This window comes from Granulicoccus phenolivorans DSM 17626 = NBRC 107789 = JCM 15570 (genome assembly GCF_000423085.1).
Lineage (GTDB): Bacteria > Actinomycetota > Actinomycetes > Propionibacteriales > Propionibacteriaceae > Granulicoccus > Granulicoccus phenolivorans.
The window spans coordinates 1-55674 of record NZ_AUHH01000001.1 but is presented as its reverse complement, the minus strand read 5'-3'; the positions used below and the strand labels follow the sequence as shown (position 1 = coordinate 55674).

Annotated in this window: 61 protein-coding genes and 2 tRNA genes (1 of these 63 only partly in view); 44 read left to right on the top strand and 19 right to left on the bottom strand. The window is 69.9% G+C overall.

Translation table 11 applies throughout. The features are described 5' to 3' along the window. The 6 genes from G531_RS0100315 to G531_RS0100290 form a co-directional block, all read left to right on the top strand. Positions 1 to 636 carry the 3' portion of a peptidoglycan-binding protein gene (locus tag G531_RS0100315; protein ID WP_051214819.1) on the top strand. Its footprint begins 393 nt before the window's first position, so the window shows 636 of its 1029 coding nt (coding positions 394–1029); its start codon lies beyond the left edge, outside the window; it ends in the stop codon at positions 634 to 636. Between the two features lie 25 nt (positions 637 to 661). Continuing rightward, entirely contained in the window at positions 662 to 1138 is a 477-nt protein-coding gene (locus G531_RS0100310; protein WP_245630500.1) for a GtrA family protein, read from the top strand. Positions 1139 to 1225: 87 nt separating this feature from the next. Beyond that, positions 1226 to 2332 (top strand): 5-(carboxyamino)imidazole ribonucleotide synthase, encoded by a 1107-nt coding sequence (locus G531_RS0100305; RefSeq protein ID WP_051214875.1) that lies wholly within the window; start codon positions 1226 to 1228, stop codon positions 2330 to 2332. Then, positions 2322 to 2819, top strand: coding sequence for a 5-(carboxyamino)imidazole ribonucleotide mutase (gene purE, locus G531_RS0100300; RefSeq protein WP_035756592.1), 498 nt, complete (start codon positions 2322 to 2324; stop codon positions 2817 to 2819). Before G531_RS0100305 ends, purE begins: the two co-directional genes overlap by 11 nt. A 52-nt stretch (positions 2820 to 2871) precedes the next feature. Beyond that, on the top strand, positions 2872 to 4179 hold the full coding sequence (locus G531_RS0100295; protein WP_035756590.1) for an FAD-dependent oxidoreductase: 1308 nt from the start codon (positions 2872 to 2874) through the stop codon (positions 4177 to 4179). An 83-nt stretch (positions 4180 to 4262) separates the two neighbouring features. Further along, positions 4263 to 5417, top strand: coding sequence for an acyl-CoA dehydrogenase family protein (locus tag G531_RS0100290; RefSeq protein ID WP_373277316.1), 1155 nt, complete (start codon positions 4263 to 4265; stop codon positions 5415 to 5417). 19 nt (positions 5418 to 5436) lie between these two features. Here the strand turns inward: G531_RS0100290 and G531_RS0100285 are convergent, their stop codons facing one another. Beyond that, complete coding sequence (locus G531_RS0100285; protein ID WP_051214818.1) at positions 5437 to 6657, bottom strand: LCP family protein; 1221 nt, start codon at positions 6655 to 6657, stop codon at positions 5437 to 5439. A 165-nt stretch (positions 6658 to 6822) separates the two neighbouring features. Between G531_RS0100285 and G531_RS0100280 the strand changes: the two genes are divergently transcribed. After that, a complete protein-coding gene (locus G531_RS0100280; RefSeq protein WP_026925717.1) occupies positions 6823 to 8232 on the top strand; it encodes an LCP family protein in 1410 nt (469 codons plus the stop codon). A gap of 17 nt (positions 8233 to 8249) precedes the next feature. On the opposite strand, the gene G531_RS0100275 is transcribed toward G531_RS0100280, so the two are convergent. Both G531_RS0100275 and G531_RS19360 read right to left on the bottom strand, forming a co-directional pair. After that, positions 8250 to 9302 (bottom strand): glycosyltransferase family 2 protein, encoded by a 1053-nt coding sequence (locus tag G531_RS0100275; RefSeq protein WP_026925716.1) that lies wholly within the window; start codon positions 9300 to 9302, stop codon positions 8250 to 8252. Continuing rightward, positions 9299 to 9985, bottom strand: a complete 687-nt coding sequence (locus tag G531_RS19360; RefSeq protein WP_162143125.1) for a TIGR03089 family protein — start codon at positions 9983 to 9985, stop codon at positions 9299 to 9301. Before G531_RS19360 ends, G531_RS0100275 begins: the two co-directional genes overlap by 4 nt. A gap of 53 nt (positions 9986 to 10038) precedes the next feature. Between G531_RS19360 and G531_RS0100265 the strand changes: the two genes are divergently transcribed. Further along, positions 10039 to 11133: a mannose-1-phosphate guanylyltransferase gene (locus G531_RS0100265; RefSeq protein ID WP_026925715.1), complete on the top strand. Its 1095-nt coding sequence runs from the start codon at positions 10039 to 10041 to the stop codon at positions 11131 to 11133. Between the two features lies 1 nt (position 11134). Here G531_RS0100265 and cofE read toward each other — a convergent pair whose 3' ends face one another. Beyond that, positions 11135 to 11983: a coenzyme F420-0:L-glutamate ligase gene (gene cofE, locus G531_RS19355; RefSeq protein WP_051214816.1), complete on the bottom strand. Its 849-nt coding sequence runs from the start codon at positions 11981 to 11983 to the stop codon at positions 11135 to 11137. After that, positions 11980 to 12978 (bottom strand): 2-phospho-L-lactate transferase, encoded by a 999-nt coding sequence (gene cofD / locus G531_RS0100255; protein WP_026925714.1) that lies wholly within the window; start codon positions 12976 to 12978, stop codon positions 11980 to 11982. Before cofD ends, cofE begins: the two co-directional genes overlap by 4 nt. A 105-nt stretch (positions 12979 to 13083) precedes the next feature. On the opposite strand from cofD, the gene G531_RS0100250 reads away from it, so the two are divergent. From G531_RS0100250 to ahcY, 11 genes are all read left to right on the top strand, one after another. Beyond that, positions 13084 to 13758 (top strand): hypothetical protein, encoded by a 675-nt coding sequence (locus G531_RS0100250; protein WP_026925713.1) that lies wholly within the window; start codon positions 13084 to 13086, stop codon positions 13756 to 13758. A gap of 167 nt (positions 13759 to 13925) precedes the next feature. Continuing rightward, on the top strand, positions 13926 to 14180 hold the full coding sequence (locus G531_RS0100245; RefSeq protein ID WP_428829744.1) for a WhiB family transcriptional regulator: 255 nt from the start codon (positions 13926 to 13928) through the stop codon (positions 14178 to 14180). A 135-nt stretch (positions 14181 to 14315) separates the two neighbouring features. Further along, positions 14316 to 17516, top strand: a complete 3201-nt coding sequence (locus G531_RS0100240) for a glycosyltransferase (RefSeq protein WP_026925711.1) — start codon at positions 14316 to 14318, stop codon at positions 17514 to 17516. Next, a complete protein-coding gene (locus G531_RS0100235; RefSeq protein WP_026925710.1) occupies positions 17513 to 18907 on the top strand; it encodes a DUF5719 family protein in 1395 nt (464 codons plus the stop codon). Before G531_RS0100240 ends, G531_RS0100235 begins: the two co-directional genes overlap by 4 nt. A gap of 29 nt (positions 18908 to 18936) precedes the next feature. Continuing rightward, positions 18937 to 19350 carry a metallopeptidase family protein gene (locus G531_RS0100230; RefSeq protein ID WP_245630501.1) on the top strand — a complete coding sequence of 138 codons (414 nt, stop codon included), beginning with the start codon at positions 18937 to 18939 and terminating at the stop codon, positions 19348 to 19350. A 54-nt stretch (positions 19351 to 19404) separates the two neighbouring features. Then, complete coding sequence (locus G531_RS0100225) at positions 19405 to 19767, top strand: DUF3499 domain-containing protein (protein ID WP_026925708.1); 363 nt, start codon at positions 19405 to 19407, stop codon at positions 19765 to 19767. A 48-nt stretch (positions 19768 to 19815) separates the two neighbouring features. Beyond that, positions 19816 to 21186 carry a phosphohexomutase domain-containing protein gene (locus G531_RS0100220; protein ID WP_026925707.1) on the top strand — a complete coding sequence of 457 codons (1371 nt, stop codon included), beginning with the start codon at positions 19816 to 19818 and terminating at the stop codon, positions 21184 to 21186. Positions 21187 to 21195: 9 nt separating this feature from the next. Beyond that, positions 21196 to 21387, top strand: a complete 192-nt coding sequence (locus G531_RS0100215; protein WP_035756587.1) for a Trm112 family protein — start codon at positions 21196 to 21198, stop codon at positions 21385 to 21387. Continuing rightward, complete coding sequence (locus G531_RS0100210) at positions 21384 to 22430, top strand: SIS domain-containing protein (protein WP_026925705.1); 1047 nt, start codon at positions 21384 to 21386, stop codon at positions 22428 to 22430. Before G531_RS0100215 ends, G531_RS0100210 begins: the two co-directional genes overlap by 4 nt. A 17-nt stretch (positions 22431 to 22447) precedes the next feature. Continuing rightward, a complete protein-coding gene (locus G531_RS0100205; protein WP_211221733.1) occupies positions 22448 to 23308 on the top strand; it encodes a CPBP family intramembrane glutamic endopeptidase in 861 nt (286 codons plus the stop codon). A gap of 18 nt (positions 23309 to 23326) precedes the next feature. After that, the gene (gene ahcY, locus G531_RS0100200; RefSeq protein WP_026925703.1) at positions 23327 to 24754 is read left to right on the top strand and encodes an adenosylhomocysteinase; all 1428 of its coding nucleotides are present in this window, start codon (positions 23327 to 23329) and stop codon (positions 24752 to 24754) included. 3 nt (positions 24755 to 24757) lie between these two features. On the opposite strand, the gene G531_RS0100195 is transcribed toward ahcY, so the two are convergent. The 3 genes from G531_RS0100195 to G531_RS0100185 form a co-directional block, all read right to left on the bottom strand. Beyond that, positions 24758 to 25186, bottom strand: a complete 429-nt coding sequence (locus G531_RS0100195; protein ID WP_026925702.1) for an ArsI/CadI family heavy metal resistance metalloenzyme — start codon at positions 25184 to 25186, stop codon at positions 24758 to 24760. Between the two features lie 87 nt (positions 25187 to 25273). Then, positions 25274 to 25783 carry a SixA phosphatase family protein gene (locus tag G531_RS0100190; protein ID WP_026925701.1) on the bottom strand — a complete coding sequence of 170 codons (510 nt, stop codon included), beginning with the start codon at positions 25781 to 25783 and terminating at the stop codon, positions 25274 to 25276. A gap of 4 nt (positions 25784 to 25787) precedes the next feature. Continuing rightward, the gene (locus G531_RS0100185) at positions 25788 to 26102 is read right to left on the bottom strand and encodes a DUF3039 domain-containing protein (RefSeq protein WP_306304601.1); all 315 of its coding nucleotides are present in this window, start codon (positions 26100 to 26102) and stop codon (positions 25788 to 25790) included. Between the two features lie 45 nt (positions 26103 to 26147). On the opposite strand from G531_RS0100185, the gene G531_RS19350 reads away from it, so the two are divergent. Both G531_RS19350 and G531_RS0100175 read left to right on the top strand, forming a co-directional pair. Beyond that, a complete protein-coding gene (locus G531_RS19350) occupies positions 26148 to 27509 on the top strand; it encodes an MFS transporter (protein ID WP_051214814.1) in 1362 nt (453 codons plus the stop codon). Between the two features lie 28 nt (positions 27510 to 27537). After that, entirely contained in the window at positions 27538 to 29349 is a 1812-nt protein-coding gene (locus G531_RS0100175; protein ID WP_081683694.1) for a DEAD/DEAH box helicase, read from the top strand. A gap of 17 nt (positions 29350 to 29366) precedes the next feature. Here the strand turns inward: G531_RS0100175 and G531_RS19345 are convergent, their stop codons facing one another. Further along, on the bottom strand, positions 29367 to 30560 hold the full coding sequence (locus G531_RS19345; protein WP_051214813.1) for a serine/threonine-protein kinase: 1194 nt from the start codon (positions 30558 to 30560) through the stop codon (positions 29367 to 29369). Between the two features lie 63 nt (positions 30561 to 30623). On the opposite strand from G531_RS19345, the gene G531_RS0100165 reads away from it, so the two are divergent. The 3 genes from G531_RS0100165 (at position 30624) to malQ (ending at position 34679) form a co-directional block, all read left to right on the top strand. Beyond that, the gene (locus G531_RS0100165; RefSeq protein WP_035756581.1) at positions 30624 to 31604 is read left to right on the top strand and encodes a DUF2332 domain-containing protein; all 981 of its coding nucleotides are present in this window, start codon (positions 30624 to 30626) and stop codon (positions 31602 to 31604) included. A 9-nt stretch (positions 31605 to 31613) separates the two neighbouring features. Continuing rightward, a complete protein-coding gene (locus G531_RS0100160; RefSeq protein WP_026925697.1) occupies positions 31614 to 32297 on the top strand; it encodes an RDD family protein in 684 nt (227 codons plus the stop codon). Between the two features lie 96 nt (positions 32298 to 32393). After that, the gene (gene malQ, locus G531_RS0100155) at positions 32394 to 34679 is read left to right on the top strand and encodes a 4-alpha-glucanotransferase (RefSeq protein ID WP_245630502.1); all 2286 of its coding nucleotides are present in this window, start codon (positions 32394 to 32396) and stop codon (positions 34677 to 34679) included. A gap of 3 nt (positions 34680 to 34682) precedes the next feature. Here malQ and G531_RS0100150 read toward each other — a convergent pair whose 3' ends face one another. From G531_RS0100150 to G531_RS0100140, 3 genes are read right to left on the bottom strand one after another with little or no spacing between them, the layout of a single operon-like run. Continuing rightward, the gene (locus tag G531_RS0100150) at positions 34683 to 35270 is read right to left on the bottom strand and encodes an antibiotic biosynthesis monooxygenase (protein WP_026925695.1); all 588 of its coding nucleotides are present in this window, start codon (positions 35268 to 35270) and stop codon (positions 34683 to 34685) included. Next, positions 35263 to 35880, bottom strand: a complete 618-nt coding sequence (locus G531_RS0100145; protein WP_026925694.1) for an isochorismatase family protein — start codon at positions 35878 to 35880, stop codon at positions 35263 to 35265. The genes G531_RS0100150 and G531_RS0100145 overlap by 8 nt, the downstream gene beginning before the upstream one ends. Further along, positions 35877 to 37214 (bottom strand): nicotinate phosphoribosyltransferase, encoded by a 1338-nt coding sequence (locus G531_RS0100140; RefSeq protein ID WP_035756578.1) that lies wholly within the window; start codon positions 37212 to 37214, stop codon positions 35877 to 35879. The genes G531_RS0100145 and G531_RS0100140 overlap by 4 nt, the downstream gene beginning before the upstream one ends. 102 nt (positions 37215 to 37316) lie before the next feature. Between G531_RS0100140 and clpS the strand changes: the two genes are divergently transcribed. The 11 genes from clpS to G531_RS0100085 all read left to right on the top strand — a co-directional run bounded on the left by clpS (position 37317) and on the right by G531_RS0100085 (position 45089). Next, complete coding sequence (gene clpS / locus G531_RS0100135) at positions 37317 to 37631, top strand: ATP-dependent Clp protease adapter ClpS (protein ID WP_051214812.1); 315 nt, start codon at positions 37317 to 37319, stop codon at positions 37629 to 37631. Positions 37632 to 37633: 2 nt separating this feature from the next. After that, positions 37634 to 38212 (top strand): DUF2017 domain-containing protein, encoded by a 579-nt coding sequence (locus G531_RS0100130; RefSeq protein WP_162143124.1) that lies wholly within the window; start codon positions 37634 to 37636, stop codon positions 38210 to 38212. Between the two features lie 66 nt (positions 38213 to 38278). Beyond that, positions 38279 to 38542 (top strand): FeoA family protein, encoded by a 264-nt coding sequence (locus G531_RS19340; RefSeq protein ID WP_145978727.1) that lies wholly within the window; start codon positions 38279 to 38281, stop codon positions 38540 to 38542. Further along, a complete protein-coding gene (gene feoB, locus G531_RS0100120; RefSeq protein WP_081683689.1) occupies positions 38529 to 40577 on the top strand; it encodes a ferrous iron transport protein B in 2049 nt (682 codons plus the stop codon). Before G531_RS19340 ends, feoB begins: the two co-directional genes overlap by 14 nt. Then, on the top strand, positions 40574 to 40843 hold the full coding sequence (locus tag G531_RS0100115) for a hypothetical protein (protein WP_026925689.1): 270 nt from the start codon (positions 40574 to 40576) through the stop codon (positions 40841 to 40843). Before feoB ends, G531_RS0100115 begins: the two co-directional genes overlap by 4 nt. A 9-nt stretch (positions 40844 to 40852) precedes the next feature. Then, positions 40853 to 41692, top strand: a complete 840-nt coding sequence (gene murI / locus G531_RS0100110) for a glutamate racemase (protein WP_026925688.1) — start codon at positions 40853 to 40855, stop codon at positions 41690 to 41692. Between the two features lie 7 nt (positions 41693 to 41699). Beyond that, positions 41700 to 42446, top strand: a complete 747-nt coding sequence (locus G531_RS0100105; protein WP_026925687.1) for an MBL fold metallo-hydrolase — start codon at positions 41700 to 41702, stop codon at positions 42444 to 42446. Positions 42447 to 42457: 11 nt separating this feature from the next. Continuing rightward, positions 42458 to 43183: a ribonuclease PH gene (gene rph, locus G531_RS0100100; RefSeq protein ID WP_026925686.1), complete on the top strand. Its 726-nt coding sequence runs from the start codon at positions 42458 to 42460 to the stop codon at positions 43181 to 43183. Further along, a complete protein-coding gene (gene rdgB, locus G531_RS0100095; protein ID WP_026925685.1) occupies positions 43180 to 43788 on the top strand; it encodes an RdgB/HAM1 family non-canonical purine NTP pyrophosphatase in 609 nt (202 codons plus the stop codon). Before rph ends, rdgB begins: the two co-directional genes overlap by 4 nt. Before the next feature lie 9 nt (positions 43789 to 43797). Then, entirely contained in the window at positions 43798 to 44592 is a 795-nt protein-coding gene (locus G531_RS0100090) for a thymidylate synthase (protein WP_026925684.1), read from the top strand. Further along, the gene (locus G531_RS0100085) at positions 44589 to 45089 is read left to right on the top strand and encodes a dihydrofolate reductase (RefSeq protein ID WP_035756573.1); all 501 of its coding nucleotides are present in this window, start codon (positions 44589 to 44591) and stop codon (positions 45087 to 45089) included. Before G531_RS0100090 ends, G531_RS0100085 begins: the two co-directional genes overlap by 4 nt. Position 45090: 1 nt before the next feature. On the opposite strand, the gene G531_RS24165 is transcribed toward G531_RS0100085, so the two are convergent. Both G531_RS24165 and G531_RS19330 read right to left on the bottom strand, forming a co-directional pair. Further along, the gene (locus G531_RS24165) at positions 45091 to 45621 is read right to left on the bottom strand and encodes a GNAT family N-acetyltransferase (protein WP_026925682.1); all 531 of its coding nucleotides are present in this window, start codon (positions 45619 to 45621) and stop codon (positions 45091 to 45093) included. A 100-nt stretch (positions 45622 to 45721) separates the two neighbouring features. Next, positions 45722 to 46960 (bottom strand): multidrug effflux MFS transporter, encoded by a 1239-nt coding sequence (locus G531_RS19330; protein WP_035756571.1) that lies wholly within the window; start codon positions 46958 to 46960, stop codon positions 45722 to 45724. Positions 46961 to 46997: 37 nt separating this feature from the next. On the opposite strand from G531_RS19330, the gene G531_RS19325 reads away from it, so the two are divergent. Continuing rightward, entirely contained in the window at positions 46998 to 47432 is a 435-nt protein-coding gene (locus tag G531_RS19325) for a MarR family winged helix-turn-helix transcriptional regulator (protein WP_051214810.1), read from the top strand. A gap of 19 nt (positions 47433 to 47451) precedes the next feature. On the opposite strand, the gene G531_RS0100065 is transcribed toward G531_RS19325, so the two are convergent. Next, positions 47452 to 47533: transfer RNA gene (locus tag G531_RS0100065), tRNA-Leu, on the bottom strand. Positions 47534 to 47584: 51 nt separating this feature from the next. Continuing rightward, entirely contained in the window at positions 47585 to 48064 is a 480-nt protein-coding gene (bcp, locus tag G531_RS0100060; protein WP_026925681.1) for a thioredoxin-dependent thiol peroxidase, read from the bottom strand. 69 nt (positions 48065 to 48133) lie between these two features. On the opposite strand from bcp, the gene G531_RS19320 reads away from it, so the two are divergent. The 3 genes from G531_RS19320 to G531_RS0100045 all read left to right on the top strand — a co-directional run bounded on the left by G531_RS19320 (position 48134) and on the right by G531_RS0100045 (position 49009). Then, positions 48134 to 48442 (top strand): DUF3618 domain-containing protein, encoded by a 309-nt coding sequence (locus G531_RS19320; protein WP_035756568.1) that lies wholly within the window; start codon positions 48134 to 48136, stop codon positions 48440 to 48442. 35 nt (positions 48443 to 48477) lie between these two features. Then, on the top strand, positions 48478 to 48774 hold the full coding sequence (locus G531_RS0100050) for a GroES family chaperonin (RefSeq protein ID WP_051214870.1): 297 nt from the start codon (positions 48478 to 48480) through the stop codon (positions 48772 to 48774). 162 nt (positions 48775 to 48936) lie between these two features. Continuing rightward, positions 48937 to 49009 (top strand) — tRNA-Lys (locus tag G531_RS0100045). Between the two features lie 103 nt (positions 49010 to 49112). Here the strand turns inward: G531_RS0100045 and G531_RS0100040 are convergent. Beyond that, positions 49113 to 49502 carry an ArsR/SmtB family transcription factor gene (locus tag G531_RS0100040; RefSeq protein ID WP_026925679.1) on the bottom strand — a complete coding sequence of 130 codons (390 nt, stop codon included), beginning with the start codon at positions 49500 to 49502 and terminating at the stop codon, positions 49113 to 49115. A gap of 168 nt (positions 49503 to 49670) precedes the next feature. On the opposite strand from G531_RS0100040, the gene G531_RS0100035 reads away from it, so the two are divergent. From G531_RS0100035 to G531_RS0100025, 3 genes are all read left to right on the top strand, one after another. Next, positions 49671 to 51419 carry an ABC transporter permease gene (locus tag G531_RS0100035; RefSeq protein ID WP_026925678.1) on the top strand — a complete coding sequence of 583 codons (1749 nt, stop codon included), beginning with the start codon at positions 49671 to 49673 and terminating at the stop codon, positions 51417 to 51419. Between the two features lie 41 nt (positions 51420 to 51460). Continuing rightward, on the top strand, positions 51461 to 52810 hold the full coding sequence (locus G531_RS0100030; protein WP_026925677.1) for an ABC transporter ATP-binding protein: 1350 nt from the start codon (positions 51461 to 51463) through the stop codon (positions 52808 to 52810). Positions 52811 to 52898: 88 nt separating this feature from the next. Next, the gene (locus tag G531_RS0100025) at positions 52899 to 53180 is read left to right on the top strand and encodes a DUF1540 domain-containing protein (RefSeq protein WP_026925676.1); all 282 of its coding nucleotides are present in this window, start codon (positions 52899 to 52901) and stop codon (positions 53178 to 53180) included. An 18-nt stretch (positions 53181 to 53198) separates the two neighbouring features. Here the strand turns inward: G531_RS0100025 and G531_RS0100020 are convergent, their stop codons facing one another. Then, positions 53199 to 54023 (bottom strand): hypothetical protein, encoded by an 825-nt coding sequence (locus tag G531_RS0100020; RefSeq protein WP_026925675.1) that lies wholly within the window; start codon positions 54021 to 54023, stop codon positions 53199 to 53201. A gap of 170 nt (positions 54024 to 54193) precedes the next feature. Between G531_RS0100020 and G531_RS0100015 the strand changes: the two genes are divergently transcribed. After that, entirely contained in the window at positions 54194 to 54658 is a 465-nt protein-coding gene (locus tag G531_RS0100015; protein WP_026925674.1) for a lipocalin-like domain-containing protein, read from the top strand. Between the two features lie 15 nt (positions 54659 to 54673). Here the strand turns inward: G531_RS0100015 and G531_RS19315 are convergent, their stop codons facing one another. Further along, complete coding sequence (locus tag G531_RS19315) at positions 54674 to 55300, bottom strand: GNAT family N-acetyltransferase (protein WP_035756563.1); 627 nt, start codon at positions 55298 to 55300, stop codon at positions 54674 to 54676. 66 nt (positions 55301 to 55366) lie between these two features. Between G531_RS19315 and G531_RS19310 the strand changes: the two genes are divergently transcribed. Next, on the top strand, positions 55367 to 55674 hold a 308-nt coding region (locus G531_RS19310), incomplete at its 3' end, for a hypothetical protein (protein WP_035756560.1).

Sequence of the window (55674 nt, the reverse complement as noted above, 5' to 3'; positions counted from 1 at the left end):
GCCGCCGGACACCGGATCGACGTCGACGGCTCCTTCGGGCCGGCCACCCGGCAGGCGACCCTCGCCTTCCAGGACGCCAGGAGCCTGGACACCGACGCGGTGATCGGCCCGGCCACCTGGGGTGCCCTGCTCGGCGCCAAGGCCCCGGCACCCAGCAAGCCCCCGACGAGCGGGACAAAGTCGCCCGGACCCGACACCCGGTACCCGAAGCCGAAGGGGAAGTACCCCAACGGGGAAGTGCCGGCCAATCAGCTGTGCCAGGTGCCCGGCTCGAAGTCCTCGGACTACCGGATGAGCTGCCGTGCGGTGCCCGACTTCACCGCGATGAACAACGCGTATCGCAAGGAGTTCGGGGTCAACCTGCAGGTCGACCACCTCGATCGGCTGACCACCTATCGGACCGTCGCCGACCAGCGGGTGCTGTACAACATGTACCTCAACGGCACCGGAAACCTGGCCGCCAAGCCGGGCACCTCCAATCACGGCTGGGGCATCGCGCTGGACCTCAACATGCGCCGCAACGGCGCCGGCTCGCACCAGTCCCGGACCTACCAGTGGCTCAACGCCAATGGCCCCACCTACGGTTTCAACGACACCGTGCCCAGTGAGGACTGGCACTGGGAATACCACCGCTGATCGCAGCGCCGGGTAGGGTGTGCGGGTGCACGCCTCGGATCCGGACGCCGACCAGACAGAGCCGGAGCAGCAGAACAAACAGCCGCACATCGGGCTGTTCACCCAGCTGTTCCGGTTCGTCATGACCGGCGGGCTGTCGGCCATCGTCGACTTCGGCACCCTGCTGCTGCTGACGAACCTGGTGCCCTGGCCCGGCGGCGGCCACGTCCCGGACAACCTGGCCAAGACCGTCTCGTTCATCCTGGGCACCAGCACGGCGTACGCGATCAATCGGCGCTGGACCTTCCGGGCGGCACCCTCGACCCGCCGACTGGTGATGGTCTGGGCCAGCTACGGGCTCACCTTCATCCTCCAGGTCGGCCTGTACGCGCTGACCCGACCGGTCCTGTTCGGCTATCTCCCGGAGAACTGGGCCCGCGCGGTCTCCTTCGTCATCGCCCAGGGCGCGGCCACCACGTGCAACTTCGTGATCCAGCGGTACGTGATCTTCCGCAGTCACTGACCCCATTACGATGCTGCGGTGACCGATACACCGCAGCCAGCCCGCCGCTTCATCGTCGGCGTCATCGGGGGCGGTCAGCTCGCCCGGATGATGTACGCCGCCGCGACCCGACTCGGGGTCACCCTCCGGGTGCTCGCCGAGGGACCCGAGGTCAGCGCCGCGCAGGTGTTCCACGACGTCACCGTGGGGGATTACACCGACCCGGCGACGGTCAAGGCGTTTGCGGCCGGCTGTGATGTGATCACCTTCGACCACGAGCACGTGCCGACCGACCTGCTGACCGAACTGGTCCATGCCGGCATCGCCGTCCGCCCCGGGCCCGAGGCGCTGGTGCATGCCCAGGACAAGGCCGTGATGCGGGAGCGGCTGAGTGGGTTCGCGCCCTGCCCGGCGTACCGGATCGTCACCGACGAAACCGACCTGGTCGCCTTCGGGGAGGAACAGGGCTGGCCGATCATCGCCAAGACCGCGCGCGGCGGGTACGACGGCAAGGGCGTGTGGAAGCTCGACGATGCCGCCGCGGCCCGCCAGCTGTACGCCGAGGTCGGCTATGACCAGCAACTGGTGGCCGAGGAGTTCGTCGACTTCGCCCGGGAACTGAGCGCCCTGGTCACCCGGTCCCCGTCCGGGCAGGCGGTGTCCTACCCGATCTCCGAATCGATCCAGACCGCGGGGATCTGCACCGAGACCCGCACCCCGGCGCCGGGGCTGAGCGAGGACCGCGCCGTCGAGGCGCAGCACCTGGCGCTGCGGGTGGCCGAGGAACTCGGCGTGGTCGGGATGCTCGCGGTGGAGTTGATGGAGCGTCGCGACGGTTCCCTGGTGGTCAACGAACTGGCGATGCGCCCGCACAACACCGGCCACTGGACCATCGACGGGGCCCACACCTCGCAGTTCGAGAACCACCTGCGCGCGGTGCTCGACCTGCCGCTGGGCGATCCGGGGCTGCGCGATCCCCACGTGGTGATGGCCAACGTGCTCGGCGGTACCGTGAACGACCTGCCGTCGGCACTGCTGCACTGCTTCGCCCGGGACCGCCGGTTGCGGGTGGAGCTGTACGGGAAAGAGGTCCGGCCCGGGCGCAAGGTCGGCCATGTGGTCGCCTACGGGGACGACCCGACCGAGGTACGCGGGCGCGCCCGGCATGCCGCGGATTACCTGATGGGAGTGGAGGAACAGACCAATGGTGAATGAGAACCCGCGGGTCGGGATCGTGATGGGCTCGGACTCTGACTGGCCCACGATGGAACCGGCCGCCACGGCGCTGGCCGAGTTCGGGATCGCGTACGAGGCCGATGTGGTGTCGGCCCACCGGATGCCCGACGCGATGCTGGCGTACGGCCGCCGGGCGCATGAACGCGGACTGGAAGTGATCATCGCCGGCGCCGGGGGAGCGGCCCATCTGCCCGGGATGCTCGCCGCGGTGACCCCGCTGCCGGTGATCGGCGTCCCGGTGCCGCTGAAGTACCTCGACGGGATGGACTCGCTGCTGTCGATCGTGCAGATGCCGGCCGGGGTTCCGGTCGCCACCGTCGCGATCGGCAACGCCCGCAACGCCGGGCTGCTCGCGGTCCGGATCCTGGCCGCCGGCGATCCGGAACTGACCCGGCAGATGCTCGACTTCCAGGCCGAGCTGAAGGCGATGGCCGAGGCCAAGGGCGCCAAGGTACGCGGTCACTGACCAGACCCGGTATCCCTGCGCATCATTGACGTTGGTGGCAGGATGGGCCTGCATGGAGACACTGCAGGTCGCGATCGTCGGAGCCGGGCCGTCCGGCCTGTACGCCGCCGAGGCGATCACCGGCCAGGACCAGTACGGCTACGCCGTCGACGTCATCGATCAATTGCCCACGCCGTTCGGTCTGCTGCGCTACGGCGTTGCCCCGGATCACCTGAAGATCAAATCCCTGGCGGAGAAATTCCAGGGGATCATCGATGACCCGCAGGTGCACTTCCTGGGCAACGTGGAGGTGGGCCGCGACATCACCGTCGACGAACTGCGCGAGCGCTACCACGCGGTCATCTATGCCTACGGGTCGGCCTCGGACCGCAAGCTGAACATCCCCGGGGAGGACCTGCCGGGCTGTCTGTCGGCCCGGGAGTTCGTGGCCTGGTACTCCGGCTATCCCGACACCAGCCTGCCGGTCGACCTGGACCATCCCGCGGTCGCGGTGATCGGGTTGGGCAACGTCGCCGTCGATGTGGCCCGGATCCTCGGACTGCCGGCCGCCGAACTCGACTACACCGACATGCCGAGCTACGTCCTGGAGGCACTGAACGCCAGTTCAGTGCAGGCCATTCACCTGCTCGGACGGCGGGGTCCGCTGGATGTGAAGTTCGGTCTCAAAGAGTTCCGCGAACTCACCCAGTGCCGCGGGATCGGCGTCCATGTCGACCCTGCGGACCTGGTCTTCACCGCGGCGGAGCAGGAGCGGATCGCCGGGGACCGTACCCTCGCCCGGCTGGTCGACCTGTTGCAGGAACTGGCGGTGCGTCCGGTCGATCCGACCGAGCGGCAGGTCTATCTGGATTTCTGGTCCACGCCGACCGCGGTGCTCGGCACCGATCACGTCACCGGGCTGGAGATCACCGACACCCGGACCAAGCAGGTCCGCCGGGTCGAGGTGGCCATGGTGCTCAAGGCCGCCGGGTATCTGGGCGTACCGCTGCCCGGGCTGCCGTTCGACGAGCGGGCCGCGGTGGTGCCCAGCGAGGAGGATCGGGTGCTCCGCGACGGGCAGCCGTCGCTCGGGGAGTACGTCACCGGCTGGATCGGTCGTGGGGCGACCGGGGTGATCGGGGTCAACCGGCACCATGCCCGCAACACCATCGCCGCGCTGCTCGCCGACGCCCCCGCCCTGCTCGCCCGGGAGCGCTCCGGCGACGCGCTCGGCCTGCTGCGCGAACGCGGGGTCGCGGTGGTCACCGAAGAGGGCTGGAGCAGCATCGACGCTGCCGAGATCGCGCTCGGTGCGACGGCCGGTCGGGCCCGTACCAAGATCAGCAGCCGGCTCGACCTGCTCGCGACCGGGACCGAGTGAACTAATATTCACTTTTTCTTTCGGGTCTCTGTCCGCCCGGGGTGATGGGTGCTTTACTAAGGGCCATGGGGACTTTTGCTGACATGTACCGCCCGACCGAGGACCACGAGATGTTCCGGTCGACGATCCGCCAGATCTGCGACGACAAGATCGCGCCGGCGGCCGCCGAGGTCGATGAGACCGCGTCCTTCCCGCAGGCTTCCTACGACGCGCTGCGCGCCGCCGACTTCCATGCCCCGCACGTGCCCGAGGAGTACGACGGGGTCGGGGCCGACGCCCTGGCGACGGTCATCGTCATCGAAGAGGTGGCCCGGGCCTGCATGTCCTCCTCGCTGATCCCGGCGGTGAACAAGCTGGGCTCGCTGCCGCTGATGCTGTCCGGCGGCGACGCGGTGAAGCAGGCGTACCTGCCCCCGCTCGCCCGCGGCGAGGCCCTGTTCGCGTACTGCCTGTCCGAGCCGGACGCCGGCTCCGACGTGGCCTCGATGAAGACCACCGCGAAGGCCGACGGCGACTCCTACGTCCTCAACGGCGTCAAGCGCTGGATCTCCAATGCCGGTGAGGCCGACTTCTACACCGTGTTCGCCAAGACCGACCCCGACGCGCGGTCCAAGGGCATCTCCGCCTTCGTGGTGGAGAAGGCCGACGCCGGCGTCTCCTTCGGTGCGCCGGAGAAGAAGCTCGGGATCAAGGGCTCCCCGACCCGTGAGGTCTACTTCGACAACGTCCGGATCCCGGCCGACCGGATCATCGGCGCCGAGGGTACCGGGATGAGCACCGCGATGCGTACGCTCGACCACACCCGGGTCACCATCGCCGCGCAGGCCCTCGGGGTCGCCCAGGGCGCGCTCGACTACGCGCTGGGCTATGTCCAGCAGCGCCAGCAGTTCGGCAAGCCGATCTCCGACAACCAGGGCATCCAGTGGATGCTGGCCGACATGGGCATGAAGATCGAGGCGGCCCGCCAGCTCACCTACGCCGCCGCGTGCCGCTCCGAGCGCGGGGACGCCGACCTGACCTACTTCGGTGCCGCGGCCAAGTGCTTCGCCTCCGACACCGCGATGGAGGTCACCACCAACGCGGTCCAGCTGCTGGGTGGCTATGGCTACACCAAGGACTACCCGGTGGAGCGGATGATGCGCGACGCCAAGATCACCCAGATCTATGAGGGCACCAACCAGGTGCAGCGGATCGTGATGGCCCGCCAGTTGCTGGCCGGGCTGCCCGACAACCGCTGAACCGGACCCGGCCGGAACCTCAGGGAATGAACCGCTCCAGGTTGCTGGTGTCACCGCGGGCCAATTGACCGAACATGTCCTTGGCCTTCGCGTTGTCCCAGATCACTGAGGACCCGGCCGACGTCCTCCGGTTGGCGTCCGCGATGGGCACCATCATGGTGTAGCCGTCGCCCTTGCTGATCGTCAGCATCGGGCTGACCAGGCCGATCAGGTGCGTCAGGTCGGTGGTCTCCCCGCGCTGGACCGACTGCGCCGCCCCGGTGTTCAGATTCCACCAGGTGAACGGATTGATCACCGTCATCGGGGTTGCCGCCTTCTTGACGATCGCGGCGATCATCTCCCGCTGCCGATTCATCCGGCCCACATCACCGAGGGGATCGGAGTACCGCATCCGGACGTAGCCGAGTGCGGTCGCACCGTCCATGTTCTGGCAGCCGGCGGGGATGTCCAGGTGGGAGTAGTGGTCCTTGATCGCATCCTTGGGGCACATCTCGATCCCGCCCAGCGCGTCGATCACGCTGACGAAGCCACCGAAGCCGAGCTCGACGTAGGCGTCGATCCGCAGTCCGGTGGCCTGCTCGACGGTCTGGGTGAGCAACTGCGGCCCGCCGAAGGCAAAGGCGGCATTGATCTTGTTCTTGCCGTGTCCCGGGATCGCCACGTACGAATCACGGGGGATCGAGATCAGCGCCGGCTTCCCGCTCGGCGGCACGTACAGCAGCATCATCGTGTCGGTCCGCCCACCTTCGGTGTCACCGGTACCCAGCCGCTTGCGCTCCTCGGCCGACAGGCCCGCGCGGGAGTCGGAGCCGACCAGCAGGTACGTGGTCCCCGGCTGGTTCGGGGGCCGTTCCCCGGTCGGTTGGTCGATGACGGTGTTGGTGCCGGTCCAGGCATAGATCGGGGTGGCGATGACGAAGATCACCCAGGCCAGCAGGAGGACGCCCACCACGGCGAGCACGGTGCGAACCGGACGCCGGCGCCGGGGGCGGCGTCGCGGCCCGGGGGCGGCCGGGGTCGGGGTCGGCCGACGGTTCGTCGGTGGGGGAGCCGACGCGGGACGCCCCGGCCGGCCTCCTCGGGGCGGCGTGTCCTGGGACAGATCGGATTCGGAGAAGGAGACATGACGATCGTCGGAGCGACCGGTCGCCGGCGGCGGGTTCACATGCGTACGTTCCGGCTCGTCGGGGCGGCGTCCCCCGTACAGCCAGTCGAGGTCGTCATTCTGGTTGCCGGCCATCCCACATCCCTTCCCTGCTCCGCCCCCAAGTATGCGGGACGATAGCAATCACGGCGGCGTGGCAACCCCGAACCCCGGCGGAGTCGAAACCATACTGGAACCCGGTCTGGGCCGCCCCGACGACGGGTGGCCGCCTTCAGTTCTTCCCCCCGGAAAGGCCGCCACATGTCCGATCGTGACCTCACTGCCCGCACGGAACGGTTGCATCTGCGCCGGGCATGGGGCCGATTGGCACTGACGTTGCTGCTGCCGGGGTCGGCGCAACTGGCCAGTGGTAACAAGCGCCTGGGCCGGGTCGCGGTCCGCGTGTACGCGGTGCTGTGGGGACTGCTGCTGCTGTACGCCGTCCTGTTCCTGGTCAACCGCGGGGCCGCCGTCGCGCTGATCACCGCGCGTCCGGTCACCATCGTGGTGAGCATCGTGCTGGTTCTGGCCGGGATCGGCGCGGCACTGCTCACCCTCGACGCCTGGCGGGTGTCCCGGCCGCTGGAGCTGACCACCGGCCATCGGCGCGTCTTCGCCGGGGTGGCCCTGGTCCTGGCACTGGTGCTGACCGGAGGATCGATCGCCTCGGCGAGCGTGATGACCGCGCAGGCCGACTTCTTCTCCACCGTCTTCAAGGGTGGGGGCGACACCCGGACCAAGGCCGGCCGCTACAACGTGCTGCTGCTCGGTGGGGATGCCGGCACCGGGCGCGAGGGGCTGCGCCCGGACTCGATGACCATCGCCAGCATCGACGCCAACACCGGTCGCACCGTGCTGCTGGGCCTGCCGCGGAACATGGAGGACATTCAGTTCCCCGACGACTCGCCGATGAAGAAGCTCTACCCGGGCAAGTTCGAGTGTGCCAACCACCAGTGCATGCTGAACGCGGTCTACACCAAGGCCTCCGAGCATCGCGAGCTGTACCCCGGGGTCAAGGATCCCGGCGCCCAGGCGACCAAGGAAGCCGTGGAGTGGGTCACCGGCCTGGAGATCAACTATTACGTCCTCATCGATCTGGACGGGTTCTCCTCCCTGATCGACTCGGTGGGTGGGATCCGGGTCGATGTGAACAAGCGGGTGCCGGTCGGCGGCGGGTCGACGGTGGTCAACCGCTACATCGAGCCCGGTCCGAACCAGTTGCTGGACGGCCACAACGCCCTGTGGTTCGCCCGCTCCCGGCACGACTCCACCGACTACGAGCGGATGGCCCGGCAGAAGTGCGTGATCACCGCGATGCTGAACCAGCTCGACCCGCTCACCGTGATGACCCACTTCCAGGCCATCGCCGCGGCCGGCAAGGGCGTGGTCGAGACCGACGCACCGACCTCCGAACTGGACAAGTTCGTCGACCTGGCCGTGAAGGCCAAGCAGACCAAGGTTTCCTCGCTGTCCTTCGTCCCGCCGCTGGTCCAGCCCGGGCAGCCCGACTTCACCGTGATCCGGGAGACCACCAAGCAACGCATCCAGGCCTCCGAGCAGTCGACGGACCAGCCGCTGCCGGCCGGGAACGCGCCGGATCCCAGCGCCACCCCCGAACCGGGCAAGGCCGCCGGTATCGACGACGTCGCCCAGATCTGCAAGGCGGTCTGAGCCGGCGCCCGCGCCGGTCAGCCGGCGCGGGAGGTATCGACGGTGTCGCCGCCGCCGCGCAGCATCCCGACCCACCAGCCGGTGCCCCAGGAAAGGTGCATCGTGAGGATCGCCAGCACGTAGCAGACCCGGTCCAGCAGCGATCCCGGGGAGCGCGCGGCCAGCCCGGCCAGCAGGCCGCCGTAGGTGATCGGGCCCAGGTACGCCCCGCGCAGCAGCACCGCCGGGCCCCGCAGCCGGCCCACTGTGTCGCTCACCCCGACCAGCGCGCTGAGCAGCAGGGCCGCCACCAGGGCCCCGGGCACGAAGAACCGGGTCGGCGTCTGCCGCAGCATCGAGCGGGTCAGCGCGCCGCGCCAGACCCCGGTGGACCAGAACTGCCGCGCCAGCTTCTGCACCGACTCCCGCGGCCAGTAGACCGTCTGCAACTCCGGGGTGAACCAGATCATGTGCCCGGCCTTGCGGATCCGCAGGTTCAGTTCCCAGTCCTCGCCCCGGCGGATCGACTCGTCGTAGCCACCGACCTCGGCCAGCACGTCGCGCCGGAACACGCCCAGGTACGCCGACTCGCACGGGCCCGGGGTCGCGCCGGAGTGGTACGCGCTGCCGCCCAACCCGTACTTGGAGTTGTACGCCCGGGCGACCGCCCTCTGGAACCGGGTCCGGCCCTTCGCCACCATCAGCCCGCCCACATTGGCCGCCCCGGTTTCGTGCAGCGTGCGTACCGCGATCCGCAGGTAGTCCGGCGGCAGCTCCGAATGGGCGTCCACCCGGGCCACGATCGGGTAGCGGGTGGCCTTGATGCACAGATTCATCCCCTTGGGGATGTCGACTCCCGGGTTGTGCACCAGCCGGACCTGGGGATGTTCGGCGGCCAGTTGCTCCGCGACCCGGTCGGTCGCGTCCCGGGACGGCCCGAGCGCGAGGACGACCTCGGTCTGTCCCGGATAGTCCTGGGCCAGGATCGCATCGACCGCGGCCCGCAGATAGGTCTCCTCGTTCAGCACCGGCATCACCAGCGACACCGCGGGCCAGTCGGTGGACTCGAAGGTCCGGCTCGGCGTACTCACTTGTCTGCCTCCACCAGTTCGGCGGCCCGGATCGCGGCCAGCCGGTCGGGTCCGGGCGTCCCCTCCACCAGCACCGCGGACCCGCCGCCCAGCAGCGGTTCGACCAGCGCGGACCGGACGGTGTGCCACGGGTCGGTGGGCACGATCAGCACCCGGCGGGCCTCGGGGGTCAGCACGGTCAGCCCGGTCAGGGTGTACGCCGGGTCCGGCCAGGCCGGGGCGGTCGGCGCCGGGGTCGTGCCGAAGAAGGCGTCGGGCTGCAGGCGTACCTCGGTGGCGTAATCGATCACCCCGGCGGGCAGGTCCCGCAGGCCCATCCCGAGCGGGTGCAGGGAACAGGCCAGGGTCGGGATCTCCCGCGCGGCCCCCGGCTCCGGGCCGGTCACCGCGGCATCGGCCGGTCCGGCCAGCACGATCTCGACGCCGGTGCGCCAGGCCGCCTGGACCCAGACCAGACTCATCCAGTGCCCCGGCCGGGTGGTCAGCACCTCCAGCCGGATCCGGTCGCCCTCGCCCAGCTCGAGTTCGTCGCCGATCAGGTTCGCGGTCTTGTCGACCCAGTTCGCGAAGGTCCGCGCGGACAGCTCGGTCCGCAGCCCCGCCGGCTCCTCGAACCAGGTCAGCAGCGGCGCGGACGGCAATGCGCGCACCCGCGAGGAGAGAAGATCACTGATCGTCGGCACCGCCCCATGGTAGGCCGCAGCCGTCCCGGACCCCATTTCGGTACGCTTCCCGGGTGCGATACGTGGTGATCATGGCAGGCGGGTCCGGCAAGCGACTGTGGCCGTTGTCCCGGCAGGGGATGCCCAAACAGATGCTGCATCTGGTGGGGGACACCTCCCTGTTGCGGCTGGCGTACGAGCGAGTGGTCGACGTGGTCGGCGCCGATCGGGTCTGGGTCTGCACCGGCGCCCGGTACGCCGAGACGGTGCGGGCCGAACTGCCCGAACTCGCCGCCGAGCGGATCCTCGGTGAGCCGGAGGGCCGCGACTCGCTGAACGCCGTCGCCTGGCCCGCCGCCGTGCTCGCCCAGCAGGACCCGGAGGCCGTGGTGGCGATGGTCACCGCCGACCAACTGATGGAGCCCACCGCCGCCTTCCAGGACGCGCTGCGCGAGGCGTTCACCGTGGCCGAGGAGGATCCGACCGCGCTGGTCACCTTCGGGGTGGTGCCGAACAGTCCGCACACCGGTTACGGCTATCTGCGCCGCGGGGCCCCGCTGCCGGAGCATCCGAACGTGTGCCGGGTCGCGGAGTTCGTCGAGAAGCCGAATCTGGAGACCGCCCAGCGCTACGTCGACTCGCAGAACTATTGGTGGAACGCCGGCATGTTCGTCTGGCAGGCCCGCACCCTGCTCGCCCAACTGGAGCACCTGGTTCCCGACTGCTACCGGATCGTCACCGAGATCGCCGAGGATCCCGGCAAGGTCGAGCAGATGTTCGGCGGGCTGCCGAAGATCAGCGTCGACTACGCCATCATGGAGCCGGTCTCCCGCGGCCGCGGGGCGCGCATCGACGGCGCCCGCAGCCATGTGGTCGCGGTCCGGCTGCCGATCCGCTGGTTCGATGTCGGCGGGTTCCCCTCGCTGGCCGAACATCTGCCGCACGATGAGGCCGGGAACGCCCTGGACGGTCGCACGATGATCCTGGACGCCGGACACAACCTGGTGCTGAACAAGGCCTCGGAGCACCTGGTCGCGGTGATGGGCGTACACGATCTCGTCGTGGTGGCCACCGATGACATCACCCTGGTCTGTCCGGTCAGTCAGGCCGAATCGATCAAGGCGCTGGTGGCCAAGGTCGCCGATGAGGTCGGTCCGGAGTTCGCCTGACTCAGGCGTACGGGGCGAGCAGACGGCGGACCCACGCGGCATCGTCGGGGATCGACGCGGTGATCGCGTCGAGCAGTTCGGCACCGTCCAGGTCGACCAGTTCGGCGTACCGCTGCGGCTGCCCGGTCGCGGCCAGCACCGCCGACAGCACCGCCTCGCGCTGACCCAGCCGGAACAGGTCCGCCTCGGCCGGGCGCAGCAGGCTGCGGGCGCTGCCGTCGGACTCGGTGACCAGGTGCGCCAGGCCGCGGATCACCGCGACCGGGCGACCCCCGAGCTTGGTCTTGGCCAGGTCGGCGGCCGCCGCCAGTTCGTCGGCCACCGCGATCTCGGTGACCCGCAGATCGTTGCCGAAGGAATCGGTACGCCCGACATGGGAATCGACGGTCAGCACCCCGGCGGATCCGATCGCCAGGTCGGTCTGCCCGACCCGCCAGGCCCGGCCCGCGGTGTCGGAGACCACCACGCCCAGCGGTACGCCGGCGCGCTCCTGCAGCCCGGCCCGAATGGCGCGGGCGCTGGCATCGGGGTCCACCGGGAGCAGCAGGGAACGCCCCGGGGCCACGTTCGAGGAGTCGATCCCGGCCGCGGCATGGACCAGCCCGAGCCGGTGCTCCACGATCACCGTGCCGCCGCGGCGGGCGACGGTCCGGGTGGACTCCGCCCGGCGGGCGGTCTCCTTGTCGGCGGAGTCGATGTAGCGGTCCTCGGCCTTGGAGATCACCTTCGAGGTCACCACGACGATGTCGCCGGCCCGCAGCTCGGTCGCCGCGACGATCACCGCGGCCAGGTCGGTGCCCGGCCCGATCTCGCCGATCCCGGCCGGCGCGAACACCTCGAAGCGGTTCATCGCGCGGCCACCGCGGTGTGCAGGAAGGCGGCGGTCGCCTCCGGGGAGGTCATCATCGTGTCGACCGCGACCGCGTCCAGCCCGTCGGCGGCCAGCTCGGCCACCGCGGCGGCGTCCCGCTGATCGACCACCCACCGATCCAGGATGCCGCCGGGACGGTTGCGCGGACCGTAGTGGCGGCCGACCGCCGCCGCGCTCACCGCCACCCCGATCGCCGGCAGGAGCTTGTCGGCCATCCCCAGCACCGGGGCGCCGCCCAGGATCCCGGACACCCCGATCACCGGGGCCCGGGTCGCCCGCAGCGCCGCCCGGACGCCGCTCACGCCCAGGATCGGGCCGATCGAGACCACCGGATTGCTCGGCGCGATGAGCACCAGGTCGGCGGTGGAGATCGACTCCAGCACCGCGTCGGTGGCCTTCGCCTGATCGATGCCGACCTGGACGACCTGGATCACCGGCAGCGCGGCCCGGTAGCGGACCCAGAACTCCTGGAAGTGCATCGCGCGCTGCCCCGAACTCTGTTCCGGGTCGGCGACCACGATGTGGGTCTCCACCCGCTCATCGGTCATCGGCAGGATCCGGACCGGGGAGTCGGCGCCCAGCCAGCGGGTCTGCAGTGCCAGGGTGATCTCGGTGTTGGAGTAGCCGGCGTTGTACAACTCGGTGCGGACCAGGTGGGTGGCAATGTCGCGATCGCCCAGTTGGAACCACCGCGGCTGGATCCCGTACGCCTCGAACTCCTCGGCGATCCGCCAGCCCTCGTCATTGCGACCCCAACCCTTCTCGGCGTCGATCCCGCCACCCAGCGCGTACATCATCGTGTCCAGATCGGGGCAGATCCGCAGCCCGTGCAGGGAGATGTCGTCGGCGGTGTTGCCGATCACATCGATCCGGGCCGCCGGCCACGCCGCGCGGACACCCCGGACGAACCGGGAGCCGCCGACGCCACCGGCCAGGACGGTGATCCGGGCGGGGGCAATCTCAGAGGTCGTCACCGGGTCATTGAATCAGTCCGCGCCGATGCTTCTGCGCGCCGCACAAAAACTGTCGGAGGTGCCCTCTAGGCTGACACCCGCAGCCGACAAGAGGGGGTGGGTGGGGTGAGTACGAACGCCGATGCGGCGCTGCCCGGGGTGCGGGCGGCCCGGGAGCCGATCGCCTGGGTCGTGCTGGTCGCGGTCACCCTCGGTGCGATCGTGGCCATCGTGCGCGGTGCCCGGTACGCGATGACCTCGGGGCAACTCACCGATCTGGCGTCCCTGCCGATCATTCCTCTCGCCCAGGTGGCCGTGCTGGTGCCGGTGCTGCTGCTGTGTGCCGCCTGGGGGACGCCCACCCGCCGTGCCCGGGTGGTGGTGAGCCTGGGCGCCCTGGTGCTGACCGCGACCGCGGCGGTCGAGGTGATCTTCGAAGTGATCGCGGCGATGGCCCGCCTCGACGATCCGGCCGGCCTGCTCGCCGGTGCGGCCGAACTGGTCCGGGTCGCGGTGCAGGTGGCCGCCGCGGCCGGGCTGTGGCACGTCGCCCAGGATCTGTCCGCGCCCCGACCGGAGCCCGAACCGGAGCCGGCGCAGAGCGCACCCGAACTCCCGGCCGAAGCGGCGGTGCCGGAAGTGCAGGTGCAGGTGCACGACCCGCGGGCGGGGGCGGTCTGGACGACCGCCGGGGCCGCCGCCGAGGGGCAGGCCGCCGACAGTTGGGGCCGGTCGGCCCCGCAATCGGGATGGGGCACCTCCTCCCGCTGGACCCCGCCGGAGCCGCCGGTCGAGTCGTGACACCGGGGCGCCGGTTATGTGTGCGCCCTCACATTTTCTGGCCTCCTGTGGCCTGTCTCAGCATGCCCGGACCTTGACTCTGTGGTCTCACATGGATGTAATTTCACCAGTGATGTTCACCGGACGGGCGGGTTCGGTGGACGGGTCGAGGAGGAAACATGCAGGAAATGCTCTACCTGGTCGAAGAACAGGAAGATGACGGCCTGCTGGGTTGGCAGGAGCGCGCCCTGTGCGCCCAGACCGATCCGGAGGCTTTCTTCCCCGAGAAGGGTGGCTCCACTCGCGAGGCGAAGAAGGTGTGCCTGTCCTGTGACGTGCGCTCCGAATGCCTCGAGTACGCCCTGATGCACGATGAACGATTCGGCATCTGGGGCGGATTGAGCGAGCGGGAACGCCGGAAGCTGAAGAAGCGAGCGGTGTGAGCGATGAGGGCGCCTTCGGGCGCCCTCTCGCTTTCCCCGGATAGGATGTGGGCGCTCGTCGGGTAGCGTCGGGCACCCGAAGCGGGCCATCGGCGCGGCACGACGGTCCGGAAGTACACAGCCGCAGAGGTACAGATGGCGTCCGATCACGAGCGCGAAACCCATCACGACCTGCCGCCGGAGGACCCGACACTGTTCGCCGCCGGGGCCGGTCGGGCCCGGGTCGATCCCGCGGACTGGGCCTGGGCCCACCGGGACACCGAGCGGGCGCCGGTGGATGTCAGTACCGAGCACGTGGTCGCCATCGTGGTCGCGCACAACGGCGCGGCCTGGCTCCCCGCGGCCCTGGCCTCGCTGCGGAACCTGACGGTGCAGCCGACGTACTGGTTCGGCGTGGACACCGGCTCCACCGACGACACCGCTGCCCTGATGCGGGCCAGCGGCCTGTTCCACGAGGTGCACACGGCGCCGGCCGACACCAGCTTCGCCGACGCGACCCGGATCGCCGCCCAGCACGTGCCCGGCGGCCCCGACCCGCGACACAACTGGCTCTGGCTGCTGCACGACGACATCACCGTCGCCCCGGACGCGCTGGCCGAACTGCTGCGCCATGTGGTCAGCGACGACCAGGTCGACGTCACCGGCCCGATGCTGCTGCAGCCCACCCGCGGCGACGACCCGCCCCGGATCAGCGAACTCGGCGTCACCATCACCGACTCCGGCCGGGTGGACCGGCACCTGGAGCCCGGCGAGATCAACCAGCAGCAATACACCAGTCAGCGTGTCCTCGGCCTGAATTCCTGCGGTCTGCTGGTCCGCCGCCCGGCCTGGGAAAAACTCGACGGGATGGCCCCGGAGATTCCGCTGTTCCGCGACGGCGTCGCCTTCGGCTGGGCCGCGAACGCCGCCGGCTACAAGGTCAGCACCACTCCCGAGGCGCTGATCGTGCACCGGCAGGCCGGGACCGTCGGTCTGCGCGACGCCCAGTTGCTGGAGGGCTCACCGGCGGCCACCGACCGCTACCTCGGCATGCTCACCGTGGCCGGACACCGGGGCCGGGCCACCTCGCTGACCCTGATCCTGTCCAGCCTGCTGCGGGCCCTCGGTTTCCTGCTCGGCAAGGCCCCCGACCTGGCCGCCGACGAACTCCGCGCGCTGCGCCGCTTCTCCCGCAGCGGTCCGCAGATCGCCGCCCTGCGGGCCAGGTACGCCGGCCTCGACGAGACCCGGGTGAAAGGCCTGCGCCCCGGCCGCTGGTCCGGCCTCACGCACACCCTGGATGCCGCCGGCCGCGGCATCAGCGACCGCTGGCAACACCTGGTCGGCGCCCACGACGTCGACATCAGCGTCGACGAACTCACCGGCGACGACTTCGCCGCGACCACCGAACCGCCGCGGCGCCGGGTCTGGATCAATCCCTTCACCGCGGTCGTCCTGGCCCTGATCGTGCTCGCTCTGGTGACCGCCCGCAACGTGATCGGTCCGGGGCGGCTCACCGGCGCGATGCTGCTGCCCAGCCAGCCGAGTCTGGCCGCGGCGTACGCGGCGTACCTGGATCCGATCGTCGGCGGCCCCGGCCTGAGCGCGCCGCCCTGGCTCGCCTGGATCGCGCTCGGCTCCACTCTCACTTTCGGGCAGACCGAATGGCTGATTTCGCTGGTGGTGCTCGGGTGCGTCCCGTTGTCCTTCCTGAGCGCCTACCTGCTCGGCCGGCGTGTGCTCACCCGCCAGCCGGTCCGGCTGGCCGCCGCGGTCGCGTACGCGCTGATCCCGGCGCTGATCGGAGCGGTGAACCGAGGGGCGATCGGGGTCGCCGTGGTTGCGGTGGTGCTGCCGCTGCTGATCCGCACCCTCGTCTCGCTGGTCGCGCGGGTCCGGGCCGGGGTCACCGGGCCCGATTCCTGGCGGGCCGCCTGGGGGGCGGGCGCGCTGCTGACGATCCTGACCTGTTTCCTGCCGCTGCTGTGGGTCGCCGCGGTGCTGCTGGCGGTGCTTGGCTGCCTGCTGGTCCGGGAGAAGGCGCTGATCCAGCGGGCCGCGGTCGCCCTCGGCGTACCGGTGGTGCTGCTGGCACCGTGGTGGCCCAGCCTGCTGAACGGGTTCAGCCGGATCGCGCTGGGACCCGATGCCGGGATCGGCCGACCGGACGCCGGGGCCGCGGTGGCGCTGCTGGTCGGTCGCTCGCCGGGGGAGGGGCTGCCGCCGCTGTGGCTCAGCATCGCCCTGGCCGGGCTGTGCTGGCTGGCGGCCCTGGCCGCGCTCGCGCTGCAGCCGCGCGGTCCGCTGGTGCTGGGGGCCTGGTTCACCGCGGTGGTGGCGCTCGTCTTCGCCGTCGGCACGTCCGGCCTGCTGGCGACCGCCCTGCCCGCGGGGACGCGGGTGCGTCCGGAGGTGTTGACCTGGCTGCTGCTCGCCTTCGGCGCCCTGGTGTTCGCGATCGCCGTGGCCGCCGACTCCCTCGGCGTGCCCGGGCGGGCGGCCTCGCGCCGGATCCTGTCCCTGGCCGCCGCCGTGGTGCTGCTGGGCGGGGTCGTCGGCGCGACCGGTTGGTGGGTGGCCCACGGCACGGCGCCGTTGACCCGGACCCAGTCCGACGCCCTGCCGCCCTATGTGCGCAACGCGATGGCCGCCCCGGCGTACACCCGGACGCTGGCGATCGACCTGACCGGCGAACCGGCCCGCTGGGAACTGCTCGACGGCGCCGGCAACCGGCTCGGCGACGCCGACCGCGGACTGGCCTTCGGGGGCTCGGCGAGCCTGCCTCGCGATACCGCGAACCTGGTCACCCGGCTGCTCGCCGGGACCGCCGACGACACTCTCGCCGGGGACCTGACCGCGCTGCAGATCGGCCATCTGTGGGTGCACGGCGCCGATATCGACCAGCGGGCCCGGATCCAGAACACCCCCGGCCTGGGCCCTGGGACCGCGATCGAGGGCGACCGGGTGTTGTGGACCGTGCCGGGCAGCACCGGCCGGGTCGTGCTCCGGGTCGGTGATCAGGAGACGCCGCAACCCCCGCAGGGGCACCTCGACCTGCCGGTCGCCACCCAGTCCCGACAACTCGTCCTGCATCAGCCGGCCGATCCGCGGCTGCGGGTCAGTTTCGACGGCGACGTCCTCCCGGTCCGCACCGCCGGCGCGATCAGCACCGTCGAGATTCCCCCCGGCGCGGGCCGGCTGGAGTACGGGATCAGTACGCCGGTGCGGCCCTGGCTGATCGCCGGCCAACTGATCGGTCTGGTGGTGGTCTGCGTACTCGCCGCCCCCGCCCTGCGCCGACAGGACCAGGAACCTGCGCCGGTCGGCCGGCGCGTCGCCGAAGGAGGCCGACGATGAACCGGATCAGCCCCCTCACCCGCTACGCCACGGTCGCGATCGCGGTGGCCGTGGTCGGCTTCCTGGTCGTCGCCGCCCTGATTCTGCCGGTCCAGCGGCCCGCCGCGGCCGACCGGGTCAGCACCGAGGGGCAGGCCAACCTGCTGTGCCCCGCCCTGCCGACCGACCGGGCCGAGAGCACCGTCGCCCTGGCTGCCCCCGATGCCGCCGTCCCGGGCGACCTGTCCGCCCGCCGGATCAGCGAAACCCAGGCCGATCCGGTCCCGGCGGGCGCCCTGGTGCACCGCCCCGGCAACGAGTCCCCGGTCCAGGTCCGGGCCGACGGCGCCCGCTCCGCGGAGTTCGGTGCCGCCGTACTGGCCCGTAGCCGCACCGCGCTGGACCGCGGCCTGTCGGTCAGCCGCTGCCTGACACCGAGCACCGAGGCCTGGTTCGCCGGCGTCTACAGCTCCGAGAACGCCCGCAGCGAGATCGAACTGATCAATCCCGACAGCGCCCAGGCCACCGTCGATCTGCAGTTCTTCGGGGCCGACGGCGAACGGGCCGCGCCCGGTGGCCGGGGCATCACCGTCGACGCGAAGTCGTCCCGGGTGGTCGCGGTCGAGTCACTGTTCACCAGTGACACCCCGACCTCGGTCCACCTGACCACCAGCATCGGCCGTGTCGCCGCGGTGGTCCGCCAGCGCACCAGTGACCGGACCGCCGCCACCGGCACCGACTGGCTGGCCCCCGCCACGCTGCCCCGGACCAGCCAGGTCATCCCCGCGGTCCCCGGTGGGACCGGCGAACGCGAACTCGTGGTCGCGAATCCGGGGGAGCGGCGTACCACCGCGCGGGTGGAGATCATCACCGCCGACGGGACCGTCGCTCCCGCCGACGCCGACCAGCTCGACGTGAACGCCCGCTCCACCGCCACGATCCGCCTGGATGCCGGGCTCAAGGAGGCGGCCGCCGCCGTCCGGATCACCACCGACCAGCCGGTCATCGCCTCGGTCCGCGCGGTCTCCGCCGACGACGTCGCCTTCACCGCCGCCGCCGACCCGCTGCAGGGACGCGCGGTCGCCGCGATCGGGACCGCCGACGGGGTCGCCGGGACGCTGCAACTCAGCAACACCGCCGATACCACCGCCGTGGTGCCGGTCACCGCCTTCGACGAGTCCGGGGAGGTCGGCCGCGCCGATGTGGAGGTCCCCGCCCATGGCACCGCCACCTGGTCGATCCCGGGGACCGGCTCCGCGGTCCTGGTCGACGCCGGCCAACTGACCGGTCTCTACGGGGGCGTCGTGCTGCGCAGCACCAACGGACCGGGCCTGGCCAGCACCGGGCTGACCGTGCCGGCCGGCGCGTCCGGCGCGAGCGCGCCGCAGCACGATCCGGGGGTGGCCCGATGAGTCGGCGACCGAACAGGCACGGACGCCGCTTGCGCGGACCGCTGGCCCTGCCCAATGCGTACGGCCCGACCGCCCGGCCGCTGTCGCCGCAACCCCGCGAGGTGTTCTTCGGCAAGGCCGTGCAGACCTCGATCCGCACCATCCAGAAGAACTGTCCGCGGGCGCTGACCGGGATCGACATCGGGATCGAGGACGTCCCCGATCTCACCGGGAACTGGAACGAGGACCGGGTCCCGCTGGCCGCGGCGATCGAGGCCACCAGTGACCGCCCGGCCCGGCTGGTGATCTACCGCCGCCCGCTGGAGCACCGGGCGCACACCCGCCGCGGCCTGCAGATCCTGGTCTACCGAACGGTGGTGGAGCAGCTGTCCGCGCTCACCCTGATCCCGGTCCACGAGATCGACCCCGACGGCCTGGGCGGCACCGAGGAAGACGATTGGTGAATCGCGCGGCGGGTTCCGCCGACCGAGCCGGGGTCGCGGAGTAGCCTGACGGCGATGAAACCCAGGGCATGCACTCGCACCGGCTGCTCCCGACGGGCCATCGCGACGCTCACCTATGTGTACGCCGACTCGATGGCTGTGCTCGGGCCCTTGGCGCTGCGACACGAACCAGGTTCCTACGACCTGTGCGAGGAGCATTCGCACAACCTGTCCGCGCCCCGCGGGTGGGAGGTCGTCCGGCTGCCGGATCTCGATGAACCGGCCCCGCCGCCGGTCGACGATCTGCTGGCCCTGGCCGACGCCGTCCGGGAGGTCGGCTTCTCCTACGACCCCGAACCCAAGCCGGAGCGGCGGGCCTCGGTGGTCGAACTGGCCCGGCGGCGCCATCTGACCGTCCTGGCCGACCCCGACGCGTAACCGGTGTTTGCGGCGTGGCCGCGACCGGCTGGGATAGGCTGAACGGCGATGCTGAAACAGGAAATCTTCAAAGCCAACGACATCCGCGGCCTGGCCGGGGGCGCGGATGCCCAGTGGGACACCGACGGCGCCTTTGCCCTCGGTGTCGCCTTCGCCGATGTCGTGGACGTGGCCGGCAGCGGGGGCTCCTTCGTCCTGGGGCGCGACATGCGCGAATCCGGGGTCGCGCTGAGTGAGGCCTTTGCCCGCGGCGCGATGTCCCGCGGGGTCAACTGCGTTGACATCGGCCTGGCCAGCACCGATGAGCTGTGGTTCGCCTCCGGGATCCTGCAGGTGCCCGGGGCGATGTTCACCGCCTCGCACAACCCGGCCTCCTACAACGGCATCAAGTTCTGTCTGGCCGAGGCCCGCCCGATCACCCCGAAGATGCTGGTCGAGATCGCCCGCCAGGCGTACGCGTACGAGGCAGCCGATCCGAAGCCCGCACCGACCGGACACGGCCAACTGCGCAACCAGGACCTGCTGGAGTCCTACGCCAAGCACCTGCACGCCCTGGTCGACCTGTCCGGAATCCGCCGGCTCAAGGTCGTGGTCGATGCCGGCAACGGGATGGCCGGGCACACCGTTCCCGAGGTTCTCGGCTCGCTCGATCTGGAGCTGATCGAGCTGTTCTTCGAACTCGACGGCAGCTTCCCCAATCACCAGCCGAACCCGCTGGAACCGCGCAACCTGCGCGACGCCCAGGCCGCGGTCCGCGAGCACAACGCCGACCTGGCGCTGGTCTTCGACGGGGACGCCGACCGCTGCTTCATCATCGACGAGACCGGGGCGGTGGTCTCGCCGTCGGCGATCACCGCGCTGATCGCCGATCAGGAACTGCAGCGCGAACCCGGCGGCACGATCGTGATCAACACCATCACCTCCCGCACCGTCGCCGAGGTCGTCGCCGACGCCGGCGGCCGGCTGGCCACCTCCAAGGTCGGCCACACCTACGTCAAGGCGCTGATGGCCGAGGAGAACGCGATCTTCGGCGGCGAGCACTCCGCCCACTACTACTTCCGCGACTTCTGGTCCGCCGACACCGGCATGCTGGCCGGGTTGCACGTGCTGGCCCTGCTCGGCCGGGTCGAGGGGCCGCTGTCGGAACTGGTCCGCAGCTATGACCGGTACGCCGCCTCCGGTGAACTCAACTCCACCGTCGCCGACGCGAAGGTGGTCACCGAGCGGGTCGCCGCGGCGTTCGCCGGACGCGGGGAGATCGACTACCCCGACGGGCTGATGATCACCGGCGACTCCTGGTGGGTGAACCTGCGACCCTCCAACACCGAGCCGCTGCTGCGACTCAATGTCGAGGCCAAGGAACCGTCCACGATGGAGGCGCTGCGCGACGAGGTCCTCGCCCTGGTCCGCGGCAACTGAGGAGCACAGATGAGCATCGAGTTGTCCCCCGAACTGCTGGACATCCTGGTCTGCCCGAACTGCCACAGCGCGCTCGCGGTCGACCCGGAGCGGTCCGAACTGGTCTGTACCGGTGCCGACTGCGGCCTGATCTATCCGGTGATCGATCAGGTGCCGAGCATGCTGATCGATTCCGCCCGCCGCCCCGGAGCGCCGCGATGAGCGAGTCCGGCTTCGATGATTCCCGGCTGGAGGACCGCGAGCGGCTGACCCGGGCCGAGCCGATGCTGCGGCATCTGGCCGGCGCGGGGGCCCGGCTGCGGACCGCCGCCGAACGCTCCGCCGAGACGATCGCGGCCCTCGGCGTGGAACGGCCCCGCGCGGTGATCGCGGTCGGGTCCGAGGCCCGGCTGATCCGCGCGGTGCTGGAGCCGACCTGCCCGGTGCCGTTCGTCGCCTGGCCCGCGCCCGGGCTGCCCGGTTGGGTCGGGGCGCTCGATGTGGTGGTCGTCCTCGCGCCGGAGGGCGGGACGCCCGACCTGGTGGTCACCGTCCGCGAGGCTGTCCGCCGGGGCGCGCACGTGCTGCTGGCCTGCCCCGAGAACTCGATGATCGTGGACTACACCGCCTCGCGCAGCACCACGCTGCTGCCCACCGGCAGCGCCGACCCGATGGCCGCCGCGCTGGTGATGCTGGAGGCGCTGGCCCGGGTGGGACTGGGGCCGGAGGTGACCGCGCAGCACGTCGCCGAGACCGTCGACCTGATCTCCGAGGATTGCAGCCCGTACCGCGACCTGTCGGTGAACCCGGCCAAGGAACTCGCGGTCGCCCTGGCCGACGCGGAACCCCTGGTCTGGGGCGGGTCGGTGTTGGCCGCCCGTGCCGCGCGCCGGGTCGCCGAGGGGCTGCGTCAGGCGACCGGCCGGCCGGCGCTGGCCGCGGACGCCGATGCGCTGCTTCCGCTGATCGAGGCGGCCGAGCGGCGTGATCTGTTCGCCGACCCGTTCGAGGACGGCCCCCAGGACCGGCGCCCGGTGCTGATCGTGCTCGACGACGGGAACGGGGGAGACCTGGTCCGGGTGGCCCGCAACCGGTTGGTCAACACCGCCGACCAGCACGAGGTCCGGGTCTGCCCGATCAGCCACACCGACGGCGACGAGCTCGAGCGGTACGCCTACCTGCTGCACTCCGGGCTGTTCGCCGTGGCGTACCTGGGCATCGGGCTGGGACGGACCGGGTTCCTGCCGGGGTTCCCCGACTCCTGAGCCGACCGGGAGGCGCCGTGGACCGCGTGGAAGAAGTCGTCGATCGGACGGCCAGCATCACCGATCCGCACGGTCTGGTCCCGCGCCGGCCGGGGCTGTCCCGGTCGCTGATCCCGGCGACGCTGATGTCGGGGTCGGCGTTCTTTCTGTTCGCGCTGGAGTGGGCGCCGGTCGGGTACGCGGTGCTGGCCGCGGCGATCGTCACCTGCGTCTGGCTGGATCGGGTGCTGCTGCGCGACCTGCTGTTGATCGGGGTCGGGCTGATCATCGTCTCCACGGTGTCGGTGCGGGCCAACGTCTCCTGGGCGAACATGGCCCTGCTCGGCACGGTCCTGGCGCTGGCGGTCGCGATGCCCTATCTGCTGTCCCGGTTCGGGTACGGCGACCATGCGGTCCGCTTCCAGTGGTTGTCGGGGGAGAAGTGGACCCGAGGGATGTGGGCGTACCTGATCGCGGTCCCGGCGATCGGCTGGCTGGTGCTGCCGTTCTACTTCGTACGCAGCGGCACCTATCTGAACTGGCCGCCACTGGCCGACTGGACCGAGGTGCTGCGGTTCTTCGTCGGGGTGAACTTCGTCGGCTCCTGGGACGAGTTCTTCTTCATCTGCACGATCTTCGCGCTCTATTCGCGGCACTTCAGCTTCTGGGCGGCGAACCTGCTGCAGGCGATCATATTCGTCAGCTTCCTGTGGGAGCTCGGCTACCAGGCCTGGGGACCGTTCCTGACCGCCCCGTTCGCGCTGCTCCAGGCGTACCTGTTCCGGCGGACCCGGTCGCTGCTGTACGTGCTGTGCGTCCACCTGCTGTTCGACGCGGTGGTGTTCCTGTCCATCGTGCACGCCCGCCACCCCGAGATGCTGCCGATCTTCATCTACTGACTTACTAGGCTTGCCGCCATGGACTTTCGCGTTGCTGACCTCTCCCTGGCCGACTTCGGACGCAAGGAGATCACCCTGGCCGAGCACGAGATGCCCGGCCTGATGGCGATGCGGGATCGCTTCGGGGACAGCAAGCCGCTGGCCGGCGCCCGGATCGCCGGATCCCTGCACATGACCGTGCAGACCGCGGTGCTGATCGAGACGCTCACCGCGCTCGGGGCCGAGGTCCGCTGGGCCTCCTGCAACATCTTCTCCACCCAGGACCACGCCGCCGCCGCGATCGTGGTCGGCAACGGTACGCCGGACGCCCCGGCCGGGGTCCCGGTGTTCGCCTGGAAGGGCGAGACCCTCGAGGAGTACTGGTGGTGTGCCGAGCAGATCATGAACTGGCCCGACGGTGGCCAGCCGAACATGATCCTGGACGACGGTGGGGACGCCACTCTGCTGGTGCACCAGGCGGTCGAGTTCACCAAGGCCGGCGCGGTGCCGGAGCCGACCGAGGACGATTCCGAGGAGTACCGGGTCATTCTGGACCTGCTGCGCGGCAACCTCGCCGAGCAGCGGACCGACTGGGTCGCGCTCGCCGCGGCGGTCCGCGGGGTGACCGAGGAGACCACCACCGGCGTGCTGCGGCTCAACGAGATGGCGCGCGACCAGGCGCTGCTGTTCCCGGCGATCAATGTGAACGACTCGGTGACCAAGTCCAAGTTCGACAACAAGTACGGCGTGCGCCACTCGCTGATCGACGGGATCAACCGCGCCACCGACGTGCTGATCGGCGGCAAGGTCGCGGTCGTGTGCGGCTACGGCGATGTCGGCAAGGGCTGTGCGGAGTCGCTGTCCGGGCAGGGCGCCCGGGTCATCGTGACCGAGATCGACCCGATCTGTGCGCTGCAGGCCGCGATGGACGGCTACCAGGTCGCGACCCTGGCCGAGGTGATCGGGCTGGGCGACATCTTCATCACCGCCACCGGCAACCTCGATGTGATCAGCGCCGAACAGATGGCGCAGATGAAGCACCAGGCGATCGTCGGCAACATCGGTCACTTCGACAACGAGATCGACATGGCCGGTCTGGCCGCGCTGCCCGGGGTCGAGCGGATCGAGATCAAGCCGCAGGTGCACGAGTGGCGCTTCCCCGACGGGCACGCGATTTTGGTGCTGTCCGAGGGCCGGCTGCTGAACCTGGGCAACGCCACCGGTCACCCCAGCTTCGTGATGTCGAACTCCTTCACCAACCAGGTGCTGGCCCAGATCGAGCTGTGGACCAAGCCCGAGCAGTACCCGACCGGGGTCTACGTGCTGCCCAAGCACCTGGACGAGGAGGTCGCCCGGCTGCACCTTGGGTCCCTGGGCGTACGCCTGACCACGCTGACCCAGAAGCAGGCGGATTACCTCGGGGTGCCGGTGGAAGGTCCGTTCAAGCCCGACAGCTACCGCTACTGACGGCTACGCCGTCGTGCAGCAGGTGCCGTCGGCGGTGGGCAGGACCCGCAGGCCCTCGAGTTCGGGGGTCGAGTCGGCGAGCACCACATAGTTCTCCCACCGCTGACCGTCGGGGCCGGTGACCCAGAATTTGTTCTGGTACGCGTGGCAGCACTCCTCGTCGGCCGGCAGTTCCACCGCGACTCCGCTCTCGCGCAGACGTCGGCTCTCGGCGTGGACCTCCGCCACGCTGGCGCGCTCGACCCCGAGATGATTCAGCGTCCCGGTCTGTTCGGCATCCTCGAACAGCACCAGCTTCAGCGGGGGATCAGCGATCTCGAAGTTGGCGTACCCCGGTCGGCGCTTGGCCGGCTCGGTGCCGAACAACGCCCCGTAGAACGCGATCGCCGCATCGAGGTCGGCCACATTCAGGGCAAGTTGGAGACGGGACATCCAGGGGTCCTTCCGGTCCGTCGAACCCAGATCAGTTTCGACATACATCAAAGTACTAGGTCGGGACCCTCGGGTGCTGCTGACGGTTCAGCCGCGGGGAACCTCGTAGCAGCTGAGGTTCGCGCGACCCGGTGCCAACTCGGCCCACGAGCCGGGGACCTCGAGCACCGCGATCGCCGACGTCGGGAACTTGCGGGCCATTGACGCCCACCAGTCGGGGTTCCCGGTGCCGCGGGCCAAGCGGGCCACCAACTGCTCGGTCGTGGGGTTGTGACCGATCACCAGCAGCGTCTGCACGGTGTCGGGGACCCGGCGCAGCAACGTCAGCACCTCCGCCGGATCGGCGTCGTACAGCGCGTCAGTGTATTCCACGGTCCCGGCGCGGACGCCACCGGCGTACACCCGCTCCCAGGTCTGCCGGGTGCGGACTGCGCCCGAACACAGCACCAGATCCGGGTGGAGTCCTCGGCTCGCCAGCCAGTTGCCGGCGGCCACCCCGTCGCGGCGGCCGCGGGCCGCCAGCGGTCGGTCATGGTCGGGCAGATGCTCGGCCCACGACGATTTGGCGTGCCGCATCGCGATCAGCGTGCGCGCCACGGCGTCACTGCCCGTCGCTGCCCTTGTCGCCACCCTTGCCGTCATCGCCGCCGGGCTTCATGCTCTGCCACAGTTCCTTGCACTGCGGGCAGACCGGGAACCGATCGGGGTTGCGCGAAGGCACCCAGACCTTGCCGCACAGCGCGACCACCGGCGTACCCATCACCATCGCCTCGGTCAGCTTGTCCTTGGGCACATAGTGCGAGAAGCGCTCATGGTCGCCTTCCTCGTAGCGATACTCGGTGCGCTCCTCGACGATCGTCTCGGTACGCCCCAGCGGCTGCGTGGTGGACAGGTTCGGGCTGACGGATGTGCTCACACGCGCAGTCTACCTGCCGGATCCAGGACGGCTACTGTGACGACTATGCCCAACGACCCCCGGACGGACCATCGTGCCCTCACCCTGGGCCTGTTCGCGGGTGTGTTCGCGACCGCCTTCGAGGCCATCGCGGTCGCCACCGTGATGCCGACCGTGGCCACCGATCTGAACGGGGTCGCCTGGTACGCGTGGTCGTTCAGCCTGTTCATGGCCGGCAGTCTGCTCGGCAACATCACCGCCGGCCGGGTCGCCGACCGGGCCGGTCCGACCCCGGCGCTCTACGCCGGTCTGCTCGTATTCACCGCCGGCCTGCTGGTGGCCGGCCTGGCCCCGGTGATGACCGTGCTGCTGCTGGGCCGGTTCGTCCAGGGCCTGGGGTCGGGATCGTTCAACGTCGCGATGTACGTGGTGGTCGCCCGGGCGTACGAGGGACCGCAGCGGGCGGTGATGATGACCTGGATCTCCGCAGCCTGGGTGGTCCCCGGGTTCGTCGGGCCGCCGATCGCCGCCGCGGTGAGCGGCACCTGGTCCTGGCACTGGGTCTTCCTGGGCATCGTGCCGCTGGTGGTGATCGCGGCCGTCCTGATCACGCCCGCGCTGATCCGCCTCACCCGCGAGGGGGCGCTGGGCGTCGAGGAGGGGGCCACCCCGGTCGCGGTCTGGATCGGGTTGGTCCTGGTCGCCTCGGTGATCGCGCTGCAGTACGCCGGGCAACGACTCGGCGTAGCGCTGACGGTGCCGGCGGTGCTGGCCGCGATCGCCGGAGCGGGGGGACTGGTGGCGGCGCTGACCCGGATGATGCCGACCGGATTCTGGCGGGTGGCGGCCGGGATTCCGGCGGTGATCTGGTCCCGGGCCCTGTTCGCCGGGGCCTTCTTCGGGGCGGAATCGTTCATCCCGCTGATGCTGCAGCGGCAGGGGGACCTGACCCCACTGCAGGCCGGGATCATCCTGACCGTCGGGTCGATCGGCTGGTTCGTCGGGTCGTGGCTGCAGGCCCGCACCTGGGTACCGCTGACCCGCAATCAACTGATCACCGTCGGCGCCGCCGCGATCGTGGTCGCGATCGGGCTGGTCGCCGCCCAGGCGGCCTTCGACTGGTGGCCGTGGCTGGCCGCCCTGGCCTGGACCTGCGGCGGGTTCGGGATGGGCCTGGCCACCGCCAGTACCGGGCTGGCGGTGATGACGCTGTCGCCGACCGCCCAGCAGGGCCGCAACAACGCCTCCCTGCAGTCGGCCGAGGCGCTGGGCACCAGCCTGGTCACCGCGCTGGCCGGAACACTGTTCGCCTGGGCCCTGCCCCGGCTCGCGATCGGACCGATGTTCGCCCTCACCCTGGCCGCGCTGTGCCTGGTCGCGCTCGCCGCGGTGGCGGCGAGTCTGCGGATCGGGGTGGTTCGGGACTGAGCCGGGGCGCTGGGCCCGGTCGCCTACCATGGGGCCAGTGAGCAGCCAGTCCGATGAGTACGCAGGAGACCTCTTCAACGACGTCCCGGACCTGCGGACCAAGGGCAAGGGCCTCTCCCCGGCCTTCCCGCAGAAGGCCGCCTGGGGCACCGCCCAGAACCTGCGGGCCTGGCAGGCCGCGGCGCTGCAGCTCTACCGCGCCGAGAGCCCGAAGGACTTCCTCACCGTGGCCACCCCGGGCGCGGGCAAGACTTCCTTCGCGCTGACGGTGGCCCAGGATCTGCTGCAGCGCCGGATCATCGACCGGATCTGCATCGTCGCCCCGACCGAGCATCTGAAGACCCAGTGGGCCAACGCCGCCGACCGGGTCGGGATCGCGATCGACCCCAACTTCGGGGCCCAGCAGGGGCGGCACTCCCGCGAGTTCCACGGCGTCGCGATGACGTACGCCGGGGTCGCGACCAACCCACTGGCGATGCGGATCCGGGTGGAGCAGCACAACACCCTGGTGATCCTGGACGAGGTGCACCACGCCGGCGATGCCCTCAGTTGGGGCGAGGCGGTCCGGGAATCCTTCGAACCCGCCCGGCGCCGGCTGCTGCTGACCGGTACCCCGTTCCGCTCCGATGCGAACCCGATCCCGTTCGTCCGCTACGAACCCGACGGCCAGGGCGGGCTGCGCTCGGCCGCGGACTATTCCTACGGCTACGGCGAGGCGCTGGCCGACGGAATCGTCCGCCCGGTGATCTTCCTGGCCTACTCCGGGGACATGCAGTGGAAGACCAAGGCCGGCGACGAGATCCACGCCCGGCTCGGGACCCCGCTGACCAAGGACATCCAGTCCCAGGCCCTGCGCACCGCCCTCGATCCGCACGGTGCCTGGATCCCCGCGGTGCTCAACGCCGCCGACAAACGCCTGGCCGAGGTACGCCGCGGCGTACCCGATGCCGGCGGGCTGGTGATCGCCACCGATCAGGAGCACGCCCGGGCGTACGCACGGATCCTGAAGGGGATCACCGGGACCCAGCCGACGGTGGTGCTCTCGGATGAGAAACAGGCCTCGAAGAAGATCCAGCAGTTCGCCGACTCCGACGCCCGCTGGATGGTCGCTGTCCGGATGGTCTCCGAGGGCGTCGACGTGCCCCGCCTCGCGGTCGGGGTGTACGCCACCACCACCGCGACCCCGCTGTTCTTCGCCCAGGCGGTCGGCCGCTTCGTCCGGGCCCGGACCAAGGGGGAGACCGCGTCGGTGTTCGTGCCGAGCGTGTCCAACCTGCTCGGCTTCGCCTCCGAGATGGAGGTGCAGCGCGACCACGTGCTGAAGACCCGGACCGCGCAGGAGGAGTCCGAGCTGCTGCTCGAGCAGGCCGCGACCGAGCGAAACACGCCCGACGCCGACCTCGAGGAGGGCTCGTTCACCGCCCTGGCCTCCGAGGCCGACTTCGACAAGGTCGTCTACGACGGGGACGACTTCGGGCTGCAGGCGATGGCCGGGTCGGAGGAGGAGCTCGACTTCCTCGGCCTGCCCGGGCTGTTGGATCCCGAGGAGGTCAAGGCCGCGCTGCGCCAGCGCCAGGCCGAGCAGTTGCGGCGCGAGCAGGCCAAACCGCCGGCCGAACAGCGCAGCGTCGGGCAGGCCACCCACCAGCGGCTGCGCGCCCTGCGCAAGGAACTGAACGGGCTGGTCGCCGCCTGGCACCATCGCACCGACCTGCCGCACGGGGTGATCCACAACAAGCTGGTCGAATCCACCGGCGGACCACCCTCGGCCGCCGCCGACGAGGCCCAGTTACAGGCGCGGATCGACCTGATCCGGGAGTGGGCCCTCAAGCGCCACTAGGGTCAGGAAGCGCCCACTCAGCCGACGATGGCCAGGGTGATCAACAGCGCGGCAGCGAAGACCAGGATCGCGATCAGGCCCATCAGCGCCCAGAAGACCCCGGACGTCCGCTGGTCCGACTCAGGCTGCGGCTCGATCACCGAGCGCGGCGTCATCGTCGGGGTGAACCCGACGAACGGTTGGACCTGCTGCTGCGCAAACGGCGACCCGGTCGCGGCCCCGTACGATTGCGGCGTACCCGGGGCGGCGAACGGATTGGCCTCCGCGCTGGGCGGCATCGACGGGGCCGAGGGCAGCGACGCGGCCGGCGGCACCGACGGGGCAGAGGGAGCCGAGGGTGCCGAGGAGGCGACCGGCGGAATCCGATTGCGATGGGTCGTGGGTACATCGGCGGGGTCGGGCTGATGATCCAGGATCCGTTCGATGGCCTCCGCCATCGCCAGCGCGGTCGGCGGGCGACGCGCCGGGTCATGGGAGACCGCAGCGGTCATCAGGCCCTCCAGCGCCGGCGGCGCGTTCAGTCGGGCCGGCAGCGGCTCGGGGCGATCCTGCGGATTGCGCCGCAACAGATCGGTCAGATTGCGGATCTGGAACGGCGGTCGACCGGTGAGGACGGCGTACATCACGCAGCCCATCGCGTAGATGTCGGCGCGCGGGTCGAGCTTCTCGCCCATCGCCTGCTCCGGTGCCATGTACGCCGGGGTGCCGGCGGTCATCGTGGCGCCGGCCTGATCCATCATCTGCTTGGCCACCCCCAGATCGGCGACCTTCACCCGGGTGATCCCGGACTGTTCGATGTGCAACAGCAGGTTCCCGGGGGTCACATCGCGGTGGATCACCCCGTTGGTGTGCAGGGTGTGCAGGGCCCGGCAGCCCTCGGCACACAGCCGCAGGGTTTCGGGCAGCGAGCGCGGGAACTGCCGCAGATCGTTCAGCGAACCCCCATTGCAGTAATCCATCACGAAGTACGGCCGGGTGTCGGCCAGCGAGCCGATGTCGTAGACCCGGACCAACCGCTCATCGTGGATGCGACGCATCAACTTCGCCTCGCCGAGGAACCGGCCCCGCACGTCGTCGTTGTCGGCCCAGTTCTCCGCCAGGACCTTGACCGCGACCGGAACATCCAGATCGTCGTCGTGGCCGAGCCAGACGGTCGCGAACGAACCCGAGCCGAGGCGACGGGTCAAGCGATAGCGACCGATTTTTTCCATAGTGAGCATCATTGTGTCAGTCCGACGGCCAATTCCGCCGGATCGTTCCGTAGCCTGAAGCCTATGCCCGGACACTACTTCGCGGCGGCACCGGTGGCCGCGCTCTACCGCCGGTTCGCCGAGGAGGCTCGGTCATCTCCGACCTGGCAAGGGGTTTCGTCGTGGATCGCGGAGACCGATCCGGTCCTGGAACTGCTCGACACGCTGCCCGGAATGAAACGCCAACCCAATCTCTTCCTGGCCGCGCTGCGCTACTTCGAGGCGCCGCTGCAGCCGGGCCCGGACCTGTCCGGGTGGATCGCCGAGCACTGGACGCCGGTCCGCGAGCTGATCCTGCAACGGGAGACCCAGACCAACGAGGCGGGCCGCTGTGCGGTGCTCGCCCCGGTCCTGGCCGCCCTCCCGGGACCGCTCGCGCTGATCGAGGTAGGGTCCTCGGCCGGGCTGTGCCTGCTCCCGGACCGGTACGGGTACCGCTGGAGCGACCGGGCCGGGCGTACGGTGGCCGAACTGCCCGGGGAGCCGGTGCTGGAGTGCGTGGTGTCGGGGTCCGGCCCGGCGTACGCCCGCCCCGAGGTGGCCTGGCGGCTGGGGGTGGATCGCAACCCGCTGGACCCGGCTGACCCCGCGGACGCCCGCTGGTTGGAATCGCTGGTGTGGCCCGACCAGGACGAGCGGCAGCGCCGGTTGCACGCCGCCCTGGCGATCGCTGCCGCGCAGCCGCCGCCGCGGATCCGCGGCGAGGCGCTGGAGATGTTGCCGACGGCGGTCGCGCAGGTACCGGCCGGGCTGACCCCGGTGGTGCTGCATTCGTTCACCGCGATGTACCTGCCGCGGGAGGACCGGGATCGGCTGTGCGACCTGATCGAGTCCCTGCCGGTGCACTGGGTGTCGCTGGAGGGGGAGCGGGCGATCGGTCGGATCGCCGACCGGGTGCCCGCCGACGGCTGGTCCGGGCCACCGGGCACTCTGCTCGCCCTTGACGGGCACCCGCTCGCCCGCGCCGGCTGGCACGGGGAGCGGGTGCACTGGCTGGCGCCCTAGGCTGGGACGGTGAGCGAACAGATCCCCGTCGGCACCCCTCCGGTTCCCCCGGGGCGGCACGCCGCCCCGCCCGGTTGGTACGCCGACCCGCTGGACGCCCGGCGGGAACGGTACTGGGACTCCCTGACCTGGTCCCGCGAGGTCCGGGAGCGTACGCCGGGCGCGGAACCCGCGGGGGAGTCCGGGTACGGCGGCATCGGCGCCCGGCTGGTGGCCCGGGTGCTGGACGACCTGCTCGTGTTGCTGCTGTACCTGGCGCTGGGTGGGGTGCTGTTCTCCCTGCTGCCGGGGTTCGCCGAGGCGAATGTGGCGTACTCGAACCAGGTGCTGGAGGCGGTCCGGGCCGGGGCGACCAGCCTGCCCGATCCGCCGGAGTCCTTCCGTACGGCCTCGATGGTGATGATGGGCCTGTGGTTCGTCCTGTTCCTGCTCTACGACACCCTCTTCGTGGCCCGATTCGGGTGGACGCCGGGCAAGAAGCTGCTGCGCCTGCGAGTGACCGGCTCGGCAGCGGCCCCCGGAGCGGTCGGGTTCGGTGGCGCGTTCCTGCGCGCCCTGGTCGCCGCGATCGCGCGGTTCGGGGCGCTGTACTTCCTGTTCCCGCTGATCGACTTCCTCTGGGCGCTCGGCAACCGGAAACGGCAGACCCTGCACGATCTGGCCGGTCGCACCGTGGTGATCCGACGCGGGTGATTCCTGCCGGGAAACTGTCCGCCGGCGTCGCTATATTTCCCGTGAGGCTGTTGCCCGTGGTGCCCCCGATGACCCCGATCTCTCAGTGAGGCTTTCGTGAACCCTGCTCCGGACCCGCGTCCCCACCCCGAGCCGATGCCGGCTCCCGAGGTCACCGAGGCCGCTTGGGTCGAGGTCGACCCCGGCGCTCCCGGGATCGCGAGCGTGGTGACCGGCGAGCAGACGCCGGCACCGGTCCCGCCGCCCGCGGCGCAGCCGGTGCCGCCGAGCCCGGAGTTGCGTGAGCTGGCCGGGCACTACGGGGTCGCCACCGAGTTCGTCGACTGGAAGAACAATCCCACCGTGGTCGGCGCACCGACCCTGATCGCGGTGCTGCGGGCCCTCGACGTCGAAGCCGGCTCCCCGGCCGCGATCGCGTCCGCCCTGGCCGAGGTCCGCATCCGGGCCTGGCGCCGGCTGCTCCCGCCCACCGTGATCACCACCGACACCGCCGCGGTCACCTTCGAGGTGCACGTCCCCGCCGGTGCCGCGGTCGACGTCCGGGTCGAATTCGAAACCGGCGGCGGGGCCGCGGTGGCCCAGATCGACAACTGGGCCGAGGACCGCGAGATCGACGGCCACCGGATCGGGGAGGCCTCCTTCCGGCTGCCCGAGGGAATGCCGACCGGCTATCACACGCTGCGCGCGACCTGCGGGGAGCAGACCGCCACGGCCCCCCTGATCGTGACCCCGCAGTGGCTGGGGATTCCCGAGAAACTGGGTCGGCGCCGGTTCTGGGGGCTGAACACGCAGCTCTACAGCGTACGCTCGGGCGGCTCCTGGGGAGTGGGTGACCTGTCCGACCTGGCCCAGTTGGCGGTCTGGTCGGCCGCCCGGCACGGGGCCGACTACGTCCTGGTCAATCCGCTGTGTGCCGCCGAACCGGGTCTGCCGGTCGAGCCGTCGCCGTACTACCCGACCAGCCGCCGCTTCTTCAACCCGCTCTACCTGCGGGTCGAGGACATCGCCGAGTACGCCTACCTCCACCCCGATTCGTTGATCCGGGTGCGTGCGCTGCGGGCCGACCTCGAGGAGAAGGTCGGCGGGCGGGACGTGATCGATCGGGATTCGGTCTGGTACGCCAAGCGACAGGCACTGGAGATTGTCTACGCCGCCGGGCTCACGCCGGGGCGCCGGATCGCCTTCGACGCCTTCTGTGCCCGGCAGGGACCGGGCCTCTCCGATTTCGCGACCTGGTCGGCCCTCACCGAGCGGTACGGCCGGGACTGGCGGGAATGGCCCGATGAGTACCGCGCCGTCGGCGGTGCGGCGGTAACCCGGTTCCGCGCCGAGCATCCCGAGGAGATCGAGTTCTTCTGCTGGCTGCAGTGGTGCCTGGACGAGCAACTGCGCAGCGCCCAGGCCGCCGCGCTGGATGCCGGCATGGGGCTCGGCATCGTGCACGACCTGCCGGTCGGGGTCAATCCGGCCGGCGCCGATGCCTGGGCGTTGGACGACCAGTTCGCTGCCGGGATCGGGGTCGGAGCCCCGCCGGACCAGTACTCCCAGCTCGGCCAGGACTGGGGGCAGCCGCCGCTGCGCCCGGACCGGCTGGCCGAGACCGGGTACGCCGTCTATCGCGACATGTTTCGCTCGATCCTGCGCCACTCCGGCGGACTGCGGGTCGACCACATCATCGGCCTGTTCCGGCTGTGGTGGGTGCCGCGCGGGATGGCCGCGACCCACGGCACCTACGTCACCTACGACCACACCGCCCTGATCGGCATCCTCGCGCTGGAGGCCCAGCGCGCCGGCGCCCTGGTGGTGGGGGAGGATCTCGGCACGGTCCAGCCCTGGGTCCGCGACTACCTCGCCGGGCGCGGCATTCTCGGCACCTCGATCCTGTGGTTCGAGGCCGACGAGCACGGTGACCCGCTGCCGGCCGAGCGCTGGCGGGAGTACTGCCTGGCCTCGGTGACCACCCATGACCTGCCGCCGACCGCGGGCTACCTGGCCGGCGCCCATGTCCGGCTGCGGCATCGGCTCGGGATGCTGACCGAACCTCTGGACCAGGAATTGGACCGAGCCCGGGCCGAACGGCAACTGTGGATCGACCAGCTGGTCCGCGCCGGCCTGCTGGGGACCGATCCCGGCCCCGACGCGGTGGTCCGCGCACTGCACGACTTCCTCACCACCACCGACGCCCGGATGCTCGGGATCGCGCTGCCGGACGCGGTCGGGGACCTGCGTACGCAGAACCAGCCGGGCACCAGCTGGCAGTACCCGAACTGGCGGGTCCCGCTCGCCGGCCCCGACCAGCGGCCGATGGCACTGGAACAGGTGTTCACCGACGACCGGGCCGCCGCCCTGCTGGACCGGGTGAAGACCCGGCTGCAGGGCTGAACCTCACGCCTGCTTCGGCTCGCCCTTCTTCTTCGGCACCAGCCACCACTGCATCCACCGGGTCAACCGGGGCGCCACGATCCAGGTCATGCAGATCACGATCAGTGCCACGTTGATCGCGGTGCCCACCAGGAAGGGCAGCCCGATCCGGTTCCAGATCGGGGTCAGGAAGTAGATGAACAGCGACGCCAGCGGCCAGATCCCCATCCAGGTGACCACCGCCATCCGGGCCCGCGGCGGCTTCATCGACGCGGGCACCACCGGGCCCTCGAACCAGGCCTCCAGGCCGGACAGCCGGCGGTGTTCCGGCTCACCCTCGGCGTGGGCCTTCATCTGCTGCAGAATCGCGTGCCGGTCGGCCGAGTCGTCCCACTCGGCCAGCTGGGCCTCGGAATCCCAGTTCACCACCACCTGGTAGTCACCCCCCGGTTCGGCCGGCGGGATCAGCTCGGCGGCGCAGAAACCGGGATGCTTCTTCATCAGGGCGAACATCTCGCGCACGTCGTCCTCGTACGCCTCCTCCTGGCCGGGCAACGCGCGCCGACGCGCGATCCGGGTGACCGCGGGCGGCTTCTGGGCGGGCTCAGTCATCGTTGTCCTCTTCGTCGGTTTCCTGGTCATCAATGGCCCCGGTGTCGATCGCGATGCCGGCCGCCGCCCATTCGGCGGTGACCTCCGGAATCCGGTCGGGGGAGACCGCGGCGGTCAACGGCAGCAGGACGGTGGTCGCGTACCCCGCCTCGGCCGCGTCCAGCGCGGTCGCCCGGACACAGTGATCGGTCGCGATCCCACACACGTCGACCGCGGTGACCCCGTGGTCGCGCAACCAGGCGTCCAGGGACTGCCCGACCACGGTCCCGCCCGGCGCACCGACCCCCTCGAAACCGCTGTACGCCGCGGCGTACTGCCCCTTCTCGAACTCCGCGGCGAAGTCGCGCCGGACCAGGTTGTCGTGGAACTGCGCACCGGGGGAGCCGGCCACACAGTGCGGCGGCCAACTGTCGACGAAGTCGGGGTCGGCGGAGAAATGGTCACCGGGATCGATGTGGTGGTCCCGGGTGGCGACCACCTGGTCGTAACCGTGGTCGCTGCCCAACAGTTCGGAAATGGCGGCGGCGACCGCGGCGCCGCCGGTGACCGCGAGGGAACCGCCCTCGCAGAAGTCGCGTTGCACGTCGACGACGATCAGGGCTCGGCTCATGCTTCGGCTCCGGGGTAGTGGGCGTCCTCGCCCAGGTACAGCGTCGGGATGACCGGCTCCCCGCGCGACATCTTCATCGCGCTCGGCGGCAGCTCGGCGAAGGAGGCCCGGTGGCGCTCCCGGGCGGCCTCCAGATCGGTGCGGCCGACGATCCGGCCGTCGCGGACCAGTTCGACCATCAGTTCGCGGTCGTTGCGGTCGGCGTCGGGGCGCAGGTCCACCCCGACCAGTTCGGCCTCCGCCCGGCCGGCCTCGTCGATCCGCCGGACGGCGTACTTGCGGCCGCCGACGGTCGCCTTGTTCTTCGACCGCTTCGCCACCGGCTGCAGCGGCCCGGCGGGATCGTCCCCGGAACGGGCAACCATCTTGTAGACCATCCCGCAGGTCGGATGCCCCGACCCGGTGACCAGATTGGTGCCGACCCCGTAGCCGTCGACCGGCGCGTTCGCCAGCGCGGCCAACTGCCATTCGTCGAGGTCGGAGGTCACGATGATCCGGGTCCTGGTGGCACCCAGGGAGTCCAGCAGGACGCGTACCTCGCGGGCCTGCGCCAGCAGATCACCGGAGTCCAGCCGGACCGCGCCGATCCGGCCCTCGGTCAGCCGGACCGCGGTGCGGACGGCCTGCTCCACGTCGTAGGTGTCCACCAGCAGCGTGGTCTCCTCCCCGAGCACCGCCAACTGTGCGGCGAAGGCCTCCTCCTCGGTGTCGTGCAGCAGGGTGAAGGCGTGCGCCGCGGTCCCCGCGGTCGGGATGCCGTGCCGGCGGCCGGCCTCCAGGTTCGAGGTCGACCCGAACCCGGCCACGTACGCCGCCCGCGCGGCAGCCACCGCCGACTCCTCGTTGGTCCGCCGCGAGCCCATCTCGATGCACGGACGCCCATTGGCCATCGCGATCATCCGGGACGCCGCCGAGGCCACCGCGGAGTCGTAGTTGTAGATCGACAGCAGCACCGTCTCCAGCACGACCGCCTCGGCGAAGGATCCCTCGACCACCAGCAGGGGCGACCCCGGGAAGTAGATCTCGCCCTCGGGATAGCCCCAGATCGAGCCGGTGAAGCGGTACCCGGACAGCCAGTGGGCGGTGTCGTCGCTGATCACCCGGCGTTCGGTCAGGAAGCCGAGTTCGTCCTCGGTGAACCGGAACGCCTCGATGGCGTCGAGGGCGCGGCCCACCCCGGCGACCACGCCGTAGCGGCGGCCCTCAGGCAGCCGGCGCCCGAACAGGTCGAAGATGGTGCGTCGCTCGGCGGTGCCGGCGCGCCGGGCCGCCTCGATCATGGTCAGCTCGTACTGGTCGGTCAACAGGGCAGTGCTGGGGTACGAATGGCTCACGTGCACATTATTGACGTTGGGTGGCTGGGCTTGTCCGCGGTGCGGCATAAAATGGCGGCCATGTTTGGATCGGGCAGGTGTGGTGCGATGGCGCCGAGGGCAATGGCGTCCGAACAGGAGGGCGGGGTGACCCCTGCCGGCGGCACGGCGATCGCCGAGCGGCCCGCCGACGCCGAACTCGATCACACACCCTGGGTCACGATCGTGTGGGACGATCCGGTGAACCTGATGTCCTATGTCACCCACGTGTTCGTGACCTACTTCCACTACTCCCGGCAGAAGGCGGAGCGGTTGATGCTCGAGGTCCACAATGACGGCAAGGCGATCGTCTCCTCCGGCGGCCGCGAGCAGATGGAGCGGGACTGTACCGCGATGCACGAGTTCGGCCTGTGGGCCACCCTCGACCGGGCGGAGTGAGTGTGAAGAAGTTCAAGCGACGCGGCCGGCTGCTGCAGTGCCGATTCAGCGAGTACGAGGTGAAGCTGCTGGATTCGCTGGTCGACCAGCTCAGTGAACTGATCCGGGTCGGGATGCCCGAGCCGGCCGCGCCCGGAACCCCCGCCACGGCCGATCCGTTCGCGCTGTGGGAGCGGGATCTGACGGCCGAACCGGCCGATCCCGAGCCGCTGGAGGATCCGGTGCTGCAACGCCTGTTTCCCAATGCGTACCCCCATGACCCGGAGGCCGCCCACGACTTCCGGCGGTTCACCGAGCACGATCAGCGCACCCGCAAGCTCGCCGACGCCGACGTGGTCCGCGATCACCTGGCCGCCACCGAGGGAGGCCGGTATCCGGTCCAGATCGATGAGACCGCAACCCAGGCGTGGCTGCGTACGCTGACCGCGGTCCGGCTGGCGGTGGCCACCCGGCTGGGGGTCACCGACGCCGACTCGCTGGACGAACTGGCCCAGTTGCGCGACGACGATCCGCGGTCCTACCTGTTGTCGGTCTACGAATGGCTCGGCTATTGCCAGGAGTCCCTGCTCGAGGCTCTGTGACCGAGTGTGAGTCAGGTCGCACCAGGTTTGGTTAGCCAAACCTGAATCCGGGCGTACCCTGAGCAAGTGGGAAACAACTCCAGCGGGTCGCCGATGACCCTGCGCAGCGCCCCGGCGGACCGGACACTGCACCTGCTTGCGTGTCACGCCGATCCCGCGGTCGCGCGACGGCTGGCCGCCCTGGGCGTACGCCGGGGCGTACAATTGCGGCTGCTGCGACGCACCGCAGGTGGCGGTGGGATCGTGTTGGCCGCCGGTGGTCGACTGGCCCTGGGCCGGGAGTTGTTGGACGCGCTCGAGGTGGAGGAAGTCGTCGATGACGCAGAGTGACGCGCTGCCGATCAAGGTCGGGTCGGTCCCCAACTGCCACAGCCCGGGACCCGGCGTCGACGCCGGCCCGGACGCGCCGGTGATCGCTCTGGTGGGTGCCCCGAATGCGGGCAAATCGACCCTGTTCAATGCCCTGACCGGGGCGAATGTCACGATGGGCAACTGGCCGGGGACCACCGTGGAGGTGGCTCGGGGAGCGTGGCGACCCACCGTCGACCACGACTGTGCCGCGCAGGGCTGCACCTGCACCGAGAACTGCTCCTGCCCGGCCACCGAGACCGCCGGCTGGACCCTGCTCGACCTGCCCGGCGCGTACAGCCTGGATCCGATCTCCCCCGATGAGGCCCTGACCCGGGCCCTGCTGGTGGACTGTCCGCCGGCCGAGCGCCCCGATCTGGTCGTGGTGACCGCCGACGCGGCGAACCTGACCCGCAGCCTCTACCTGCCCGCCCAACTGCGCGAGCACCGGCTCCGCGTGGTGCTGGCGCTGACGATGGGCGACGTCGCCGCGCAACGGGGGATCACCGTCGACACCGCGGCCCTGAGCCGGGCGATCGGCTGCCCGGTGCTCATGATCGACCCGCGGCGCCGCAACGGGATGGGCGAACTGGCCCAGGTGATTGCCGATCAACTGCGCCGACCCGTGCCGGCCCCGCGGAGCCGGGATCTGTCGGTCACCGAGGACGGCGCCGAGCCCGACGAGTTGGACATCGACGACGAGCGGTTCGCCTGGATCGAGGAGGTCGTGGCGCAGTCCACGCACCATGCCGATCCGGGCCGGCGGACCTGGAGCGACCGGGTGGATCGCTGGGCGACCGCCCCGGTGATCGGCCCGGTGCTGTTCCTGCTGGTGATGTGGTGCGTCTTCCAGATCACCACCACCGTCGCCGCGCCGATCCAGGACGCGCTGAGCGGGCTGTTCAGCGGACCGATCTCCGACGGCGCCGGCTGGCTGCTGACCCAGATCGGGCTCGGCGACACCTGGGTGCGCGGGCTGATCGTGGACGGCCTGATCGCCGGGGTCGGAATGGTGCTGACCTTCGTCCCGCTGATGACTCTGATGTTCGTCCTGCTGGCGATCCTGGAGGACTCGGGCTACCTGGCCCGCGCGGCGGTGGTGACCGATCGGGTGATGCGCGCGGTCGGGCTGCCCGGCCGGGCGTTCCTGCCGCTGATCGTCGGCTTCGGCTGCAATGTGCCGGCGATCAGTGCGACCCGGATCCTGCCGGACGCGAAACATCGGCTGCTGACCGCGCTGCTGGTGCCGTTCACCTCCTGTTCGGCCCGGCTGACGGTGTATGTGCTGGTCGCGACGACCTTCTTCGGCCAGTACGCCGGCACGGTGGTGTTCGCGATGTACCTGATCTCGATCCTGTTCGTGGTCGGAGTCGGGCTGCTGCTGAAGAACACCGTGTGGCGCACGATGGGGGCCAGCCCGTTGGTGATCGACCTGCCGGCGTACCACTGGCCGACCGCGCGGATCACCGCCGCGGTCACCTGGCAGCGGCTGAAGGGCTTCCTGAAGACCGCGTCGGGAATCATCGTGGTCGCGGTCTGCGTCGTGTGGGCGCTGCAGGCGATCCCGGCCCGCGGGGGCGCCGACTTCGGCCAGGTCGCGGTGGAGGATTCGGCGTACGGCGTGGCCGCCCAGGCGATCGCCCCGGTGTTCGAGCCGACCGGGTTCGGCTCCTGGCAGACCACCTCGGCCCTGGTGGTCGGCTTCATGGCCAAGGAGGCGGTGATCTCCTCGTGGGCCCAGACGTACGCCGTCAGCGACCCCACCACCGGCGGTTCGGCCGCCGATCTGGGCACCCAGATCATCGCCAGCTTCACCGAATCCTCCGGGGGCCACCCCTACCCGGCGGTCTGGGCGTTCCTGATCTTCCTGCTCGCCTACACCCCGTGCGTGGCCACCCTGGCCGCCCAGAAACGGGAGATCGGCCTGAAATGGACCCTGTTCGGGATCGCGGTCCAGTTGTCCCTGGCATGGCTGGTGGCGACCGCGGTCTTCCAGATCGGTCGGGTGTTCTGGTGAGCGGCGGACCGCTGCGGCAGGTGCTGACCGCGTTCACCGACGGAGCCCGCACCGTCCCCGAGGTGATGGAGCGCACCGGCCTGCCCGCCGATGTGGTGCGGGCCGGGGTCGACCATCTGGTCCGCACCGGCCGGATGGAACTCGGCGCGCTGACCGGCGGGTGCGCCGGCGGCGGCTGCGGATCCTGCCCCCAGGGCTCCGGCGGCGAGCCCGGGTGCGGTACCTCCGGACCGGTCCTGGTGACCCTGAAGGTACGCGGCCGGTAAGCTTCGCCGGTGACGTTTTCCTCGCGCAATCCGAATGCCGACGCCCCGATCGGGATCTTCGATTCCGGTTTCGGTGGGCTCACCGTGGCCCGGGCCGTGGTCGACCAGATGCCGAACGAGGACATCATCTATCTGGGTGATTCCGCCCGCGCCCCCTACGGGGAACTTCCGCTGGCCTCGGTCCGCGAGTACGCCCTGGAGTGCCTGGACTACCTGGCCGCGCAGGGGGTGAAGGCGCTGGTGATCGCCTGCAACTCCGCCTCCTCCGCGGTGCTGCGGGACGCCCGCGAACGCTACTCGGTGCCGGTGGTCGACGTGATCCTGCCGGCCGCCCGGCGGACCGCCTCGGCGACCCGGGGCGGCCAGGTCGGCGTCATCTGCACCGAGGCGACCGCGAACTCCCGCGCCTACGACGACGCGTTCGTGGCGAACCCGCAGATCACCCTGCACACCCAGGCCTGCCCGGAGTTCGTCGAGTACGTGGAGGCCGGCATCACCGGCGGGCCGGACCTGCTCGCGGTCGCCCAGGACTACCTGGCCCCGCTGCAGGACGACAACATCGACACCCTCATCCTCGGCTGTACGCACTACCCGCTGCTGACCGGCGTGATCTCCTACGTGCTCGGCGACACGGTGACCCTGGTGAGTTCGGCCGATGAGTGCGCCAAGGCCACCTACGCCCGGCTGACCCGGCTGAATCTGCTGCACCCCGGTCCGCGGGAATCCCGGCATCGGTTCTTCACCACCGGCAACCCCGAGCGCTTCGAGCGGCTGGGCCGCCGGCTGATCGGGGGCCTGGTCGCCGATGTCGAGCAGTTCTCGGCGCTGAACCCGGCGTGGAAGGACTGAGCCGGCGATGGAACTGCTTGTACTCGGCTGCAGCGGCTCGGCCTGCGGGCCGGAATCGGCGGCCAGTAGCTATCTGGTGCGTCACGACGGCTTCGGGCTGCTGCTGGATTTCGGTCCCGGCGCCTTCGGGGCGCTGCACCGCTGGGCCGACCCGACCCTGGTGGATGCGATCGCGCTGTCGCATCTGCATCCGGATCACTGCCTGGACCTGTGTGCCTGGAATGTCGGGGCGCAGTATTCGCCGACCGCGCCGTGGCCGGTGGTGCCGGTGTACGGCCCGGCCGGGACCGCGGAGCGGCTCGCCCGGGCGTACGAACCGGAGCCGGGCGGGCAGTCGCCGTGGCGCTGTGAGTTCCGGACCTGGGCGGGGTCGCAGCAGATCGGCCCGTTCACCGTCCGCACCGCCGCGGTGCCGCACTCCGCCGAGGCGTACGCGATCCGGGTCGAGGCGGCCGGACACTCGCTGACCTACTCCGGGGACACCGGGCCGAGCACCGCCCTGGTCGACCTGGCCCACGGAACCGATCTGCTGCTGGCCGAGGCCTCCTTCACCCATGCCGAGGACCTGCCGGCCGGGATCCACCTGTCGGCGCGCCAGGCCGCCGAACACGCTGCCGCCGCCGGTGCCGGGCAACTGGTGCTGACCCATATTCCGCTGTGGCAGGATCCGCAGGCGCAGGCCGCCGAGGCCGCCCCGCATTTCGCCGGGCCCCAGCAGTTGGCCCGGCCCGGGCTGCGGATCGATATCGCCTAGGCTTGGCGACCATGACGCGTGTCGATGGACGAAGCAACGATCAACTGCGACCGGTGACCATCACCAGGAACTGGCTGGACCACGCCGAGGGCTCCTGTCTGATCGAGTTCGGCGCGACCCGCGTCCTGGTCGCCGCCTCGGTCACCGAAGGGGTGCCGCGCTGGCGCAAGGGCTCCGGGCTGGGCTGGGTGACCGCCGAGTACGCGATGCTGCCGCGGGCCACCAACACCCGGTCGGACCGGGAATCGGTCAAGGGGCGGATCGGCGGCCGGACCCATGAGATCTCCCGGCTGATCGGCCGCAGCCTGCGGGCGGTGCTGGACTACCAGGCGCTGGGGGAGAACACGATCTTGCTCGACTGCGACGTGCTGCAGGCCGACGGCGGCACCCGGACCGCCGCGATCACCGGTGCCTACGTGGCCCTGCACGATGCGGTGAGCTACCTGCGCGAACAGAACCTGCTGGCCGGGGAGCCGCTGAAGGATTCGGTGCAGGCGATCTCGGTCGGCCTGGTCGGCGGTACGCCGCTGCTCGATCTGGCCTACAGCGAGGACTCCGTCGCCGACACCGACATGAACATCGTCACCGCCGGCTCGGGCAGCTTCATCGAGATCCAGGGCACCGCCGAGGGCGAACCCTTCGACCGGGACCTGCTCAATCAGCTGCTCGACCTGGGTGTGCAGGGCTGCACCGAACTCGCCGCCAAGCAGCGCGAAGTGCTGGGGATCGCCGAATGACCCGGCTGCTCGCCGCGACCAACAATGCCAAGAAGCTGACCGAGCTGCGCCGGGTGCTGGCCGGGCACGGCATCGACGTGCTGGCGCTGGCCGATGTGGCGCCCTATCCGGAGCCCGCCGAAACCGGACGCACCTTCATCGACAACGCGCTGCTCAAGGCCCGTGAGGCGGTCGCCCGGACCGGGCTGCCCGCGGTCGCCGACGACTCGGGCCTGTGCGTGGAGATCCTGAACCAGATGCCCGGCGTCCGCTCCGCGCGCTGGGCCGGTCCGCAGGCCAACGACGAGGCGAACAACGAGCTGCTGCTGCGGCAGTTGGCCGATGTGCCGACCGAGCAGCGGCAGGCCACGTTCCGGTGTGCGCTGGCGCTGGTGCTGCCGGATGGGACCGAGCGGGTCACCGAGGGCGTCATGCCGGGTCGGATCGCGGCGCAGCCGAGCGGGAGCCAGGGGTTCGGGTACGATCCGATCTTTGTCGCCGACGGGCAGGCCGTGAGCAACGGCGTACTGGCTCCGGCGGCCAAGGATGCGATCAGCCACCGGGGCAAGGCGGTGCGGGCGATGGTCCCGCAGATCGTGGAGTTGCTGGGCGCGGGCCCGGCGTAGGGGAGAGGCATGCAGCAATATCTGGAGCTGATCGAGCGAGTGCTCGCCGAGGGCGTACGCAAGGATGACCGCACCGGCACCGGAACCCTGTCGGTGTTCGGGCATCAGATGCGGTTCGATCTGGCCGACGGGTTCCCGTTGCTGACCACCAAGAAGCTGCACACCCGCTCGATCTTCGGGGAGTTGCTGTGGTTCCTGCGCGGGGAGTCGAACCTGGCGTACCTGCATGAGAACAAGATCTCGATCTGGGACGAGTGGGCCGATGCCGACGGTGAACTCGGGCCGATCTACGGGGTTCAGTGGCGCTCCTGGCCCACCCCGGACGGCGGGTCGGTGGACCAGATCAAGCAGGTGACCGAGTCGATCCGCAACAACCCCGACTCCCGGCGGCACATCGTGTCGGCCTGGAACGTCGGCGAACTGGGCGAGATGGCGTTGCCGCCGTGTCACGCGTTCTTCCAGTTCTACGTGGCCGAGGGGCGGTTGAGCTGTCAGATGTACCAGCGCTCGGCCGACATCTTCCTCGGGGTGCCGTTCAACATCGCCTCCTACGCGGCACTGATCCACATGGTGGCGCAGGTGACCGACCTGCAGCCGGGGGAGTTCGTGCACACCCTGGGGGACGCCCACATCTACCTGAATCACCTCGAGCAGGTGGAGATCCAGCGGACCCGCACCCCGCGGCCGCTGCCGCAGTTGCGGCTGAATCCGGCACGACGCGATATCGACGCCTTCGAACTGGGTGACTTCGAGGTGCTGAACTACGACCCCTGGCCGGGGATCAAGGCCCCGATCGCGGTATGACCGGGACGGCCGGCCGGCCGGAGATCAGGGCGATCGCGGCGGTCACCCGGAACGGGGTGATCGGCGCCGACGGCGACCTGGTGTGGCGCAATCGGGAGGATTTTGCGCGGCTGAAGCAGCTCACGATGGGTGGGGTGCTGGTGATGGGCCGCAAGAACTACGAGTCGATCGGACGTCCGTTGCCGGGCCGGGAGTCGTACGTGGTCACCCGGAACCCGGACTGGTCGGCGGCGGGCGTACGCACGTTCGCCTCGGTGGACGCGGCACTGGATGCGGCCGTGGCGACCGGCCGGGACGTGTGGGTGTTCGGCGGAGGAGAGATCTACGCGGCCGCGTGGGCGCGGACGACGTGGTTGGAGATCACCGAGGTGGACCTGGCGGTGCCCGGGGATGTGTATTTCCCCCGGATCGATCCGGCGTACTGGCAGGAGGTCGCCCGGGAGCAGCGCGTGGGCTTCTCCTGGGTGACCTACCGGCGTACGGCCGCGGAGGCCTGACTCAGCTCAGGTCGAGGCGGTATTCGCCCTCGATGCGCCGGTCGGTCGGGTTGGGCCGGTTGCGGCGGGTAGCGACCCAGCCGAGTGCCTCGTAGACCCAGATGGCGCGGATGTTGTCGGCGTGCACCCACAGGACGGCTTCGGTGAAGCCGCTCTCGCGGAGCATGTCGGGCAGCGCGACCAGCATCCGGCGCGCCCAGCCCTCGCCCCAGTGCCCCGGGGCGACACCCATGAAGCGCAGTTCGGCGCGGGTCGCCGGGGCGCCCTCCTCCTGGCTCGGGGACAGCGCCATGAAGGCCAGGGTCGGATTCTCCGACTCCTCGGCGTAGTCGCTGTCCTCCTCGGTCACCGTGAGGGCGACCAGGAAGGAGCGATCAGAATCGTCGAGGACGCGCTGGATGAGCGGTGCGGCCTGAGACAGTTCGACCTGGTCGATGTCGGCGACTTCGGCATCACGCTTGGTCGTCGCCAGCGCCCAGATCTCTGCGGCCCGCTTCGCAACGTCTGCATCCCGGGTCTTGACGATTTTCATCGCCACTCCTTTCGCGAGTACTGATCGGGCTCAAGGTATCGCATCCGGGGCCGCCGTCCGCACCCGCTCCACGAATGGCCAGGAGGGGTTCAGGCCCCGTTCAGGCCTGCTTCTTGCGATTGTGTTGCGCAAGCAGCGCCATCGCGACGGCGATCGCTCCGCACGCGGTCATGATGATGCCCAGAGGCCAGGCCGAACCTTCGCCGCCGAGGCCGACCAGGGCGCTGGTCAGCCCGCCCACGGTGAACTGCACGGTGCCGAGTACCGCCGATGCCAGGCCGCTGCCGGAGGTCACCGAGGCCATCGCCAGGGCGGTGCTGTTGCCGAGGACCAGACCGAGCGCGGAGATGCCGATGAACAGCGGGATCACCAGCGCAACCGGCGGGAGGCCGCTGAAGGCGATCACGGTGAAGGCGATGGCTGCCAGGACGTGGATCCCGATGCCCACGCGCATCAGCTTCGCGGGGCCGACGCTGCCGGCCAGGCGGGACGCGAGGAGGGTGCAGCCCAGCATGCCGAGGGCATTCAGGCCGAAGGTGAGGGCGTACGCGATCTCGGACAACCCGATCAGGGTCTGGTAGATGAACGGGGAGGCGGCGATGTAGGCCAGCAGTGATCCGAAGGACACCGCGTGGATCACGGTGTGGGTGAGGAAGCCCCGGTTCGCCAGTGCCTTCCAGCCACTGTCCGCACTGGCTGCGGATCGGCCGCGGGCCTCGGCGGGGAGGCTCTCCGGCAGGGTCACCACGGTCAGGATCAGGGTGACCAGGCCGATGCCGGCCACCACCGCCAGCAGCCCCCGCCAGCCGATGGAGGGGGCGAGCAGGCCGCCCAGCACCGGCGCGATCGCCGGCGCGATTCCAGCCATCGCCATCAGCACGTTCAGCGTGCGGGTGGCAGCCAGGCCGCTGAGTCGATCAGTGACGATGGTGCGGGAAAGCACCGACGCGGCAGCGCCACTGAGACCCTGCAGGACGCGGAGCACGATCAACATGGTGGCGCTCGTGGCGAAGGTGGCCGCGACGCCGAACACGACATAGAGGGTCAGGCCGATCAACAGCGGCCCACGCCGGCCGACGCGGTCGGACAACGGGCCGAACACCAATTGGCCGACGGCGGCACCGACCAGGAAGGCCGACAGCGACAGTTGGACGGCACTGGCCGAGGTCGACAGGTCGGTCATCATGGCGGGGAAGGTGGGCAGGTACAGGTCGGTCGCCAGCGGGAGGCCGAGGGTGAGCAGGCCCAGGGTAAGGAGGGCGAGAGGGGTGAATTTCGTCGATCCGGAGGTGGTCGTATTGGCGGCAGGCTCGGCCGTCGCGACTTTAGCTATAGACATATAGCTACCGTAGCATAGCTAATGTAGGATAGGAACTATGAGTGATGAGGAGACCCGGGAGCGACTGGTGGCCGATGCCGCAGTCGCAATGATGGGCGTGTCGCGCCGGCTCAGTGAGCGTGGCTTCCATGCCGACCGGGTGCGGTCGGAACTGTCGCCGCAGGACACGTTGATCCTGCGGTTGCTGCAGGAGTCGCCGGGGAGTACGCCGAAACAGATCGGCGAACGTTTGGGGCTGCGGACGAGCAATACCAGCGCTGCGTTGCGCTCGCTGGAGGAGCGGGATCTGATTCGTCGGGAACCCGATGCCACCGATGGCCGGATCGTGCACGTCTACCATTCCGAGGCCGCCGGGTCGGCACTGCGGCGGATTCGCCGAGAAATGGCGGACATCCTCGCGCCGATCGACCTCACCAATGCCGAACTCGAGCGGCTGGTTGCGGCCTGCAAACAGATCCTGGATCGAGACTAGGCCGCAGCGGCCGGTGTTGTGCCGAAGAAGGGACTCGAACCCTCACGCGCAAGCGCACAGGAACCTAAATCCTGCGTGTCTACCAATTCCACCACTTCGGCCGAGTAGCGGAACCAGTGTAGGGCCCGCCGTGGGACCGGCCCGCAGGGCGTTCAGAAGCCCAGATCGCGGCGCAGCCGGTTGACGTGCCCGGTGGCCTTGACGTTGTACTGGGCAACCTCGATGGTGCCGGTGCCGTCGGCGGCCACGTCGACGACGAAGGTGGAGCGGATGACTCCCTCGACGACCTTGCCGTACAGCTTCTTCTCCCCGAAGGCGCCGTACGCCCGCAGGGTCTGCTTCTCCGGGTCGGACAGCAGCGGGAAGGCGATGTTCTGCTTGTCCCGGAAGCGGGCCAGCTTCTCGGGGGCGTCGGGGGAGATGCCGATGATGTCCAGGCCGGCAGCGCCGAACTCGCCGATCGAGGCGGTGAAATCGATCGCCTGGGTGGTGCACCCGGGGGTCATCGCGGCGGGGTAGAAGTAGACCACGACACGCCGGCCGGCGTAATCGCTCAGCTTCACCTGGTTCCCGTCGGCATCGGTCAGCTCGAAAGCAGGGGCCGGGTCACCGGCGGAGAGGCGTTCAGTCATGACGGGAATCCTATAGGCTGAGCCGCAGTCGAGGGTCGCGATGGACGACCGTGTGGTTTGGGAGGACCTGTGGCTGACAACAGCACTCGCAGTAAGGCACAGATCGAGGCGGACGTCGCGGCGACCCGGGCGCGTCTGGCAGCGAACGTTCAGGATCTGGTCGATCAGGTGCACCCACAGAACCTGAAACGGCAGGCCATGGCCGACGCGAAGTCCTTCGCGCAGACCGAATTCGACAATGCGAAGGCCCAGTTCGTCGGGCCGGACGGCCTGCGGATGGATCGAATCGCGATGATCGGCGGCGCCATCGCCAGTGTGGTCACCCTGGTGCTGGTGCTGCGCGCCATCGTCGGCGGCGGCAAGAAGGGTTCGGCGTGAGCGATGCCGTGGGCGACGACTCGCTGCCGATCCGGATGCTGCACGACCGCGTGCTGGTGTCCACCGAGGGGGAGAGCGGCGAGCGTCGCTCCGGCGGCGGGATCGTGATCCCGGCGACGGTGGCGATCGGCAAGCGGTTGGCCTGGGCCAAGGTGATCGCCGTGGGCGCGAACGTGCGTACGGTCACCGAGGGCGACCGGGTCCTGTACGACCCGACCGAGAAGGCCGAGGTGGAAGTGCGCGGCAAGGACTATGTCCTGCTGCGGGAGCGTGACCTGCACGCGGTGGCGGCCGAACGGCTGTCCGAGGGGCATACCGGCCTCTACCTGTAGTGCCGCGCGGACCGAGCCGGGGTGGTCCCGATTCGGTCCGCGTGGGCCACTCCGGTATGATTCGTTGAGTTGGCAAATGCGAGATATCGCGCGGACGGGAAGCCGTCCGGGGGAGCTCGATTTGCCAGCCGGCGCAGAGATGGGTAATGTTTTCTCTCGCGCGCACCGCTAGCTCAACTGGCAGAGCAGCTGACTCTTAATCAGCGGGTTCAGGGTTCGAGTCCCTGGCGGTGTACTGATAGCAACGGTTTGCGCCTTGCTGCACACGTCTGGGAACAGGCCGTCGAGATGATCGGCGGCCTGTTCCCGTTTCCGGCACGCGTACGCCGACCCCGCCCCTACCGACCCACCTCGACGGCCGGATCGAACCGAGGCAGCCGCGGCGGCCGGCGCAGATCCGCCGACCCGGCCAGGGTCCCATCGGGTGCAATGTGCGAGAACATGTGGTCGATCACCGACAAAATGTGCGGGTCCTCCACCCGGTAGAGCTGCCGGCGCCCTTCTCGCCGGGCCGTGACGATCCCGGCCGCACGCAACTTCGCCAGGTGTTGACTGGCCGCCGGCACATTCGTCCCCGACAGTTCCGCGAGCGTGGACACGTCGTACTCCCCGGAGGCCAGGAGCCACACGAGGTGGAGCCGGTTTGGAGCCGAGAGCATCTGGAAGGTCGCGGCTGCGGCGGCAAGCTGAGGTTCGGTGACGGTTCGGTGCTCCGGGTTCGGTTCCATGTCTCCATCATCCAATAATCTGATGTTTGCGCAAGCGTTTGAATGTCGCTAGTCTCAACTTTGCCGGCCATCACCCCGCGAGCTGAGGAGGTGAACGGCTCACCCGCTGCCGCGCCGAGGGACTGAGGTTACCTGCGCGGCTTTCGTCGCGACCACGAGGAGACCGTGATGGCTTCACTGCGCCCGGGAACCTTCACCAACCACGACGCCTCGCTGCGCGCCCGCAGCCACTTCGCCGCCGACGCGATCGTGCTGGTCGCCGTTGCCGTGATCTTCTGGCTGCTGATCCAGCTCTCCCACGGGATCAGCGAGCCCTTCAACCGGGTCTCGGCTCCCTCGACGGTCTCGACCGACCCGGCCAACCTGCCGTACTACGCCGCGCGTTCCCTGCTCCGCATGTTCGCCGCACTCGCCGTCTCGACGATCTTCACCTTCATCTACGCCACCGCTGCCGCCCGACTGCGGCGAGCGGAGAAGATCCTCCTGCCGCTGCTGGACGTGCTGCAGTCCGTGCCCATTCTCGGCTTCCTGTCCATCACGCTGTCGATCTGGCTGACGCTGTTCCCCGGCACCGAACTCGGCGTGGAGTGCGCGAGCGTGTTCGCGATCTTCACCAGCCAGGCCTGGAACATGACCTTCGCGTTCTACCAGTCGCTGATCACCCAGCCACGAGACCTGGACGAGGCAGCCCGACTGCTGCGGCTGACGAAATGGCAGCGCTTCTGGCAGCTCGATGTGCCCAACGGGATGATCCCCCTGATCTGGAACGGGATGATGAGCTTCGGCGGCGGCTGGTTCTTCCTGATCGCCTCCGAGGTCATCTCGGTCAACAACCACGTGTACGCGCTGCCGGGAATCGGCGCCTACGTTGCCGCGGCTTCCCGGCAACAGGAGATCGGCCGGCTGCTGCTGGCGATCCTCGTGATGATCGTCATGGTCGTGGGTGTCAACTTTGTCTTCTGGCGTCCCCTCACCGCCTGGGCGGAGCGGTTCCGTACCGGGGACACCGAAGCCGTCGAGCAGCAGCACAGCGTCGTCCTCGACCTGGTCCGTCGCTCGGTCGTCCCGGCCATGGTCGCCCGCGTACTGCGCCCGGTCGGTGCCGGACTGGACTGGGCGACCCGGCCGCTCGGTCGCGCCGACCGGCCACTGCGGGTCAATCAGGCCCGCCGGCGGGCCGGGGATATTGCCTTCCTGGTCATCGTGTTGGCGCTGATCGCCCTCGGTCTGGCGCGCATGCTCGGCTACATCTCCGACCACACCGGCCTGGCTCAGTTCGGCGTCGCTGCCGGTCTCGGGCTCATCACCTTCGCCCGCGTCGTGGTCCTGCTCATTGTCAGCACCGCGATCTGGGTGCCGATCGGCGTCTGGATCGGGTTGAGCCCGAAGGTGACCCGGTTCGCTCAACCGATCGTTCAGGTCTTGGCATCCTTTCCGGCGAACTTCCTGTTCCCGTTCATCACCATGGCGCTCATCGCGACCGGGATCAGCCTGAACATCGGCGGCATCTTCCTGATGGCCCTGGGTGCCCAGTGGTACATCCTGTTCAACGTCATCGCCGGGGCGTCCGCCATCCCGAACGACCTGCGCGAGGCCGCGACCAACCTGCGCCTGAACCGCCGGCAGAAGTGGCGCTACCTGTACGGCCCGGCGATCTTCGCCTCCTGGGTCACCGGCGGCATCACCGCAGCCGGCGGCGCCTGGAACGCCTCGATCGTCGCGGAGGTCGTCTCCTACGGAGACACCACCCTCACCGCATCCGGCCTCGGCGCCTACATCGCCCAATCCACCGCCGAGGGCGACTTCGCCAAGACGCTGGTCGGGGTGACCGTGATGAGCATCTTCGTCGTCGGGCTGAACCGCTTCTTCTGGCGCCGGCTCTACAGCTATGCCGAACGCCGCTTCTCGCTCACCTGAGCATCCTGACCACATCCATTGATGAGAGGACGTGAACCGTCATGACCGCGACCGTTGCCACCACGCGCACCGCACTGATCGAGGCCGAGCACATCAGCAAGTCTTTCCCTTCCGCCGATGGCTCGACCCTGCACGTCCTCGACGACGTGTCGGTGACGCTCCACGAGGGGGAGGTGGTGGCCTTGCTGGGCAAGTCGGGCTCCGGCAAATCCACGCTGCTGCGTACCTTCGCCGGTCTCATCGCCCCGACCACCGGCGAGGTCCGCTACCGCGGCAAGGTCCTCAACGGTGCCAATCCGGGCGCGGCGATGGTGTTCCAGTCCTTCGCGCTGATGCCCTGGCTGACCGTTCAGGACAATGTCGAGCTCGGCCTGCGGGCGGCCGGCGTACCCGAGCAGGAACGCCACCGGCGCGCACTGGAGGCAATCGACCAGATCGGCCTCGACGGTTTCGAGACCGCCTATCCCCGGGAACTCTCCGGCGGGATGCGTCAGCGCGTCGGCTTCGCCCGTGCCCTGGTGCTCCAGCCCGACGTGCTGATGATGGACGAGCCCTTCTCCGCCCTGGATGTCCTGACCAGCGAGAACCTGCGTAACGAACTCATCTCCCTGTGGTCCACCCCCGGCTTCCCGACCAAGTGCATCTGCATCGTCACCCACAACATCGAGGAGGCCGTGCTGCTCGCCGATCGGGTGCTGGTGCTCGGGTCCAATCCCGGCCACATCATGGCCGAGGTGCCGATCCTGCTGCCGCGCCCGAGGGACCGGCGCAGCCCTACCTTCGAGACGGCCGTGGACCGGCTCTATGCCATCCTCACCGGCCGCGATGAGAAGTCGGCCGCCGCGCGGGCCGCCGCCCCCGGGCCCTTGACCCATCCGCTGCCGGACGCCAGCGTCGGCGGGCTCGCCGGTCTGGTGGAAATCGTGTACGCCCACGGCGGCCAGGCAGACCTCCCCGACCTCGCCGACGAACTCTCCTTCGAGGTGGACGATCTGCTGCCGCTGGTCGACGCCGCACGGATGCTGGGGCTGCTCGAGGTGGAAGGGGCGCAGGCGTTCCTCACTGACGTCGGACGCGCGTGGTACACCGCCGACATCCAGCGCTCCAAGGAAATGTTCGCAACTCTCGCCGTGGAACACGCTCCGCTGGTGAAGACCATCGTCAAGGCGTTGGAGAACAGCGAGGACGGCGCCCTGCGCGACGACTTCTTCCGCGATCTGCTGCGCCGCGGGTACAACGCCGAGGACACCGAGAAGCAACTCGACATCGCCATTGACTGGGGGCGCTACGGCGAACTGTTCGACTACGACGCCAACCCCGGCGAACTGGTCCTGTCCGAAGTCGCCGCCTCGCTCATCCCGACGCTGATGGACGGCGACGCCGAGAGCTGACCCGGGGAGGTGAGGCTTCCCTCAGGTGGGGGTTCGACGCGTAGGCTGGATGGTCAGGCGTACCGGAAACTCCTCAGGAGGAATCATGATGAACGCGCCGGCCACCGTCACCTCGTGTGCGACGACTGCATGTGCTTTCAACTCCGACGGCTGTACGGCGTTCGCCGTCACCATCGGTGGAAATCAGGATCGTGCTTCCTGCAGCACCTTCATCACCCTGGATGCCCGGGGCGGCCTGCCGGTCGCCGGGGGCAAGGTCGGTGCGTGCCAGCGCATCGAGTGCACCCACAACGACGATCTGATGTGCGGACTGGAAGCCATCAGTGTGGGGGCCGACACCGCGGACTGCCTCAACTACGAAATCGGCTGACAGTCCGGGGCCGCGTGGTCACGCCTCGGGTGCCCAGGCGTACGGCGTGACCTCGTGGGTACGCAGGAAGTCGACGGCCAGGGCCACCTCGGCGGCGCTGCTGACCGGCTCGGGGAACTCGATGGCGATCGTCCGCAGCGTGTGCTCGCCGACGTGGAGGACCGTCACCGAATCGGCGGTCACGTCGACGGGGTAGGTGTGTCCGGCGTGCAGCGCGCTGTGCGGTCCGGCCGGGGCCTCGTTCAGGATCTCCCCGGCGACGATCCCCAGGGTCACCCCTTCGGCCAGCTTGGTCAGGACGCCCTCGCCGGCGACCATCACCGCGTCGATCGCGTCCAGCGACTCCCACGCCGAGGGGAAGATCCGCTGCGTCGGCAGGGTCGCCGGATCCAGCCGGGAGACCCCGCTCGGTCCGTGCAGCAGCAGCCGCTCGACGGTCAACTCCGCCAGCACGACCTGATCGCTGCCCAGGGCCAGGTCGAACTCCCAGTTCAACTCCGCAAGCTCCGCGGCGGGATCGAGGGTGCGCAGCGTACCGAGGGCGTGCACGTCGGCGGTCTGGATCCGTACGCTCGGCAACTCCGCCAGCTTCTCCACGTGCAGGCGCACCGCGAGCGCGTGCCACTGTGATCCGAGGATCGTGGTCAGGTCCGCCGGCAGATGCAGGGCGACCAGGATCCGCCCGTCCGGGGTGCGATCATGCGCGAGGACACTGAGCGCGGGGGCCGCGGGCTCGGCATAGGCATGCACAACGGCACGGCCGGCGCCCTGCAGCAGGCGTGCGGCCAACTGGGCCGGCGGGGTGAGGTCGTCGCCCTGGGGGTCACTGGAGAATCCGACCACGAGGGGTCCTTTCAACTCTGAATGGATTGGACTAGGTTAAAGTTCGCGGCGGCTGTGACCAAATCGTTAATCCCGCGTGGCGGAACATTGCCGCTGAGGTTTCGGTCACGCGAACTCACCAGAGAAGGATAGCTTAGGCTTACCTAATCTCAAGAACTGAGGGAGTGCGAATGGGATCGTCCGAGGCAGGGTTGCGGGAGCGGTTGATCGGGGCCTGGAAGCTCGTCTCGTGGCAGGATCTGCCCGAGGATGGATCGGAGCCCTTCGAGCCGCTCGGATCCGATCCGCACGGCATCATCATGTACACCCCCGATGGCTACATGTCCGCGCAGATCTCGCTGCCGGATCGGCCGCAGTTTGCCTCGGGGGAGTGGTTCTCCGCCACGGATGCGGAGTTCCGGGCCGAAGCCACCACTTATATGGCCTACACGGGTCCGTATCGGGTCGACGAGGAGGCCGGGACGCTGCACCACAGCATGTTCATCTCGCTGTTCCCGAACTGGGTCGGGCAGACTCAGCAGCGCCTGGTCGAGATCGACGGCGACCTGCTGCGGCTGGGATCGGTCGACTCACTCATTTCCCGCGGCAAGGTGGTCCAGTCGAAGCTGGTGTGGCGCCGGGCCGAGCCGAACTGAATCGCAGGCGATCGCTCAGCGGGGCTGCCACAGCGGCCGGGAGGGGTCCCAGGCGGACACGCGCTGCGTCAACCCGGAGCGGACCCGGGGCCAGTCGTCGATGATGACGGAATACACCGCGGCGTCGCGCCAGGTACCGTCCGCGCGGCGTTTGTCCCGGCGCGTGATCCCCTCGAAGGTCGCCCCGAGGCCCGCGATCGCGGCCCGCGAGCGGGTGTTGAGTACGTCGGACTGCAGCTTCACCCGGCCCCAGCCGTGGTCGAACGCCATTCCCAGCAACAGCAGCTTGGTCTCGGCGTTGACGACGGTGCCCCAGACCTCGCGGGCGTACGCGGTCCAGCCCAGGTGGAGGCGCTCGGCGACGGGGTCGAACTCGCTCAGGGTGGATGTGCCGACCGGTCGGCCGTCGGGCAGGCGAACCAGCCAGGGGCGCTCCTGGCTCAGGGCGTAGCCCCGCAGTAGTTCGGTGAACTCCGCGGGGTCGGTCCGGGTGGCCGCCGGTCCGCCGGCCCAGCCGCCGGCGAAAGTCTCGGGCCGGGCGAGCACCGGGCCGAGTTCGGCGATGTTGGCTTCGGTCAGCGGTTCGAGGCGTACGTAGCGACCCGCGAGGGGTTCGGCGGCCGGGATTCGGGGCTCTGGCATGCGGAAATAGTGCCACGGTGGGGCCGATGTGTGATTTTTGTCGGTGGGGTCGGTTTGAATGGGAACATGGGTTCGATAACAGCTCCACCTGGGTACGCCGAGGCCGCGGCGGCGCTGCGGCATGTTCATGAGCAGGAGAGCGCGATCGAGGTCGCGAAGCTGATCGCGGTGGCCGCGATGTGTGATCGGTATCGGGTCGATGACTCGGTGATTGTGGCGGGGTGTGAAGAGACCATGGTCTACGGCGCCGATGGCACCCCCGCCCTGGGCGCGTTCCTGTCCCTGGAAGTCGCGGGGATTCTCCAGGTCAGCGACAAGACCGCCGGCACGTTGATCGCTGAAACCCTGAACCTGCGGCACCGCCACCCGTTGTT

Coding starts and splice junctions, on each gene's coding strand:
- G531_RS0100305 (WP_051214875.1), top strand. CDS start 1,226: ATGATGTACGCCGCCGCGACCCGACTCGGGGTCACCCTCCGGGTGCTC.
- purE (WP_035756592.1), top strand. CDS start 2,322: ATGGTGAATGAGAACCCGCGGGTCGGGATCGTGATGGGCTCGGACTCT.
- G531_RS0100295 (WP_035756590.1), top strand. CDS start 2,872: ATGGAGACACTGCAGGTCGCGATCGTCGGAGCCGGGCCGTCCGGCCTG.
- G531_RS0100290 (WP_373277316.1), top strand. CDS start 4,263: ATGTACCGCCCGACCGAGGACCACGAGATGTTCCGGTCGACGATCCGC.
- G531_RS0100285 (WP_051214818.1), bottom strand. CDS start 6,657: ATGGCCGGCAACCAGAATGACGACCTCGACTGGCTGTACGGGGGACGC.
- G531_RS0100280 (WP_026925717.1), top strand. CDS start 6,823: ATGTCCGATCGTGACCTCACTGCCCGCACGGAACGGTTGCATCTGCGC.
- cofE (WP_051214816.1), bottom strand. CDS start 11,983: ATGAACCGCTTCGAGGTGTTCGCGCCGGCCGGGATCGGCGAGATCGGG.
- G531_RS0100245 (WP_428829744.1), top strand. CDS start 13,926: ATGCTCTACCTGGTCGAAGAACAGGAAGATGACGGCCTGCTGGGTTGG.
- G531_RS0100240 (WP_026925711.1), top strand. CDS start 14,316: ATGGCGTCCGATCACGAGCGCGAAACCCATCACGACCTGCCGCCGGAG.
- G531_RS0100235 (WP_026925710.1), top strand. CDS start 17,513: ATGAACCGGATCAGCCCCCTCACCCGCTACGCCACGGTCGCGATCGCG.
- G531_RS0100225 (WP_026925708.1), top strand. CDS start 19,405: ATGAAACCCAGGGCATGCACTCGCACCGGCTGCTCCCGACGGGCCATC.
- G531_RS0100220 (WP_026925707.1), top strand. CDS start 19,816: ATGCTGAAACAGGAAATCTTCAAAGCCAACGACATCCGCGGCCTGGCC.
- G531_RS0100215 (WP_035756587.1), top strand. CDS start 21,196: ATGAGCATCGAGTTGTCCCCCGAACTGCTGGACATCCTGGTCTGCCCG.
- G531_RS0100210 (WP_026925705.1), top strand. CDS start 21,384: ATGAGCGAGTCCGGCTTCGATGATTCCCGGCTGGAGGACCGCGAGCGG.
- ahcY (WP_026925703.1), top strand. CDS start 23,327: ATGGACTTTCGCGTTGCTGACCTCTCCCTGGCCGACTTCGGACGCAAG.
- G531_RS0100195 (WP_026925702.1), bottom strand. CDS start 25,186: ATGTCCCGTCTCCAACTTGCCCTGAATGTGGCCGACCTCGATGCGGCG.
- G531_RS19350 (WP_051214814.1), top strand. CDS start 26,148: ATGCCCAACGACCCCCGGACGGACCATCGTGCCCTCACCCTGGGCCTG.
- G531_RS0100175 (WP_081683694.1), top strand. CDS start 27,538: ATGGGGCCAGTGAGCAGCCAGTCCGATGAGTACGCAGGAGACCTCTTC.
- G531_RS19345 (WP_051214813.1), bottom strand. CDS start 30,560: ATGGAAAAAATCGGTCGCTATCGCTTGACCCGTCGCCTCGGCTCGGGT.
- G531_RS0100165 (WP_035756581.1), top strand. CDS start 30,624: ATGCCCGGACACTACTTCGCGGCGGCACCGGTGGCCGCGCTCTACCGC.
- G531_RS0100150 (WP_026925695.1), bottom strand. CDS start 35,270: ATGACTGAGCCCGCCCAGAAGCCGCCCGCGGTCACCCGGATCGCGCGT.
- G531_RS0100145 (WP_026925694.1), bottom strand. CDS start 35,880: ATGAGCCGAGCCCTGATCGTCGTCGACGTGCAACGCGACTTCTGCGAG.
- clpS (WP_051214812.1), top strand. CDS start 37,317: ATGGCGTCCGAACAGGAGGGCGGGGTGACCCCTGCCGGCGGCACGGCG.
- feoB (WP_081683689.1), top strand. CDS start 38,529: ATGACGCAGAGTGACGCGCTGCCGATCAAGGTCGGGTCGGTCCCCAAC.
- G531_RS0100105 (WP_026925687.1), top strand. CDS start 41,700: ATGGAACTGCTTGTACTCGGCTGCAGCGGCTCGGCCTGCGGGCCGGAA.
- rph (WP_026925686.1), top strand. CDS start 42,458: ATGACGCGTGTCGATGGACGAAGCAACGATCAACTGCGACCGGTGACC.
- rdgB (WP_026925685.1), top strand. CDS start 43,180: ATGACCCGGCTGCTCGCCGCGACCAACAATGCCAAGAAGCTGACCGAG.
- G531_RS0100090 (WP_026925684.1), top strand. CDS start 43,798: ATGCAGCAATATCTGGAGCTGATCGAGCGAGTGCTCGCCGAGGGCGTA.
- G531_RS0100085 (WP_035756573.1), top strand. CDS start 44,589: ATGACCGGGACGGCCGGCCGGCCGGAGATCAGGGCGATCGCGGCGGTC.
- G531_RS24165 (WP_026925682.1), bottom strand. CDS start 45,621: ATGAAAATCGTCAAGACCCGGGATGCAGACGTTGCGAAGCGGGCCGCA.
- G531_RS19330 (WP_035756571.1), bottom strand. CDS start 46,960: ATGTCTATAGCTAAAGTCGCGACGGCCGAGCCTGCCGCCAATACGACC.
- G531_RS19325 (WP_051214810.1), top strand. CDS start 46,998: ATGAGTGATGAGGAGACCCGGGAGCGACTGGTGGCCGATGCCGCAGTC.
- bcp (WP_026925681.1), bottom strand. CDS start 48,064: ATGACTGAACGCCTCTCCGCCGGTGACCCGGCCCCTGCTTTCGAGCTG.
- G531_RS0100050 (WP_051214870.1), top strand. CDS start 48,478: ATGCTGCACGACCGCGTGCTGGTGTCCACCGAGGGGGAGAGCGGCGAG.
- G531_RS0100040 (WP_026925679.1), bottom strand. CDS start 49,502: ATGGAACCGAACCCGGAGCACCGAACCGTCACCGAACCTCAGCTTGCC.
- G531_RS0100035 (WP_026925678.1), top strand. CDS start 49,671: ATGGCTTCACTGCGCCCGGGAACCTTCACCAACCACGACGCCTCGCTG.
- G531_RS0100030 (WP_026925677.1), top strand. CDS start 51,461: ATGACCGCGACCGTTGCCACCACGCGCACCGCACTGATCGAGGCCGAG.
- G531_RS0100025 (WP_026925676.1), top strand. CDS start 52,899: ATGAACGCGCCGGCCACCGTCACCTCGTGTGCGACGACTGCATGTGCT.
- G531_RS0100015 (WP_026925674.1), top strand. CDS start 54,194: ATGGGATCGTCCGAGGCAGGGTTGCGGGAGCGGTTGATCGGGGCCTGG.
- G531_RS19315 (WP_035756563.1), bottom strand. CDS start 55,300: ATGCCAGAGCCCCGAATCCCGGCCGCCGAACCCCTCGCGGGTCGCTAC.